The sequence below is a fragment of the Bradyrhizobium sp. 191 genome, assembly GCF_023100985.1.
GTDB lineage: Bacteria > Pseudomonadota > Alphaproteobacteria > Rhizobiales > Xanthobacteraceae > Bradyrhizobium > Bradyrhizobium diversitatis.
In genome coordinates this window covers 1,301,817-1,359,487 of the sequence record NZ_CP064692.1, presented here as the reverse complement: position 1 = coordinate 1,359,487, position 57,671 = coordinate 1,301,817, and the positions used below count along the sequence as shown (strand labels likewise).

The 57,671-nt window shown below is 65.2% G+C and carries 53 protein-coding genes and 1 pseudogene (2 of these 54 cut by a window edge); 19 read left to right on the top strand and 35 right to left on the bottom strand.

Annotated elements, in window-relative coordinates:
• Positions 1–1,025, bottom strand: the 5' portion of a protein-coding gene (locus IVB23_RS06330; RefSeq protein ID WP_061882086.1) for a cupin domain-containing protein. It extends 223 nt beyond the left edge of the window; only the first 1,025 of its 1,248 coding nucleotides appear in the window; it begins with the start codon at positions 1,023–1,025; its stop codon lies off the left edge, out of view.
• 250 nt (positions 1,026–1,275) lie between these two features.
• On the opposite strand from IVB23_RS06330, the gene IVB23_RS06325 reads away from it, so the two are divergent.
• Positions 1,276–3,564 (top strand): FdhF/YdeP family oxidoreductase, encoded by a 2,289-nt coding sequence (locus IVB23_RS06325; protein WP_247802968.1) that lies wholly within the window; start codon positions 1,276–1,278, stop codon positions 3,562–3,564.
• Positions 3,565–3,587: 23 nt separating this feature from the next.
• On the opposite strand, the gene IVB23_RS06320 is transcribed toward IVB23_RS06325, so the two are convergent.
• The 5 genes from IVB23_RS06320 to IVB23_RS06300 form a co-directional block, all read right to left on the bottom strand.
• A complete protein-coding gene (locus IVB23_RS06320) occupies positions 3,588–5,009 on the bottom strand; it encodes an ATP-binding protein (RefSeq protein WP_245312168.1) in 1,422 nt (473 codons plus the stop codon).
• Between the two features lie 117 nt (positions 5,010–5,126).
• Positions 5,127–5,585, bottom strand: coding sequence for a thioesterase family protein (locus IVB23_RS06315; protein ID WP_061882089.1), 459 nt, complete (start codon positions 5,583–5,585; stop codon positions 5,127–5,129).
• A complete protein-coding gene (locus IVB23_RS06310) occupies positions 5,572–8,715 on the bottom strand; it encodes an efflux RND transporter permease subunit (protein WP_247802967.1) in 3,144 nt (1,047 codons plus the stop codon). The genes IVB23_RS06315 and IVB23_RS06310 overlap by 14 nt, the downstream gene beginning before the upstream one ends.
• Entirely contained in the window at positions 8,712–9,884 is a 1,173-nt protein-coding gene (locus tag IVB23_RS06305; protein ID WP_247802966.1) for an efflux RND transporter periplasmic adaptor subunit, read from the bottom strand. Before IVB23_RS06305 ends, IVB23_RS06310 begins: the two co-directional genes overlap by 4 nt.
• Before the next feature lie 20 nt (positions 9,885–9,904).
• Entirely contained in the window at positions 9,905–10,432 is a 528-nt protein-coding gene (locus IVB23_RS06300; RefSeq protein ID WP_063816704.1) for a hypothetical protein, read from the bottom strand.
• 731 nt (positions 10,433–11,163) lie between these two features.
• Here IVB23_RS06300 and IVB23_RS06295 point away from each other — a divergent pair.
• The 9 genes from IVB23_RS06295 to IVB23_RS06255 all read left to right on the top strand — a co-directional run bounded on the left by IVB23_RS06295 (position 11,164) and on the right by IVB23_RS06255 (position 19,165).
• Positions 11,164–11,949, top strand: coding sequence for an alpha/beta hydrolase (locus IVB23_RS06295; RefSeq protein WP_247802965.1), 786 nt, complete (start codon positions 11,164–11,166; stop codon positions 11,947–11,949).
• Positions 11,950–12,122: 173 nt separating this feature from the next.
• Complete coding sequence (gene mdcA, locus IVB23_RS06290) at positions 12,123–13,769, top strand: malonate decarboxylase subunit alpha (protein ID WP_247802964.1); 1,647 nt, start codon at positions 12,123–12,125, stop codon at positions 13,767–13,769.
• 9 nt (positions 13,770–13,778) lie between these two features.
• Entirely contained in the window at positions 13,779–14,096 is a 318-nt protein-coding gene (gene mdcC / locus IVB23_RS06285; RefSeq protein ID WP_061882095.1) for a malonate decarboxylase acyl carrier protein, read from the top strand.
• Complete coding sequence (locus IVB23_RS06280; RefSeq protein WP_247802963.1) at positions 14,093–15,031, top strand: biotin-independent malonate decarboxylase subunit beta; 939 nt, start codon at positions 14,093–14,095, stop codon at positions 15,029–15,031. The genes mdcC and IVB23_RS06280 overlap by 4 nt, the downstream gene beginning before the upstream one ends.
• On the top strand, positions 15,018–15,740 hold the full coding sequence (gene mdcE / locus IVB23_RS06275; protein ID WP_247802962.1) for a biotin-independent malonate decarboxylase subunit gamma: 723 nt from the start codon (positions 15,018–15,020) through the stop codon (positions 15,738–15,740). The genes IVB23_RS06280 and mdcE overlap by 14 nt, the downstream gene beginning before the upstream one ends.
• Positions 15,715–16,395 carry a malonate decarboxylase holo-[acyl-carrier-protein] synthase gene (mdcG, locus tag IVB23_RS06270; protein ID WP_197965496.1) on the top strand — a complete coding sequence of 227 codons (681 nt, stop codon included), beginning with the start codon at positions 15,715–15,717 and terminating at the stop codon, positions 16,393–16,395. The genes mdcE and mdcG overlap by 26 nt, the downstream gene beginning before the upstream one ends.
• Positions 16,392–17,273, top strand: coding sequence for a triphosphoribosyl-dephospho-CoA synthase MdcB (mdcB, locus tag IVB23_RS06265; RefSeq protein ID WP_197965497.1), 882 nt, complete (start codon positions 16,392–16,394; stop codon positions 17,271–17,273). The genes mdcG and mdcB overlap by 4 nt, the downstream gene beginning before the upstream one ends.
• Complete coding sequence (locus IVB23_RS06260) at positions 17,270–18,220, top strand: AEC family transporter (RefSeq protein WP_061882306.1); 951 nt, start codon at positions 17,270–17,272, stop codon at positions 18,218–18,220. Before mdcB ends, IVB23_RS06260 begins: the two co-directional genes overlap by 4 nt.
• 9 nt (positions 18,221–18,229) lie before the next feature.
• Positions 18,230–19,165: an acyltransferase domain-containing protein gene (locus IVB23_RS06255; RefSeq protein WP_247804780.1), complete on the top strand. Its 936-nt coding sequence runs from the start codon at positions 18,230–18,232 to the stop codon at positions 19,163–19,165.
• A 383-nt stretch (positions 19,166–19,548) separates the two neighbouring features.
• Here the strand turns inward: IVB23_RS06255 and IVB23_RS06250 are convergent, their stop codons facing one another.
• The 6 genes from IVB23_RS06250 to IVB23_RS06225 form a co-directional block, all read right to left on the bottom strand.
• Positions 19,549–20,844, bottom strand: a complete 1,296-nt coding sequence (locus IVB23_RS06250) for an HlyD family secretion protein (RefSeq protein ID WP_247802961.1) — start codon at positions 20,842–20,844, stop codon at positions 19,549–19,551.
• Positions 20,845–20,854: 10 nt separating this feature from the next.
• A complete protein-coding gene (locus IVB23_RS06245; protein ID WP_028179429.1) occupies positions 20,855–21,058 on the bottom strand; it encodes a DUF1656 domain-containing protein in 204 nt (67 codons plus the stop codon).
• Entirely contained in the window at positions 21,055–22,950 is a 1,896-nt protein-coding gene (locus IVB23_RS06240; RefSeq protein WP_247802960.1) for an FUSC family protein, read from the bottom strand. The genes IVB23_RS06245 and IVB23_RS06240 overlap by 4 nt, the downstream gene beginning before the upstream one ends.
• Before the next feature lie 170 nt (positions 22,951–23,120).
• Positions 23,121–23,498 (bottom strand): response regulator, encoded by a 378-nt coding sequence (locus tag IVB23_RS06235; RefSeq protein WP_061882103.1) that lies wholly within the window; start codon positions 23,496–23,498, stop codon positions 23,121–23,123.
• Positions 23,499–23,604: 106 nt separating this feature from the next.
• Positions 23,605–24,276, bottom strand: coding sequence for a response regulator transcription factor (locus IVB23_RS06230; RefSeq protein WP_028179426.1), 672 nt, complete (start codon positions 24,274–24,276; stop codon positions 23,605–23,607).
• Positions 24,273–26,150 carry an ATP-binding protein gene (locus tag IVB23_RS06225; protein WP_247802959.1) on the bottom strand — a complete coding sequence of 626 codons (1,878 nt, stop codon included), beginning with the start codon at positions 26,148–26,150 and terminating at the stop codon, positions 24,273–24,275. Before IVB23_RS06225 ends, IVB23_RS06230 begins: the two co-directional genes overlap by 4 nt.
• Positions 26,151–26,602: 452 nt before the next feature.
• Here IVB23_RS06225 and IVB23_RS06220 point away from each other — a divergent pair, with 452 nt between their 5' ends.
• Complete coding sequence (locus IVB23_RS06220) at positions 26,603–27,457, top strand: AraC family transcriptional regulator (protein WP_247802958.1); 855 nt, start codon at positions 26,603–26,605, stop codon at positions 27,455–27,457.
• Positions 27,454–27,708 (top strand): hypothetical protein, encoded by a 255-nt coding sequence (locus IVB23_RS06215; RefSeq protein WP_247802957.1) that lies wholly within the window; start codon positions 27,454–27,456, stop codon positions 27,706–27,708. The genes IVB23_RS06220 and IVB23_RS06215 overlap by 4 nt, the downstream gene beginning before the upstream one ends.
• A 125-nt stretch (positions 27,709–27,833) precedes the next feature.
• Here the strand turns inward: IVB23_RS06215 and IVB23_RS06210 are convergent, their stop codons facing one another.
• Positions 27,834–29,195, bottom strand: a complete 1,362-nt coding sequence (locus tag IVB23_RS06210) for an amidase (RefSeq protein ID WP_247802956.1) — start codon at positions 29,193–29,195, stop codon at positions 27,834–27,836.
• Positions 29,182–30,378, bottom strand: coding sequence for an MFS transporter (locus IVB23_RS06205; RefSeq protein WP_247802955.1), 1,197 nt, complete (start codon positions 30,376–30,378; stop codon positions 29,182–29,184). Before IVB23_RS06205 ends, IVB23_RS06210 begins: the two co-directional genes overlap by 14 nt.
• A 26-nt stretch (positions 30,379–30,404) precedes the next feature.
• On the opposite strand from IVB23_RS06205, the gene IVB23_RS06200 reads away from it, so the two are divergent.
• Positions 30,405–30,740 carry a hydroxyisourate hydrolase gene (locus tag IVB23_RS06200; protein ID WP_197965505.1) on the top strand — a complete coding sequence of 112 codons (336 nt, stop codon included), beginning with the start codon at positions 30,405–30,407 and terminating at the stop codon, positions 30,738–30,740.
• Here IVB23_RS06200 and IVB23_RS06195 read toward each other — a convergent pair whose 3' ends face one another.
• The 4 genes from IVB23_RS06195 to IVB23_RS06180 form a co-directional block, all read right to left on the bottom strand.
• Positions 30,741–31,556 carry an ABC transporter permease gene (locus IVB23_RS06195; protein WP_247802954.1) on the bottom strand — a complete coding sequence of 272 codons (816 nt, stop codon included), beginning with the start codon at positions 31,554–31,556 and terminating at the stop codon, positions 30,741–30,743.
• Complete coding sequence (locus IVB23_RS06190; protein WP_247802953.1) at positions 31,556–32,419, bottom strand: ABC transporter permease; 864 nt, start codon at positions 32,417–32,419, stop codon at positions 31,556–31,558. The genes IVB23_RS06195 and IVB23_RS06190 overlap by 1 nt, the downstream gene beginning before the upstream one ends.
• A gap of 231 nt (positions 32,420–32,650) precedes the next feature.
• Positions 32,651–33,697: an ABC transporter substrate-binding protein gene (locus tag IVB23_RS06185; protein WP_247802952.1), complete on the bottom strand. Its 1,047-nt coding sequence runs from the start codon at positions 33,695–33,697 to the stop codon at positions 32,651–32,653.
• Between the two features lie 30 nt (positions 33,698–33,727).
• Complete coding sequence (locus IVB23_RS06180) at positions 33,728–34,822, bottom strand: ABC transporter ATP-binding protein (RefSeq protein ID WP_061882113.1); 1,095 nt, start codon at positions 34,820–34,822, stop codon at positions 33,728–33,730.
• Between the two features lie 229 nt (positions 34,823–35,051).
• Between IVB23_RS06180 and IVB23_RS06175 the strand changes: the two genes are divergently transcribed.
• A complete protein-coding gene (locus tag IVB23_RS06175; protein ID WP_247802951.1) occupies positions 35,052–36,302 on the top strand; it encodes an amidase family protein in 1,251 nt (416 codons plus the stop codon).
• Here IVB23_RS06175 and IVB23_RS06170 read toward each other — a convergent pair whose 3' ends face one another.
• Together IVB23_RS06170 and IVB23_RS06165 are read right to left on the bottom strand one after the other, a co-directional pair.
• Positions 36,303–37,052 carry an aspartate/glutamate racemase family protein gene (locus IVB23_RS06170; RefSeq protein ID WP_247802950.1) on the bottom strand — a complete coding sequence of 250 codons (750 nt, stop codon included), beginning with the start codon at positions 37,050–37,052 and terminating at the stop codon, positions 36,303–36,305. It lies immediately after the preceding gene.
• A 3-nt stretch (positions 37,053–37,055) separates the two neighbouring features.
• A complete protein-coding gene (locus IVB23_RS06165) occupies positions 37,056–37,835 on the bottom strand; it encodes a GntR family transcriptional regulator (protein ID WP_247804778.1) in 780 nt (259 codons plus the stop codon).
• 128 nt (positions 37,836–37,963) lie between these two features.
• On the opposite strand from IVB23_RS06165, the gene IVB23_RS06160 reads away from it, so the two are divergent.
• From IVB23_RS06160 to hydA, 5 genes are read left to right on the top strand one after another with little or no spacing between them, the layout of a single operon-like run.
• Positions 37,964–38,968: an ABC transporter substrate-binding protein gene (locus IVB23_RS06160; RefSeq protein ID WP_247802949.1), complete on the top strand. Its 1,005-nt coding sequence runs from the start codon at positions 37,964–37,966 to the stop codon at positions 38,966–38,968.
• Positions 38,952–39,803 (top strand): ABC transporter permease, encoded by an 852-nt coding sequence (locus IVB23_RS06155; protein ID WP_247802948.1) that lies wholly within the window; start codon positions 38,952–38,954, stop codon positions 39,801–39,803. Before IVB23_RS06160 ends, IVB23_RS06155 begins: the two co-directional genes overlap by 17 nt.
• Complete coding sequence (locus IVB23_RS06150; RefSeq protein ID WP_247802947.1) at positions 39,803–40,579, top strand: ABC transporter ATP-binding protein; 777 nt, start codon at positions 39,803–39,805, stop codon at positions 40,577–40,579. The genes IVB23_RS06155 and IVB23_RS06150 overlap by 1 nt, the downstream gene beginning before the upstream one ends.
• Positions 40,580–40,588: 9 nt before the next feature.
• Entirely contained in the window at positions 40,589–41,320 is a 732-nt protein-coding gene (locus IVB23_RS06145) for an aspartate/glutamate racemase family protein (protein WP_247802946.1), read from the top strand.
• 11 nt (positions 41,321–41,331) lie between these two features.
• Positions 41,332–42,741 carry a dihydropyrimidinase gene (gene hydA / locus IVB23_RS06140; RefSeq protein ID WP_247802945.1) on the top strand — a complete coding sequence of 470 codons (1,410 nt, stop codon included), beginning with the start codon at positions 41,332–41,334 and terminating at the stop codon, positions 42,739–42,741.
• Between the two features lie 187 nt (positions 42,742–42,928).
• Here the strand turns inward: hydA and IVB23_RS06135 are convergent.
• The 15 genes and pseudogenes from IVB23_RS06135 to IVB23_RS06065 all read right to left on the bottom strand — a co-directional run.
• Positions 42,929–43,770, bottom strand: a pseudogene (locus IVB23_RS06135) (IS5 family transposase).
• A 118-nt stretch (positions 43,771–43,888) separates the two neighbouring features.
• Positions 43,889–45,307 carry an IS4 family transposase gene (locus IVB23_RS06130; RefSeq protein ID WP_247802944.1) on the bottom strand — a complete coding sequence of 473 codons (1,419 nt, stop codon included), beginning with the start codon at positions 45,305–45,307 and terminating at the stop codon, positions 43,889–43,891.
• Positions 45,308–45,396: 89 nt separating this feature from the next.
• Positions 45,397–46,023: an NAD(P)H-dependent oxidoreductase gene (locus IVB23_RS06125; RefSeq protein WP_247802943.1), complete on the bottom strand. Its 627-nt coding sequence runs from the start codon at positions 46,021–46,023 to the stop codon at positions 45,397–45,399.
• A gap of 3 nt (positions 46,024–46,026) precedes the next feature.
• Positions 46,027–47,601, bottom strand: a complete 1,575-nt coding sequence (locus IVB23_RS06120; RefSeq protein WP_247802942.1) for an isochorismatase family protein — start codon at positions 47,599–47,601, stop codon at positions 46,027–46,029.
• Positions 47,602–47,620: 19 nt separating this feature from the next.
• Positions 47,621–48,469 (bottom strand): MBL fold metallo-hydrolase, encoded by an 849-nt coding sequence (locus IVB23_RS06115; protein WP_212256637.1) that lies wholly within the window; start codon positions 48,467–48,469, stop codon positions 47,621–47,623.
• Between the two features lie 30 nt (positions 48,470–48,499).
• Complete coding sequence (locus tag IVB23_RS06110; protein WP_247802941.1) at positions 48,500–49,384, bottom strand: amidohydrolase family protein; 885 nt, start codon at positions 49,382–49,384, stop codon at positions 48,500–48,502.
• Positions 49,381–50,499 (bottom strand): VWA domain-containing protein, encoded by a 1,119-nt coding sequence (locus IVB23_RS06105; protein WP_247802940.1) that lies wholly within the window; start codon positions 50,497–50,499, stop codon positions 49,381–49,383. The genes IVB23_RS06110 and IVB23_RS06105 overlap by 4 nt, the downstream gene beginning before the upstream one ends.
• Positions 50,496–51,377 (bottom strand): MoxR family ATPase, encoded by an 882-nt coding sequence (locus tag IVB23_RS06100; protein ID WP_172784497.1) that lies wholly within the window; start codon positions 51,375–51,377, stop codon positions 50,496–50,498. The genes IVB23_RS06105 and IVB23_RS06100 overlap by 4 nt, the downstream gene beginning before the upstream one ends.
• A 9-nt stretch (positions 51,378–51,386) precedes the next feature.
• Positions 51,387–52,409: a molybdopterin cofactor-binding domain-containing protein gene (locus IVB23_RS06095; RefSeq protein WP_061882126.1), complete on the bottom strand. Its 1,023-nt coding sequence runs from the start codon at positions 52,407–52,409 to the stop codon at positions 51,387–51,389.
• A complete protein-coding gene (locus IVB23_RS06090) occupies positions 52,410–54,002 on the bottom strand; it encodes a molybdopterin cofactor-binding domain-containing protein (RefSeq protein ID WP_247802939.1) in 1,593 nt (530 codons plus the stop codon).
• Between the two features lie 11 nt (positions 54,003–54,013).
• Positions 54,014–54,490, bottom strand: coding sequence for a (2Fe-2S)-binding protein (locus tag IVB23_RS06085; protein WP_247802938.1), 477 nt, complete (start codon positions 54,488–54,490; stop codon positions 54,014–54,016).
• A gap of 6 nt (positions 54,491–54,496) precedes the next feature.
• The gene (locus tag IVB23_RS06080) at positions 54,497–55,315 is read right to left on the bottom strand and encodes an FAD binding domain-containing protein (protein ID WP_247802937.1); all 819 of its coding nucleotides are present in this window, start codon (positions 55,313–55,315) and stop codon (positions 54,497–54,499) included.
• A gap of 1 nt (position 55,316) precedes the next feature.
• On the bottom strand, positions 55,317–55,760 hold the full coding sequence (locus IVB23_RS06075; protein ID WP_061882130.1) for an SRPBCC family protein: 444 nt from the start codon (positions 55,758–55,760) through the stop codon (positions 55,317–55,319).
• A 204-nt stretch (positions 55,761–55,964) separates the two neighbouring features.
• Entirely contained in the window at positions 55,965–56,402 is a 438-nt protein-coding gene (locus IVB23_RS06070) for an SRPBCC family protein (RefSeq protein WP_061882131.1), read from the bottom strand.
• A 10-nt stretch (positions 56,403–56,412) separates the two neighbouring features.
• A protein-coding gene (locus IVB23_RS06065) for a flotillin family protein (protein WP_197965522.1) crosses the window boundary here: on the bottom strand, positions 56,413–57,671 show its 3' end. Its footprint extends 1,654 nt past the window's final position; the window shows 1,259 of its 2,913 coding nt (coding positions 1,655–2,913); its start codon lies off the right edge, out of view; the stop codon is at positions 56,413–56,415.

The window sequence follows — 57,671 nt, the reverse complement described above, 5'->3', positions numbered from 1 at the left end:
TCGCCGGCCGCGAAATCCGTCGTCAGCGCGTTCGGACCGGTGTCGAACACCGTCATCCGCGCCTTGCCCTTGATGTAGTACTGCCATTCGTCGGCGTTCGGGTGCCAGTGCATTTCCCGGACCGCTCCCGGCGGCATCGTCACCAGTGCCGCGGCGACGGTCGTGGACACCTTGAAGTTGCTGCTGTCGGCAACGCGGATGCTTCCGGCAGAGCTCTCCTTGACCGGGGTCGAGCTGCCGAGCGAGTGGACAAAGGGGTAGGGCGGCGCTTCGGCGTGCCTGGCGACTGCGGCGCGATCGGCGGCGAGATCGCCGGGCACCGTCCCCTGGAAGATCCAGAGATTGTGCAGCGGGATCTTTGCGAAGGCCTCGGCTGGGACGCCGAAATTCTTCGCCAGGACCTCGGGCGGGGTATGGGCGAGCCAATCCGTTACCAGCAGCGTGTTGAACTCATTGGCGTGGCCGTCATCGAAGCAGATCACGAACTCGCAGCCGTCGGGCCCCAATCCCTGCAACGAATGAGGCGCGCCCGACGGGAAATACCAGAGGTCGCCGGCTTTGACGTCGGCGACATAGGGGCGTCCCTGGGTGTCGAGCACCGTGATGCGGCAGGTGCCGTAGGTCATGATCGCCCATTCGGCGGCCTGATGCCAATGCAGCTCGCGGATGCCGCCGGCGGACAGCCGCATGTTGACGCCGGATATCTCCTTGGAGATGGCGAAATCCGCAACGGTGACCTGACGGGCCCAGCCGCCATTCTGGATGCGCTTCGGCGCATTATTGAAGGAGGCCCAATCCATCGGCAGGCCGCCGACATCGGTCGCGGGCGGGCTCTGCACCGATGGGAATTGCCTGGCCAGCGCGGGATTCTGCGGACCGGGATCGGTCAGGCTTCCCGGACTCGTGGCGTTTACGGCACCTTGCGGTGGCTCGTCCGGATTGCCGAAGCTTGCGGCCTGCGCACCTGTGCCGACCATGGCGGCGCCTGCCGCGGACATGGCCAGCAAATCACGTCGTGAGAACATGTTGGGTCGCTCCTGAAAAATATGTCGAAAGCCCTCTGTCACGACGGGGCTTCAACCGCCCAACCTAGTCTCCACTTGCCGCTTCAGCTTCCGCGAACGCGCTCTTCTTGCCGGAATGCACGGGCTGTTGCGGCAAGCCGGCCGGGCTCGGCCGTGTGCAATTGAGAAATTCGGCTTCGTTTTGAAAAGACGGCTCTGCCCGCGTGATCGTTAACTGACCCGGAGAAGCGCAAGATCGAGAGACATCGAGATGACCAAGAAATCGGTTCGTCCCTACCGTGAGCCTGCCGGCGGCTGGGGCGCACTCAAGGCGCTCAGCGAGGCGCTTCTGGTGCAGCGGGTGCCGCTGAAGGGCGCGGCGACGCTGAGCCGGATGAATCAGCCGCAGGGCTTTGATTGTCCCGGTTGCGCATGGCCCGATCCGAAGCACACTTCTTCGTTCGAATTCTGTGAGAACGGCGGCAAGGCGATCGCCTGGGAGGCGACGTCAAAGCGCTGCACACCGGAGTTCTTCGCGGAGCACACCGTCACCGAGCTCGCCAGCTGGAATGATTATGATCTCGAAATGGTCGGACGCCTCACGCATCCGATGGCCTATGATGCCGCATCCGACCGCTATGTCCCGGTGGAATGGAGCGATGCGTTCGACATGATCGGACGTGAGCTAAAGGCGCTGCCGGATCCGAACATGGCGGAATTCTACACTTCCGGGCGGACCTCGAACGAAGCAGCTTTCCTCTACCAGCTCTTCGTGCGCGAATACGGTACCAACAATTTCCCCGACTGCTCGAACATGTGCCATGAGGCGACCAGCGTCGGCCTGCCGTACTCACTCGGGGTCGGCAAGGGCACCGTGCTGCTGGAGGACTTCGACAAGGCCGATTGCATCTTCATCTTCGGCCAGAATCCGGGCACCAACAGCCCGCGGATGATGACCAGCCTGCGCAATGCGGCGCGCCGCGGCGCATCGATCATCTCGTTCAACCCGTTTCGCGAACGTGCGCTGGAGCGCTTTCAGGCGCCGCAGAGCCCGATCGAGATGATCACGCTGAGCTCGACGACGATCAGCTCGAAGCTCTTCCAGGTGCGGGTCGGCGGCGACGTCGCTGTCCTCAAAGGGATCATGAAGATCCTGGTCGAGGCGGACGAGGCCGCCCGCGTCGCCGAGCAGCCGGAGATCCTGGACTGGGACTTTATTCGCGGCCACACCGTCGGTGTCGAAACCCTGATCGACGACCTCAAGCGCACGCAATGGCCCGACATCGAGCGTCAGTCCGGCCTGACGCGCGAGGACATGGAATACGCCGCCGGCGCGTACAGGAAGGCCGAGCGTGCCATCATCGTCTACGGCATGGGCATCACCCAGCACTGGCGCGGCGCGCACAACGTGCAGCAGATCGCCAATCTTGCGCTGCTGCGCGGCAATGTCGGACGAGAAGGCGCCGGCGTCTGCCCGGTTCGAGGCCATTCCAACGTGCAGGGCGATCGCACCGTGGGGATCACCGAGGTTCCCAAGGCAGACTTCCTCGAGCGCCTCGAGCAACGCTTCGGCTTCAAGCCGCCGGCCGCGCCGGGACACAACGTCGTGACCGCGCTAGAGGCGATGATCCGCGGCGAGGTGAAGGCCTTCTTCGCAATGGGCGGCAATTTCGCCGCGGCCATTCCAGACTGGCAAGCGACCCAGGCGGCACTCGGCAAGCTCGATCTCACCGTCCACGTCTCGACCAAGCTCAACCGCAGCCACCTGATTCATGGCCGCGCGGCCCTTATCCTGCCATGCCTCGGACGCACCGAGATCGATGTCCAGGCGTCGGGGCCACAGTCGATCACGGTGGAGGACTCGATGTCGATGGTGCATGCGTCCGGCGGCCGCAACAAGCCTGCATCGGAGCATCTGCGCAGCGAGGTTGCGATCATTGCCGGCGTCGCCAAGGCGACGCTGGGCGAACGCACCGTGGTCGACTGGGACGGCTTCGTTGCCGACTACGACAGGATCCGCGATGCGATCGAGGCGGTGTTCCCGATTTTCCAGGGTTACAATGCCCGTATTCGTGTCCCCGGCGGCTTCCACCTCACCTCGACGGCGCGCGAGCGGATATGGGCGACGCCGTCGGGCAAGGCGAACTTCCTGGTGTTTCCGGGGTGCGGCGAAGACCCGCAGAGCGATGCCGATTTCCTCTGGCTCACCACCATACGCAGCCACGATCAGTACAACACCACGCTCTACTCGATGTCCGACCGCTACCGCGGCGTGTTCGGCCAGCGCGACGTGGTCTTCCTCAACGAGTATGAGCTGAAGAAGCGGGGACTGGTCGACGGCGACCGCGTCGACCTGATCACCGTATCAACCGATGGCGCCGAGCGGATCGTGCGCAACTTCCGCGTGGTGGCCTATTCGTTCCCGACCGGCTGCTGCGCCGCGTACTATCCGGAAACCAATCCGCTGGTCCCGCTCTATGCCCGGGATCCTCTCAGCTTCACGCCGTCGTACAAGGGCGTTCCGATTCGCCTTGTGCGCTCGGCTGCGGCCCGGGAATAGAGCCAGCGACAGGCGCGTTGCGGTCACGCATCGCAGCACGGCGCATCCGCCCGGACGGAGACCGGCAGCGTGAACCAGAAACGGGCTCCGCCATGCGCGCCATTGCCTTCCGCGCCGATCCGGCCTCCATGCGCTTCGACGATCGACCGGCAGATGGACAGTCCCATGCCCATCCCGGTCTCCTTGGTCGTAAAGAAGCTGTCGAAGAGCCGACCGACATGTTCGGCATCGATGCCAGGCCCGTTGTCCTCAACAGAGCAGCATAGTGTCGACGGGTCCGGCGTGATCGTGCTGATGACGATCCGGCGATCGTCATATCCGGCCTGCGTCATTGCCTGCACCGCGTTGATGGCCAGATTGACGATCACCTGCTGGAGCTGGGTGCGATCACCGAGCACCTGCGGCGCGCTCGGGTCGGGCCGATGCACGATCGTCACCGCGCGGGATTCGAGTTCGTGCCGGAGGAAGAGAAGCGCTTCGCGAATGATTTCATCAAATGACAGCGATGTCTGTTCGGGGGCCCTCCGGGAAGCCATTCCGTGAACGCGCGCCACGATGTTCGCCGCCCGCTGCGCATCTACGGCGATGTTTTCGATGGTCTTGCGGATCTCGACGATATCGGGAGTGGGCCTGTTCAGCCATCGCAGTCCGGCGGCGCCATTGGTGGCGATGGCTGCGAGGGGCTGATTGACTTCGTGGGCGATCGATGCGGTGAGCTCGCCGAGCATCGAGACCCGGGCGGCATGCGCGAACTCGGCCTGTACCTGCTGGAGCTTCTGCTGGGCGCGAAGACGCTGTGAGATGTCGATCGTGCCGACCAGGCTTATTTCGAGATCATTGATAGGGCCGACGCGCGCGGTCGTGAAGAGAACGTCGACGATGCGACCGTCCCAAGTGACCATCTTGGTCTCTTCCTCGAAATTCGTCTCGCCGCGATAGCGGGACTCCATCGCCCGGCGGAACGTATCGGGCCGTTCCCTCCAGGTGTCCGCCATGGAACGTCCGACGAAGCTTTCGACGCCTCCCCCGAACATCTGGATGGCTCGTTCGTTGGCCTCCTGAAACGTGAGCGCATCCATGCAGGTGCGGAGGAATTCGGGATGGCTGTCGAAATAGGCGCCGAGGTCCTTGACGCCCTCGGCACGCAGCTTTCGGAACAGCGCAACGAGTCTGCTGGCGTCGAGCTGCCGGAATGCGATCGGCATGCGGTTGAACAGCTGGCGGTAGCGCTGCTCGCTCCGCTCCAGCTCGGCACTGGCCTTCTTCAGGGCCGTGATATCCATGATCGCGCCAACGAGCGTCAGCGAAGCGGCTAAAAAAGCAGCGAAAGCGATCGCCGTGAAATTGTCTCCAAGCAGTGAACAGGCGAAGGACAGCAGGGTCAGAACAAGGCTACCCCAAGCCCACAGCAGAATCCGATCCTGTATTGTCTGGATCGGCAGCAAACGCCGCCACCATCGCTGGGGCTGTACGGGGGGTGAGCCACCTAGGCGTTCGAGCATCATGCGGAAGGTCTAGCGCGCCGCCGACGGGAGGTCTTTTGCGTTTTCGCAGGCGTCTTGTCAAAACGCACGAAACTGCGATCGGGCTTGCTGGATGCGATCCTGGGCCATCTCGGCGGTTGGCCTCGTGACGCCGAATCGCTGCTCGAACTCGGCGACATTGACGACGCCACGGCGGTGGGTGCCGTCGCCGATCTTGCGGTCGCCCTCCCAGGCCTCGACCTCGAACAGGACGCTTCTGGCGTCGATCGCAATGACCCGTGCCGTCGCCCGCACCGTGCGGCCGACCGGCGTCGCGGCCAGATGGCGAATATTGACCATCATCCCGACGCTGACATGACCTGCGGGAAGGAACGGCTGAACTGCCGATCCGGCAGCCATTTCCATGTGCAGGATCATTATCGGCGTGCCGTAGACTTCAGGCATGCCCGGCACCACATGGCCGACTGTCATCTCGGGCGTGACGGTCACCAGTTTTTCGGCGGTCATGCTGGTCGTCACTTTCTCAAGCGGATTCATGGCTCAATTCCGTCTGTGCCTCGGTCGTGGATGGGATGGATGTCTTGGCGGCCTGCGGCTTGCGCCCGGTGAGCCAGTTGCCGAGCCGATCGAGATAGAGATAGACGACGGGCGTGGTGTAGAGCGTCAGGATCTGCGACAGCATCAGGCCGCCGACGATCGTGTAGCCGAGCGGCTGGCGCAGCTCCGCACCGGTGCCGGAGCCGACCATCAGCGGCACGCCGCCGAGCAGCGCAGCCATCGTCGTCATCAGGATCGGGCGGAAGCGCAGCGTGCAGGCCTGGTAGATCGCCTCTTCAGGGCTGAGCCCGTGCCGGCGCTCCACTTCGAGCGCGAAATCGACCAGCATGATGCCGTTTTTCTTGACGATGCCGATCAGCAGGATGATGCCGATGATGGCGATGACGCTGAGGTCCATGTGGACAGCCAGCAGCAGCAGCAGTGCGCCGATACCCGCCGAAGGCAGCGTCGACAGGATCGTGATCGGGTGGATCAGGCTCTCATAGAGAACACCGAGAATGATGTAGATCACGATCAACGCGGCCCCGATCAGCAGCGGCGTGCCGGACAGGGAGGACTGGAAGGCCTGGGCGTTGCCCTGGAACGACGTCGACAGCGAGGCGGGCTTTCCGGTGTCCTTCTCGATCTTCTGGATCGCCGTCACCGCATCGCCCAGCGCGACGCCTGGCCGCAGGTTGAACGAGATCGTCACCGAGGGAAACAGGCTCTGGTGGTTGATCAGGATGGGCGCAGGCTTGATGACGGCATGGACCAGCGTGCTGAGCGGGACCTGCTGGCCGCTGGCCGAGTTCAGGTAGATGTCCTTGAGCGCTTCGGGTCCGTACTGGAAGCGCGGATCGACCTCCATCACGACATGGTACTGGTTCAGCGAGGTGAACATGGTGGAGACGATGCGCTGGCCGAAAGCGTCGTCGAGCGCATTGTCGATCGTCGTGGGCAGGATTCCGAAGCTCGAGGCGACCTCGCGATTGACGGTGACCTCCAGCCGTGGGCCGGCGTTGGCCTGGTCGCTTGCGACGTCGCTGATGACGTCGAGCGCGCGGAGCTTCTCCAGGAAGATCGCCGACCAGTGGGTGAGCTCGTTGGAATCGGCGTCCGTCAGGGTGTACTGATACTGCGTCTTCGACAGGCGCGCGCCGATTGTGATGTCTTGCGCCGCCTGCATATAGAGCGTGATGCCCTGGATATGGGCAAGCCGCGGGCGCAGCCGATCTATGATCTGGTCGGCGCTCGCCTTGCGCTCCGGCTTCGGCTTCAGCACGATGAAGATGCGCCCCTGGTTGAGCGTTGCGGTTGGGCCCCCCGGCCCGATATAGCTCGCCACCGACTGGATTGCCGGATCCTTCGATAGGATGTCGACGATCGCCTGCTGGCGTTCGGACATGGCGGGGAAGGAGATGTCCTGGGCGGCCTCGGTGATGCCGACGATCTGCCCGGTGTCCTGTTGCGGGAAGAATCCCTTCGGGATGATCACGTAGAGGTAGCCGGTCAACGCGACAGTCGAGAGCATGACGAGCAGCGTCGCGAAGCGATGCCGCAGCACCACGCGCAAGCCCCGCGCGTAGAGTGCAAGCAGGGCATCGAAGCCGCGTTCGAACAGGAGATAGATCCGGCCGTGCTTCCTTCGCGAATCGTCCTTCAGGAGGCGCGCGCACATCATGGGCGTCAGGGTGAGCGAGATGACCAGCGACAGCAGCAACGATGCGGTTATGGTGACGGCGAATTCCTGGAACAGCTTGCCGACATAGCCGCCCATCAGGAACAGCGGGATGAACACTGCAATCAGCGACAAGGTGATGGAGACGATCGTGAAGCCGATCTCGGCGGAGCCCTTGAGTGCCGCCTCCAGCGGCGTCATGCCCTGTTCGAGATGGCGCACGATGTTCTCGATGACCACGACCGCATCGTCCACCACGAAGCCGACCGCGATCGACAGTGCCATCAGCGAGAGGTTGTCCAGGCTGTAGCCGAGCACATAGAGCACCGCGAACGTCCCGATCAGCGCCAGGGGAACGGTGATTGCCGGAATGACGGTGGCCCAGAAATTCCGCAGGAACAGGAATATGACCATCACCACCAGGGCAACGGTCAGGAGCAATGTGAATTGGACGTCGGAAACCGCTGCGCGAATGGTGGCGGTGCGATCGGCGGCGATCGTCACCTTGATCGCCGGCGGAACGGAGGCCTGCAGCTGCGGCAGCAGCTTCTTGATGTGGTCGACCGTTTCGATCACATTGGCGCCGGGCACCCGCTGGACCGCCAGAATAATGGCGCGCTCTTTGCCGTACCAGCCGGCCAGGAGATCGTTTTCCGGCGCCTCGATCGCCGTGCCGATATCGCGGATTCGCACCGGCGAGCCGTTGCGATACGCGATGATGAGGTCTTCATAGGCGGAGGGCTTCAGCAGCTGGTCGTTGGTGTTCAGCGTGTAGGTGACACGCGGGCTGTTGAGCGTGCCCTTGGGCAGATCGACATTGGCGCCGGCGATGACGTTGCGGACGTCTTCGAGACCGATACCGCGGGCGGCAAGCGCTTGCGGATTGACGCGAACACGGATCGCCGGCTTCTGCTGGCCGCCGATGCCGACGAGGCCGACACCTGGCACCTGCGAAATCTTCGGCAGCAGGATATTTTCCGCGTAGGCATCGACCGTGGTCAGCGGCAGCGAGTCCGACGTCAGCGCGATCAGCATGATCGGCGTCTCCGCCGGATTCACCTTCCTGATCGTTGGCGGGTACGGGATGTTCGGCGGCAGGAAGGGGCTGGCGGCATTGATCGCGGCCAGCACGTCCACCGCCGCGCTGTCCACCGTCCGCGACAGCTCGAATTGCACCGTGAGCTGGGCCACGCCGAGCGCACTGGACGAGGTGAGCTGGGTGATGCCGGGGATCTGGCTGAGCTGCTGCTCGAGCGGTGTGGCGAGCGACGAAGCAATGGTGCCCGGATCGGCGCCGGGCAATTGCGCCGAGATCTGGATCGTCGGGTAGTTGACGTTCGGCAGCGCACCGACCGGCAGCAGTGGATAGGCCGCAAGGCCGCACAGCAGCAAGCCGGCCATCAGCAGCGCGGTTGCGATCGGCCGCAGGATGAAGGGCGCCGAGAGGTTCATGGGATCGCGTCCTGCACGGCGCTCTGCAGGTCGGCTTCCTGCGCAGCTTTGCCATGCAGTTCCCGGACGCGGCTGCCTTCCGTCAGCCGATACTGGCCGTCGACCACGACCACGTCACCTGACTTCAGCCCCTGGTCGATCAGTGCCTGGCCATCACTGATCTGTGCGACGTGAACGGGGCGCAAGGCGGCCGTCTGGTCCTTGGTCACGACGTAGACATAGCTGCCGTTCGGTCCCTGCTGCACGGCCGAGCCCGCGACAGTGAGCGCGTCCTTCTGAATTTCGAGCAGCAGGCGCGCGTTCACAAGCTGGCCCGGCCACAGCCGGTGCTCACGATTCGGGAACACCGCCTTGAGCTGGACGGTGCCGGTCGTCCCTGCGATTTCGTTGTTGACCAGCAGCAGCGTGCCCTCGTCTAGCTTCATCTTGTTGTCCTGGCTGTAGGCAATGACCTTCAGCGGTCCCTTCGCAGCGTGCTCCTGGATTAAGGGCAGGTCGGTCTGCGGCAGGGTGAACAGCAGCGAGATCGGTTCGATCTGGGTGACGACGACGAGGCCATTGGGGTCGGTCGGATGGATCACGTTGCCGACATCGATCTGGCGGACGCCCGTGATGCCGGGAATGGCCGAGGTCAGGCGCGTGTAGCTGAGCTGGACGTTGGCCTGATCGATCAACGCCTGGTCGGCCTTCACGGCCGCCTTGAGCTGCGCCACCTGCGCCGTCTGCGTCTCGATCAGTTGCGGGGTCGCGTAGCCCTTGTCGCCGAGCTGATTGTAGCGTGCGAGATTGGCCTCGGCGTTCACGAGCTGCGCCTGGTCCCTGTCGCGGTTGGCCGTCAGTTGCTCGATCTGCGCCTCGTAGGGACGCGGATCAATCTGGGCGAGCAGGTCGCCGGCCTTGACGGTCTGTCCCTCGGTGAAGGCGATCTTGACGATCTGCCCCTGAATCTGGCTGCGCACGACGTCGGTGTTGTACGCGATCACGGTGCCGATGCCGCGCAGATAGATCGGGACGTCCTTGCCGGTGACGGTGGCTGCGACGACCGGCACGGCAGCTGGCACCGGCGCGGCCGCCACGACCGGCCTGTGGTCGCTGCCGTAGAACCAGAGGCTTGCGCCGATCAGGATCGCGGCCAGAGCAACCAGTGCAAGGGTGAGCTTCCGTTTCACGGTGATGGTCCTTCTTGATCTCAGGGATTGCCGGAACCGTCGATTGAGCTCGTGCTGCCCATGGGGGCAGGGCCGGGTACCGGCAGGGACGGACTGATTCCGGCGCCGCCGAGCTCGGTGGATCCGAGCGGAATCCCGACGCGTCCGACCGTCGATGTCGAGGGTGGCAAGGCCGCCTGGGTCGTCGTGCCGTCGGGGCAGCCGAGTGACGGGCTTCCGGAGAGCCCGCCGCCGTCAAACAAGGCCCCCGACGATCCGGTATTCCCTGATGGGGGGCAGTTCGTCATTGCTTGCGAAGGATTGATCGGAGATACGCCAGGGGTGGCGATTTCGGTCGAGCCCAGCGGAATGCCTTCTGGCCGCGTGGAGCCCAGGTTGAGCGGCGAGGTTGCAGACATGCCGACAGGAGGCAGCGTTGTCGGCAGCGTCATCTGCGCATTCGCCGCGGCCGGGATCAGCCAAATCAGGCTGGTTGCGAGCGCCACGCCCAGATGCATCGATGCAAATCGGTGGCATCCGAACCTGTTCAATGAGAGCTGTTCTCGCATGGGCTGCTCCGGATTCTTTCATGTGTGCGGAACGATAGGGAGCGGCCGGCGTGCCGGTATTCCCTGAATGCACGTCCCGCTGTCTGGCCGCACGATCGAAAGCTATCCACCCCGGGATCATTGGGGTCCCTTCCGAAGCAGTCGCTTTGCTTCGGACAGCTCCCGGCGGCATGTGGCGATGTCGCTGGAGCCGTCCGCGGCGCGTGCGCGGTCGAGGGCATCGAGCGCGAGTCGAAGGTACACTCCGCTCGCGCCTTCCGCTTGCGCCAGCGATCGTGGCGTGGGCTGATGACCGCGCAGTGCATCGAGGCTTTCCGTGCTCCAGCCATGTGCGCCGGCATTCTTCTCGATCGCGGCGTCCAGCTGTGCCTGGACACGCCCGATCGAATCTTCGCAGGACGCAGCATGGGCCGGGGATGCCGCCTGCAGGAGGATTATAGTGGCAGCTGCAATTCGGATGAGTGAATTCGATGTCATTGTCGATCCTCTCGTGTCGGTAGCGAACGTCTGTCTCGAATGACAGGACCGATACGCGCCGTCTTTCGCTTGCGAACGTCGGCCGCTTTGCATACGCACGAGATCGTGCCATCAGAGAAACCGGAGCGTGAGCTGGATCAGAGCTGCGGCCGATAATTCCCGGCGTGCGAAGTGGCAAGGGCCGTTGTTTGCCGAAATACGCAGGCAAGCGGCCAACGTAGTGTCGCATCGTTCCAACCCGGAGTGATCCCGACATGAAACACCTCAACACAGGTCTCGCCTTTGCTGCAGCTCTTTCCCTGTTCGCGAGCGTCGCCCCGGCGCGTGCGGAACCCGTTAAGAACATCGTCCTGGTGCACGGCGCCTGGGTGGATGCGTCCGGCTGGAAGCCGGTCTACGAAATCCTGAGCAAGGAAGGCTTCCGCGTGACCATGGTGCAGGAGCCGGAAACGTCGTTCGCCGACGACGTCACGGCAGCGAAGCGGATTCTCGATCTCCAGGATGGTCCGACACTCCTCGTCGGCCACAGCTATGGCGGCTCGATCATCACCGAGGCCGGCGTTCATCCCAAAGTCGCCGGCCTCGTCTACGTCGCCGCGCACGCCCCCGATGTCGGCGAGGATGAATCGGCGCTTGGCAAGAAGACGCCGAGCGTGCTTGGAAAGGCCGAGGGCGTCATCAAGGTCACGCCGGACAAGTTCACCTATCTCGATCCCGTGCAATTTCCGAAACTGTTCGCGCCCGATCTGCCGCGTGAGCGCGCCGAGTTCGTGGCACGCTCCCAGGTCCTGGCCGCGGCACAGGTGTTCAGCACCCCACTGACGGCGGCTGCGTGGAAGACCAAGCCGAGCTGGGGCATCGTTGCCGGCGGCGACCAGATCATCAATCCCGATCTGGAGCGCTGGTACTACGAGCGTGCCAAGAGCCACACCACGGTGATCCCGGGCGCGAGCCACTCGGTCTACGAGTCACATCCCAAGGAAGTGGCGGCTGTCATCACGCGCGCAGCGCGCAGCATCGAACAACCGGTCACCCGCTGACGCCGCATTTTGCCGGTCCTAACGCACGGCCGGTGAACGGAGGGCCGGCGGGAGAGGCAGCACTCCCGCCGGCCTGACTGCCCACCCCCGGAGAATTCCATGAGCGTGATCGAGAAGACCAGCGCAAGTCGAGGACCGGTTCGTGACCTGACGCGCGTCAAGGAGCAAAGGCCATGACGAGCTGGCAGAACAATCGCGCCACGCGTGATGCCCGCATCGCCGCAGGCGGCGGACTTGCCCGCGGCAAAGTCGTGGACGCGGGCAATGCCACGCGCCTGCTCGAGGCCGTGATCCGGCCGGGCGACCGGATCTGCCTGGAAGGCGACAACCAGAAGCAGGCCGATCTGCTCAGTCGCGCGCTGCTCGCGGTCGACCTCTCCAGGGTCAACGATCTGCACATGGTGCAGTCGGGCGTCGTTCTTCCGGAACATCTGGATCTGTTCGACCGCGGCGTCGCGAAGCGGCTGGACTATGCCTATTCCGGGCCGCAGTCGGCCCGCATCGCGCGCATGCTGTTCGGCGGCAAGATCGAGCTGGGCGCGGTCCACACCTATCTCGAACTGTTCGCGCGCTACTTCATCGACTTGACGCCGCACGTTGCGCTGATCGCTGCCGTTAGCGCCGACCATGACGGAAATCTCTACACCGGTCCGAACACCGAGGACACGCCGACCGTGGTGGAGGCAACGGCCTTCAAGGACGGCATCGTGATCGCCCAGGTCAACGAGATCGTTGAGCAGGTTCCGCGGGTCGACATCCCGGCGGATCGCGTCCACTTTGTCGTCAAGTCCGACAAGCCGTTCTTCGTCGAGCCGCTGTTCACGCGCGATCCGGCCGCGATCACCGAGGGACAGATCCTGACCGCGATGCTCGCGATCAAGGGAATCTATGCTCCCTATGGCGTGCAGCGGCTCAATCACGGCATCGGCTTCAGTACGGCCGCGATCGAGCTCCTGCTGCCGACCTTCGGCGAGCGGCTCGGCCTCAAGGGCAAGATCGCAACCCATTTTGCTCTGAACCCGCATCCCGCACTCATTCCCGCGATCGAATCCGGGTGGGTCCGGCAGATCCACTCGTTCGGCTCGGAGGTCGGCATGGACGACTACATCCGCGCTCGATCCGACGTCTACTTCACCGGCCCCGACGGCTCGCTGCGCTCCAACCGCGCCTTTTGCCAGACCGCCGGGCTCTATGCCTGCGACATGTTTATCGGCTCCACCTTGCAGATCGATCTGCAGGGAAATTCGTCGACCGTCACCACCTCCCGCATCGCCGGGTTCGGCGGCGCGCCGAACATGGGAGCGGATGCGCGCGGCCGGCGTCATCCGAGCGAGCCCTGGCTGAAGGCCGGGGCGGAGTCCGATCCCGACGGCTCTCCCCTGATGCGCCGCGGCCGCAAGCTGGTGGTGCAGATCGGCGAGACGTTCGGCGACAAGAACGTACCGCTGTTCGTCGAGAAGCTCGATGCCATCGAACTCGCGGAGAAGCTGGAGCTCGAGCTCGCGCCGATCATGATCTATGGCGACGACGTCACGCACATCGTCACCGAGGAGGGCGTTGCCAACCTGCTGCTGTGCCGTACTGCGCAGGAGCGTGAGCACGCCATCCGCGGCGTCGCCGGCTACACCGATGTCGGCCGTCGGCGGGATCACCGCATGGTCGCGCACTTGCGCGAACGCGGGGTGATCCGGCGCCCGGAGGATCTCGGCATCAATCCGCTCGATGCGGATCGCAGCCTGCTCGCGGCGCGCTCGATCAAGGATCTCGTGCGCTGGTCTGGCGGACTCTACGCGCCGCCGTCGAAGTTCAGGAACTGGTGAGGACGGGCCATGGAAGATCTTAGGTTTCAGCACAGCGTTCGTACCAGGGCCGGCGGCGCCAGGCAGAGCGCGATCGTCGGCGTTGTCGCTTCGGGCAATCTGGAGGTGCTGGTGGAACGTGTCCTCCCGGATGCGGAATGCGCCATCGAGATCAGGACCGCGGCGGTTGGCTTCGGCGAGGTCTGGACCGCCGTAATCGGCGATTTCGTCGAGCGCTATTCGCCCGGCGGGCTGAGATTCTCGATCAATGACGGCGGCGCGCGCCCCGATACGGTCTCGCTTCGGTTGGCGCAGGCAGTGCGATTGATCACGGAGAACGGCCAATGACCACACCACTCGAGGACGTCACACCGGCCGAGCGCGCCCGCAGCACCAGCTTCTACGAAGCGTCGGCCCGCTCGCGGCTGGAGCTGCTGCTTGACGCCGGCAGCTTCGTCGAGTTCATCGGTCCGGAGCGGCGCGAGGTCAGTCCGCATCTGAAGATTTTTGATCTGCCCGAGCAGTTCGACGACGGCATCGTCGTCGGCCATGGCCGCCTCGATGACTCGCCGGTGTTCGTCGCCGCACAGGAGGGCCGTTTCATGGGCGGCGCCTTCGGCGAGGTGCATGGCGCCAAGCTGATCGGGTTGCTCCGCGCGGCAAGCCAGATCGCATCGATGCCCGTCCTGATCCTGTTCGACACCGGCGGCGTCCGGTTGCAGGAAGCCAATGCGGGCGAGCTCGCCATCGCCGAGATCATGCGGGCGGTGATGGAGGCACGCAGCGCCGGCGTGAAGGTGGTCGGCCTGATCGGCGGCCGGGCCGGATGCTACGGCGGCGGTGGGTTGATTGCAGGCTGCTGCTCGGCTCTCGCCGTCTCGGAGCCCGGGCGGATCGCGGTGTCGGGCCCCGAGGTCATCGAGACCAATCGCGGCGTCGAGGAGTTCGACTCCCGCGACCGCGCGCTGGTCTGGCGCACCATGGGCGGCAAGCATCGCCGGCTGCTCGGCGCCGCCGACGTCTTTGCCGATGACAACGTGCAGGATTTCCGCGAGGCCGCGTTGGAACTGCTGGGTCTGATCGGACCTTTCGGCCTCGACCGCTTGAAGGCGGAGCAGGAGCGGCTTGCCGACCGGCTAAGCCGCTACGGTGCCTGCTTGGATGCCGTCGACATCTGGGCGGCGCAAGGCATCGCGCATGCTGAAACGGTTCCGGAGCTGCCGGCCGACCAGTTCATTACGCTCGCCGACAGGATCGGGAGGACCAGCCGTGACGCTCGATGACATTCTCGCCTCGCTGTTCCCAAAGGGCCATGAGATCAGGAACGACAAAGGCGTCCTTCTCGGCTCGGCGACGCTGCGACGCGGCGACAAAATGCTCGTCCTCGGTGTCGCGGATCGAACCGCACTGGGCGTCGACGAGGCGATCAGATTGTCCGGCCATGTCCTGGCGTCGATCGGCCGGGACTCTGGCCCGATCCTGGTGCTCGTCGATAGCGACAGCCAGCGCATGAGCAAGCGCGACGAGTTGCTCGGGCTGAACGAATTCCTTGCGCATCTGGCGAAAGTGTTGATCCACGCGGACATGAACGGCCGCCCGACCATCGGCCTTCTCTACGGTCACTCGGCGGCGGGCGCTCTGCTCGCGACGGGACTTGCAACCCGCGTGCTGGTCGGATTGCCCGGTGCGCACCCTGCAGTGATGGACCTGCCGTCGATGGCGAAGGTCACCAAGCTATCGATGGAAGCGCTCGAGGAAAAGGCGAAGTCGACGCCGGTGTTCGCGCCGGGGCTGTCCAATCTCGTGCAGATGGGCGCGGTTCACATGACATGGAGCAATGACGCCTCGCTCGCTGATCAACTGGAGGCGCTGCTGGCCGACATGCCGGCCGCGCGAGACCAGCGGGATGCGCTTGGTAAGGCGCGTGGTGGCCGGCTGAAGGCCGCTGATATTGCGGAGCGGGTTCGTGACCTGGCCCTGCAAGCACGGTGAGCGCTCACCAGATCGTCATGACCTCGTTTTCGTCAGCCCGGCGGGATGGCGTGCGATGCTGGAAGCGCGCGGCGATCTCGCTACCGATGCGTTGGTCGCACGTTGGTCCAAAATGGGCTGGCCAGCGATCAGGCGGCGCGCTCTGCCATGCGAGGAAGCCGGTCTTGCTCTGGGCTTGCCATTGCCGCCATCGGCCGGCAAGAAGCGGATCTCCCTCCTGGTTGATATCGACCACGTCGTCTCGGTCGCGAGACCGCCGTCGCTGCGGCAGGCGCGGGCTTACGCGCCGCGCAACTGGTGGCCGACGCTCGATCGGCTCGACCGGTTGGAGCTTCGTCACTCGGTGGACGCGCGCGTCTTCGGCAGCCTGGCCTGGCAGTCGCTGACCGGGCTCGACTACGTGACGGACCGATCGGACCTCGACGTGCTGTTCGAGTTTCGCGGTGAAACCGACGTCGATCGTTTCGTTGCCGATGTGGCTGCGATCGAGATCGAAGCACCGATGCGGATCGATGGCGAACTGATGCGGGCGGATGGTGCTGCCGTGAACTGGCGCGAACTCCACGGCGGCGGTAGCGAGCTCCTGGTGAAAAGCATCGAGAGCGTGATCCTGCTCGGCAGGGATCGATTCATTTCCGGAGCGAGGGGATCATGATCACCGCGGCCATGCGAGGTTTGGAACGGTCGGTTCAGCGGCGGGCGCGCATCACGCCCGACGTTTCCGCCATCGGCGCCATCGCCGCCCGCTGCCTCGTCGAGGAGCTGGAAACCTGGCCGAAGCCGGGGCTCGTGAGTCATATCGACAATGGCAGTCACGTTGATATGGATGCCGGCACGTTCCGTCGCAGCGCTGCGGCGATCGAGCCCCATCTTCAGCGCCTGGCCGATGCAGGCGCGCGCGCTTGCGGCATGGGGCGGCTGCGGATCATCGGCCTCGAGGCCGAGCACGCGATGTTTGTAGCGACCTCTGGCGTCAACACGCATCGCGGCGCGATCTTCGGGCTCGGCCTGTTGTGTGCGGCGGCCGGTGCGAGGGCCGGCGGGCTGGTCGATCCCGAGCTTTCGCTTGGCGAGGTCGTGAGGCGCCTGTGGAGCGACGGCATCCTCGACGGTCCGGTGCTGTTGCATAGCCACGGCAGCGCGGCCCGACGCCGTTTTCACGCCGGCGGTGCGCGTACCGAGGCCGCGAACGGATTTCCCAGCGTCTACCGGATCGGATTGCCGGCGCTGCGCAGGGTGGCGCATGCCGTGCCGGAAGATACTGAAGCCGCCCGGGTCGAGGCATGCTTTGCCCTGATCGCCTCGGTCGAGGACACCAACCTCCTGCATCGCGGTGGGTTCGACGGCCTTCGCTTTGCGCATGATGCGGCGCGATGCTTCATCGATGCCGGCGGCGTCAGCGTGCCCGGTTGGCGTACGCGGGCGCAATCGATCCATGACAGCTTCGTCGCCCGTCGTCTCAGCCCGGGTGGATCGGCCGATTTGCTCGCGATGACACTCTTTGTCGATGCCCATGAGAGCCCATGCCGATGATGTCCAATGCAATCCTGATGGCGCTCGTGCCGATCTTCTTCGTTCTCTTGTTGGGATACGCGGCCGGAAAACTTCATGTCGTCGACAATCTCCATGTCGACGCTCTCAACGCGCTCGTGATGGATTTTGCATTGCCCGCTTCACTGTTCGCCGCGACCGCCTCAGCGTCGCGCCGTGAGATGATCGACCAGGTACCGCTCTTCCTGGTGCTCGGCGTCACGATGCTGCTGCTCTATCTTGCCTGGTATTTTGTCGCACGTCGGCTCTCCAAGCTCTCCCAGTCCGAGGCCGCCCTGCAGGCGTTGACGATCGGCTTCCCGAATCTCGCCGGGGTGGGTCTTCCGATCATGACCTCAGTCGTGGGTCCAACCGGCGCCGTTCCGGTTGCCGTCGCATTGGCGGCGGGCTCGATCCTCATCAGCCCATTGACCCTGATCGTAGCGGAAATGGGTGCCGCCAAGGCTCGTGGCGAAGAAATGGCGGCGCGGCAGATCTTGACGGCAGTCCGCCGTGCGATCACCAAGCCGGTGGTGCTGGCGCCCGCGCTCGGCATCGTGTTCTCGTTGTCGGACGTCAGCCTCGGCGCGCTGGCTCATGCGAGCCTCGCCCTGATCGGAAGCTCGGCAGCCGGCGTCGCCCTGTTCCTCACCGGAGCCATTCTGTCGGCGCAATCGTTTCGGCTGGATTGGAAGATCAGCGCTGCAACGGTGGCCTCGGACATCGTCCGCCCGTTGTTGGCTGTCGCGGTCATTCTCGTCCTTCCGATCGCGCAGGATGCAGCGAAGACGGCCATTCTGCTCGCCGCGGTTCCCTCGGGCTTTTTCGGGATTTTGTTCGCGGTCAACTACCGGCTGGATTCCGCAAGGGTGGGGTCCATGGTTATCGCCAGCACCGCATTCAGCGTTCCGACGCTGGCGATTGTGATTGCGCTGCTCTTTCCGCATTAGGGCGTGACCATGACATTGGCAATCCTTTGTTCGGGGCAGGGCGGGCAGCATCGCGATATGTTCGCCCTCACGGGCGATGCGCCGGAGGCCGCGCCCCTGTTTGCGCATGCGGCGACATTGCTGGGCGGCAAGGATCCACGCAATTTCGCGCGCGCGGAATCCGACGAGGCCCTGCATCGCAATCGTGCTGGCCAGGTTCTGTGCACCTTGCAGGCCCTCGCCGCCGCGGCCGCGCTCGGAGATGCCATTCCACCTAGCGCCATCATTGCCGGCTATAGTGTCGGCGAGGTCGCGGCCTGGGGTGTCGGCGGCCTGCTTGACGCGACCGTCACGCTGGACCTCGTGGCACGCCGGGCGGAGGTCATGAATGCGGCCACGCACACCGGTGACGGACTGATCTTCGTCCACGGTCCTTCCCGGGACGAGGTCGATCGCCTTTGCGAGTGTCACGGTACGGCGGTCGCCATCGTCAATCCGGGCGATGCCTTTGTCATCGGCGGCGGCCGTGAGGCGCTAAGCGATTTTGTCCGAGACGCGCGGGCGATGCACGCAAGGATCGTTGCGTTGCCGGTCGAGGTCGCCTCCCACACCGAACGACTCGCCGCGGCGTCTGCCGTCTTTCGTCAGACCTTGCACGAGGCATCGGTGATGTTCCCCCCGCGGACCGGTGCGCGCATTCTGAGCGGAATCGATGCCGCTCCGGTCGTCTCCCCCGGGACTGGTCTCGACAAACTCGCCGCGCAGATCTCGCAAACCGTGCAATGGGCCGATTGCCTGCAAGCCTGTGTCGAAGCGGGCGCGACAGGGTTTCTCGAGCTAGGGCCGGGACATGCGCTGAGCCGCATGGCTGCGGAAACCGCGCCCGGAGTTCCCGCGCACGCGCTGGATGATTTCAGGAGCCTTCAGGGCGTCCGCACCTGGCTCACGCGTCACGTAATCCTCTAGCTTGCGCCGGCAAATCACGAACGGGACGATGCCCTCGATCGCCCATTGTGCCGTCGAAAAAAAGGGGGCCGTCCCTTGGGGGAGGACGGCCCCTAAAATGCTCGGATGCCTAGGGAGGAGGGAGGCTCGAGCCGTGACTTGGGGGTCTCAGTCACTTAACACGCACACCATCGCCGATCCCGCAGCCAGAGTATTTCATGAACCCCCGCCGTTTCTCATTTCGCATGATCCACAAGAGGCCCGCACGCAGTACGTGAGACCGGGCCTTCGCGGGTGTCGAGGTCAGGTTGCCGCACGGAACTCGTGCTGGCTGCCGCGCTGGTGCGTGCGGAAGGGACGAGACGCATGGTGCGTCTCGTCCAGGTCAAGCGTCCTGGCCTGCTTCAGGGCAGGCGTGGCGAGGCGTCGATGCCGGGTGTTAAGCCGGGTGCGATCTTCTCTGCCGGAGGAACCGCGGGCTCGCGCGTATAGGGAAGTGCTTCCACCTCGGGGCGTTGCTGCGATGTCGCCTGCAGGCAGTCCGGACGAGGCGGGCGGCCTGCGCCGAACAGATCGGAGACGGGATCGACGAAGTTCGCGCGGAACCGGTCGAGCCAGGTTTGGCCCTCGCTCGCGGATGGCTGCCGGATCGTCACCGTCGCTGTCATGCCGGAGACGAGCGGCACATCGGGTGGCACGGTGTCGATGGCGAGGCGAACCGGTACGCGCTGCGCGAGCCGCACCCAGGTGTAGATCGGGTCCACGGTGGGCAGGCCCTGTGTGCCCGCGGCTGCGTTCGACACGCTGACGCCGCGCGTCACGGTCTTCACATGTCCCAATATCGGCTTGGGATAGCCGATCAGTTGTGCTTCGGCGCGATCGCCGATGCAAACCCGCGCCATCTTGGTTTCCTCGAAATAGCCGTCGATCCAGAAACTGTTGGAATCGATCACGGAAACGTTGCTGACGCCGGTGACGGCATAGTCTCCCGCGCGCAACAGGAGGTTGGTGACGTAACCATCGACGGGACTGACCACGCTCGTACGCTTCAGGTTCAGTTCCGCCTGTGCGAGCTGGTGCGCCGCAGCCTCGTAGGCAGCCTTCGCCTGCGCCGCGTTGCCTGCATAGATTTGCTGTTCTTCGGGCGTCGTCGCAAGATCGGACAGGTGCTGCCGGCGGTCGAACTCGGCCTGCTTCACCACGAGGTCCGCCGCCCGCTGGTCGACCAGAGCCTTGCCGACCCGAACGGCCACCTCGAAGTCGAACGGATCGATCACGTAGAGGATGTCGCCCTTGTGGACGAACTGGTTGTCGGCCACCCGAAGCTCCACGATCTTGCCCGCCACTTGCGGCGCCACGTTGGCGACCTGCACGCGGACGCTGCCGTTCCGCGTCCAGGGCGCGGTGACGTAGTGCTGCCAGGTTGAAGCCGCTATGAGAATTGCGACCAATGCGATGCCGAGTGTCGCAAGGTGCCTGCCGGCACCGCGCATGAAGCGGCCGACCGCTTGGCGCAGGCGCCTCGTGGCAGGCGTAGCCCATGCGGAGGGGCTGATGCTGTGCAGTGCCCGATCGCTGGTGTCGCGCGCCACGGTCTGCGGCGCGTTTGAACCGTCCACGGCGTCTGCGGCATCGACCGGTGCTTCGGCTGGGGGCTCGCCGTGAAGCGGGGTGACGTCCCGAGGCAGGGTGGCTTCCATGGCACGTCTCCTAGAAGAACAGCGCGAGCGTGCCGAACATCGCCACGTAGAGGCAAAGTTCGGCCAGCGACGGGTTGCTGAAGACTCTCGCGAAGCCGACGAAGCGCAGCAGCGGGCGAAGCATCAGGAACGCAAGCAGCGCGATTGCGGCATAGGAGACGATGGGAGCAATGAGCACGCCACCGATGACGAGCTCCCGATATGTGTTTGTCATGGCTGCTTGCCTTGGCTGGGCTCTGTTGGAGACTGCGATGGTGCAAATATGGTAGCTGCCGGAACCAGCACGGCGATGGCCGAATTCGCGGACAGGTTGTTTTGCGATGCCGCCTTGCTCAGCGCCCCGGCAGCGGCGAGGATCGCGGCACCGTTGCGCTGGGCGAGGGCGTCGCGTGCGTCCTGCACCAGCCGGGCGAGCGGACCTTGAGTCAGCCGCTCCAGTTCAGCGCGGCAGCGTCGCAAGCTCTCAACCTGGTCGAAACAGCGCATCGCCTTCGCCGCGATCTGACCATTGAGAGCCGAGGCGCCGTTTGCGCTCAAAATCTGTTCGACTCGCCCCGCGTCGCGAAACGCGGCTTCCTCTGGCGCGAGGTCTCGAACTCGCCAGCGGTCGAGCTGGCCCAGCTGGTCCGTGGCCTCTCGCAACAGCAGACGAACTCGCTGGTCGCCCGACAATGGAGGCAGCAGCGTCTGCGCTGCGAGCACGAGCACGGACGACAGGCAGGCAAAGAAGCTCGTCACGAGAAAGACGTCGGGGTCGTAGTTCTGCGGGTTGGTCGGTGCGAGGACGGCGATCGTGAACACCAGCGTGAGCCGGCCGAGGGAAGACAGCAGCGGGTTCGGCGACGAGATCAGCAGCGCGAAGCCGATGACTACAGGCGCGAGACCGATCGCCAGCAGTTGAAATTCGGACACGCCGTTGAAGACGAAATATTTCAGGATGCCCGCCAGCGCGCAGGCGATCGGCATCGCCATCACCGTCACCATCGTGAAGGTGCGTGGCGCGGGCGCCGTCGAGCCGAGGCCGAGGATCACCGCGACGAGCGAGAGGCAGAGCTCGGTGGTCGGCCAGCCTGTCAGGACGAAGAAGATCGCGATCAGCGTGAATGAGATCGCGGCCCGTGCGCCGGTGTTCGCCGCGATGCGGCGCGAGCGGTAGAGCGGCGCTCGCCATGCATGATACGGACGTACCCCTTGGTGCAGCGCATCGAGGCTGCTGCGGACCTGGGCAAGCTTATGGCTGATCTCGCTGCGGAGCCAGGATCGGGAAATGGCCGTCAGCCTGGCCGCCTTCTGGTCCGGGCCGTTCGCACTCTGCGCCGGGGCGGACGTGACCGGGAGCGCCGCGAGCATGCGCTCAAGGGAGAGGACGCTGACGAGGTCGACCAGCGCGGAACGCGCGGCCGCGGTCCGTGCCGTGCCGATGCTCGATTCCGTGGTAAGGCTGGCGATCTCCGGACGTATCGCAGCGATGTCGTGCAACAGGCTCGCGGCAGCCGCTGCGGAGTCAAGGTCGGTACCGTGCGTGAGGGCCTTGACCCGGTCGTACAGCGCCTCGATGCGGCCTGCCAGTACCGGATGATAGTTCGGCGCGGCCAGCACCTCGTTGACAAGCGCCACCGCAAGCACCCCGATGCCGATGGCGGCACCGCGCGCGATGCCGGCCGGAAACACCTGGAGCGGCGTGTCGATCTGCTGGATGGCGATCAGGGCAACGGTGATGCAGCCGAGCGCCGCCGCATAGGCACGATTGCCGTCCAACATGGCGGCGACATAGACGCAGAGCCCGACCCAGATGCCGAGCACGGCGAGCAGGAGGCCGTCGGTCTGAGAAAACACGCCGGCGATCGCAATCGATGCCATGACCCCAATCGCCGTCGCGAGCAGCCGGTAACCGGCCTTTTCCATGCCCTGACCGCGTGTCGGCAAAGCCAGGATCGCCACGGTCAAGGCCGCCGACGAGGGGGATTCGAGCTCGAGCCAGAAGCTCGCATAGAGTGCGAGCATCATCGCCAGCCATACCCGCAGCGCGAAGCCCCAGGAGCTTGCCGGGAAGCCGGCGAAGACCAACGGGGACGGCGCGGCAGCACTGGTGGCGTTCACGGGCATCGTGCCTCATCCGTTTTTCGGCAGAGCGTGCCGCCCGGCCGAAGTCGAAAAAGTCGACGACGATTATGAGGTTTGCAGTTCCTGCCGGTATTTCCGGTCCATCAACCCAGTTGTCGGAATGCACGTATGGTTGGGGAGGAGGGCCGTTGCGCGAGGGACGAATAGGCGGGCTACGGCGCGTGGCCTGCCAGCGCCTCTTCGAGGCAGCGGATGATCTCATCGCCGCTGGAGGGCTTGCCGAGATAGCAATGCGCGCCCGCGGCCATCACACGCTGGCGCACGGATTCGCTTGGAAATGCGGTCATGAAGATGATCGGGAAGCGGCGGCCGGCGGCAATCAATTGGGCCTGCAGCTCATCGCCCGTGATGACCGGCATCTGCACGTCGGTGATCATGCATGCCGGATCGTCTCCCGGCGCATGCCGCAGGAAGTCCAGGCCGGACTCGTAGGCATCGGCCTCGTAGCCGAGCGAACGCACCAGGCTCGCAAGCGAAGCGCGAACGCCTTCATCATCGTCCACAATCGCAATCACAGGGGTCTTGGCCATTTGCGCACAATCCTGACCGCGGTGTTCCGCAAGGCAAGGAGGATATCTCCCGTTGCGCGGCCGATAATGCCTTATGCACCCGGGGCCCGGACCGCCGAAATTATACTCAGGTTTGGTCCGTAGTCCTGCGGGTTTGGGAAACTCCGAGCGCCTCGGCCTTGCGAACGAGGTCGGCCAATGACCTAACCCCCATCTTGCGCATGACGTTCCCGCGGTGGATTTTAACCGTGATCTCGCTGAGGCCGATCAGGGCCGCCACCTGCTTGTTCATCAGGCCGGCGGTGACATGGCCCATCACCTCGCGTTCGCGCGCCGTCAGGGTCTCGTACTGGGCGCGGATGTCCTCCTTGGCCGCGGCTTCGGCACGGTGCTGCGCATCACGCTCGAGCGCCGCGGTCACGGCATCCAGCATGTCCTGGTCGCGAAACGGCTTTGAAAGGAAGTCGACGGCACCGGCCTTCATGGCACGCACCGACATCGGAATGTCCCCGTGGCCGGTCATGAAGATGATCGGATAGCTGATGCCCTGCCGGACGAACTGGCTCTGCAGATCGAGCCCGCTCACGCCCGGAAGGCGGACGTCCAGCACGATGCAGCCGGGACCGTCGGGCAGCGAGCCGGCAAGCAATTCGGCGGGCGAGCCGTACAGGCGCGTTTGCAGGCCGACGGATCGGAACAGGCTGTCGAGCGAGGCGCGGATGCCTTCGTCGTCATCGACGACGATCACCAATGCGCTGGAGGGTTGGGCGGGCGGCTGCGCCTGGTTGGGTCGGGTCATGGCAAGGCGTGTTCTTGGCTAAATGGCAATGTCAGGTGGAAGGTCGTTCCCGAGCCCGGAGTGCTCGCCACCGACAACCGGCCGCCGTGAGCTTCCACCGTGGTTCGGCAGATCGCAAGTCCCATGCCCATTCCGCCATCCTTCGTCGTGAAGAACGGATCAAACAGGCGCGGCAGGTCCTCGGGTTGGATGCCCGGGCCGCTATCCTGTACCATGATGGCGAGGGTTTCGCTGTCCTCGTTGCCGGCGCGCAGCGTGATGGTACGGGAACCGGGCTGGCCTGACATGGCTTGGCCGGCATTGATCAGAAGGTTGACCAGGACCTGTTGCAGTTGGACCCGGTCGCCGCGAATCGGCGGCAGATCGTGCTGCGACTCGACGGTGAGGGTGACCTGGTCCTTGGCGAGTTCGCGCGCGACCAGTGCGGTCGCCTCCTCGATGATCTCGCCGATTTGCAGCATGTCCCGCTGGGGCGGGGCCTTCTTGAGGAAGGTGCGGATGCGGGTCACGATCTCGCTGGCACGGCGGCCCTGAGCGACGACATGGCCGATCGTCGTCGTAACCTCCTTGAGATCGGGGACGTCGCGCCGCAGCCAGCGCAAGCCGGCCTCGCCGCTGGTGACGATCGCCGCCAGCGGCTGGTTCACCTCATGCGCAATTGACGCGCTGAGCTCGCCGAGGGTTGCAACGCGTGCAGCATGAGCGAGCTCGGCTTGCGCCGCCAGCAGCGCATCCTGCGCCTGCCGACGCTCGGTAATGTCGACGACGAAGATGAGCACGTTGTGATCTTCGTCGGATTGAGGCGGAAAGGTGATCGTGAACAGCACGGGGACCTTGCGTCCGTCGAGGCGCACGAGCTCGCTCTCCCCTTCGTGGAACTGCTCTCCTTCCGCGAATGCCACCAGCGCGTCGAGGAAACTGCGATCGTTCTCGCCCAGCAGCTTGTCCACGTTCTCGATGAAGGCCGCAGAGCTGCTCGCCCCCGCCATCTTCTGCAGGGCAGGATTGACGTCGGCAATTCTGGCAAGTCCGCGGGCATGGCGGACGAAATCGGGATGTCGTGCCAAATAATCGCGCAGGTCCGCCCCTTGGGTGGGTAGCGAATGCAGCGCGGTCCGTAGTCCGCTCCAGTCTTCCTCGACGACGCCGATCCGGCTCGCGTCGAACATCCGGCGGTATCGTTGCTCGCTCTGCACGAGCGCGCTGTGCGCCGCCACCTGGTCCGTGACGTCGGTGTGCGTTTCGAGCACCCCGACGGGTTTGCCGAGATGGTCGTGTTGCAGGGCCCAGCGGGCATCGACCGCGAGTATGGCACCGGCCTTCGTGCGCTGCTCAACCCTGCCTTCCCATCGCCCGGTATCGAGCAGGGCGGCCTCGATGACTTCCCTCCGGTCGGGATAGCTGGTTCGCAGAAGCTTGTCGGCGATCTGCCCGAGCGCCTCCTCGGTGGTCCAGCCGTAGGTCTGTTCCGCGGCCTTGTTCCAGAAATTGATCACGCCGGCGCGATCCCGGACGAAGATCATGTCATGCGAGAGGTTGAGGAGGCGAGCCTGCGCCGCCAGGCGATTGGTTGCGGCATGATTCTGGAGCGCGAGCAGCGTGGTGATTGCGATGGCCGCTAGGCTCACCAGGGCACGAAGGGCCGGTGAGCCGATGGGCTCGTGATCATGCGATAACAGATACGCGGTGATCGTCAGGGCGGCACAGCCGATCGCGGCGACGATGATGTCGTTGCGCCGGTTCGTCCTCGCCGCGAGCAGGATCGCAATGACGTAGAGAACCGCGACCGCGCCTTCGAGCGGCGTCAGCACGTCCACCATGAAGACCGCGAAGGCGAGGACGGCGGACCAGAACCGCAGGCCGGCGCGGCTCATGGACAAGCCCGTGGGCCGATCAAAGTTCGTCATCGTCTCAGCTAGGGCTTCTTCTCATCGCAGCCGCGTTGATGCCGCGATTTGATCGCGCCCACAATATCCCCCTAGAGGATTTTCGTGCCCTCTTGGAAGACCCCGTGGATAGTCCAATGCGGCGAGGGCGGCGACACGGAAATTCCCCAGCGGAACAAGGCCTATCGGTGATTTTGCTCATCGCGGACGCGTCAACTTACCGCAGGCAGGGCAGCTTCAGGGCTCGAGGCTGGGGCGGAGTGTTCCGCTCGCTCTCTCGCCCGCGATCATACCTACGTATGACCCGGTTAACCCGAGACCTTATCCATGCACCCGCGCGTAGAATGGAGCGCGCGGATCGCCGAGCTACTCTGCTCCCATAGCATTCGGACAAGCCGGCCAGGCATTGCTGGTGCAAATTGGGACAAGGAGGTTCGACGATGTCGCTGCAGATATCATACCCGCAAAATGCCGAGGATCATGTCGCCGCCACGATGGACGTCTCTCCCATCGACGGCCCGCAGCTGCGGTCATTGAAGCGTTCGCCGCGCTCCAGCGAGGCGGCAGTGATGCTCTCCCTCGTGCATCTGGATGTTGCGCTGGCCATCGAGTCGCCTGCGCCGGACGTGCGGGGATCTGCCAGTGGCGGGCCGAGCTTCAGGGTGTCGGCAAAACGCCTTGCGCACGCGTCCGCGGAGTCCGATCGGGAGACGGGTGCGGAGGGAAGCGCGGACCCGGTGATGCGGCGCCTCTCGGATGCACTCGCGGCAACCAAAGCCATGCAAGATCCGCATTCCGCTATTCTCGTCGACGCATTGCGCCTGGCCATTCTGACCCGGAAGGCCAGCGGGGGAACGACGTCCGGACGAGGCCAGTCCGAGCCGACCGAGAGCGACCGCGGAGGGCACGCCTGCCGGGCGGTGCGGTCGTTGCAAAAATGGCGTCTCAAGCGCGTCATGCAGTATATCGACGACAATCTCGACGCGAAGGTCACCTTGCAGCATCTGGCCGCCGTTGCTGGCCTCAGTCGGATGCACTTCGCCGCGCAGTTCCGGGCGGCCGTCGGCATGCGGCCGCACGAATATTTGCTGAAGCGGCGGATCGAGCGTGCTCAGGAATTGCTGCAGCGGTCGGACATCTCGCTCGTAGACATCGCCTTGACCGTCGGGTTCCAGACCCAGGCTCATTTCACGACAGTCTTCAAGCGCTTCGCGGGCAATACGCCATATCAGTGGAGGAGTGCTCACCTTGCGCAATTCCTGCCGTTGCCGCGCCCCGAAGCGAGGGCGTCATGACCAGCGTCGGTTTGCAGTCCCTGTTGCTGCCGCTGCTCGGCATTCAGTCGGCGCTGGTGTACCACGAGCTCATGGGATTGTTCGAGATCGCGCGTGTCCTCAGTGCCTCCTATCGCTTTGCATCCTCGGGATCCGGGTTAGGCGCTCTTTACGGTCGCTTCACTCTGAGCTTCTTCAGGACTATTGTCGGAGGCATCGCACACTATGCATTGATGGACCGGTCGATCGAGGAGGCGGTCCCGCAGGCTTGAAAAAGGCGTTGGACCGATACGAGCGGCTTCGCAGTCGGCTCGACGGGCCCATTATGGCCGAGCGATCCGAGATGCGCAGGCGAGCAGGTGTTCGAGGTCGATGTGCCGCTCAGTCACGGCAGGATTTACACTCGCAGGATGGCCTCAATCTCTTGCGCTGCTCCGAGCAGCGAGCGGTCTTGTCCGCGCGCGGCGATGATCTGAAGGCCGAATGGAAGCCCGCACCTATCCGTTCCGCACGGAATCGAAATCGCCGGCAGGTGGGCGTGATTGATAAAGGGCGTGAACACCGCGTGGGCCCGCGGGCTTGCGGGTTTTCCACCGATCATGTCCGGGCCGAGCTGCGTCAGCGGCCACGCGACGCATGGCACTGTCGGCGTCAGCAAGAGGTCAACTTCAGTGAAGAAAGCCGCGAAGGCATTGGCGATCGCAGCGCTCGCGAGTAGCGCTCCGGCAACCTCGGCACCCGACCAGGAGAGACCTCGCTCGATCTGCCTGGCGATGTCGGGATCGAAGATGGTAGGATCTTTGCGGAAAGTATCACCGTAGAGTGCCGCGAGACCCGCATGCTGAAGCGGCATGATGGCGTCTTCCGTGGTGCCTGCCAGCCAAACGGGATCGCGTTGCGTGATGCACAAACCTGCCGCGGAAAGGCGCTCGATGGCGGAGGCGAGCCCATTCGCGACGACGTCATCAATCGCGACATCGAGGCCAAGACGCGGCGAGAACGCGATGCGCTGGCCGCCGATGTCTTCGGCCTGCAGCGCAACGACAGAAGAATCCGGATCGCGCGGATCGGCGCCGACCATGGCTTCGAACGCCAGTGCGATATCGGCCGCATCGGCTGCGATCGGCGCGATGACGGAGAGGCCAAAGAAGGGCTCGGCGAAACCTGGCCCATAGGGGATCGCGCCATAGGACGGCTTGAAGCCGGCGACCCCGACATGGGCTGGCGGCCTGCGGCTCGAGCCACCCGCATCGGTGCCGATCGCGAGCGGCACGAGGCCGGCCGCAACCGCGGCCGCCGGTCCCCCCGACGAGCCACCTGGCGTCAGCGCGGGATCGAGCGGATGCCGCGTTGACCCATACAGCGGCGAGGTGGTGACGCCCTTGCATGCGAACTCGGATGTTGCGCCGATGCCGACGACGACCGCTCCGGCCCTGCGCAGGCGCTCGATCGCGACGGCATCGTGCGGTGCGATGAAATCGCTAAACAGGCGCGAGCCCTGCGTCACGCGCCAGCCGCCGACCCAGATGTTGTCCTTCACGATGACGGGGACGCCGGCGAGCGGCATCGCCTCGCCGGCACGCAGGCGATCGTCGACCGCCGCAGCGTCGGCCAGCGTGCGTGCGGGATCGATCGTGACGACCGCGTTCAACGCCTTAGCGGCCTCGATCCGCGCGAGCGCGGCCTTTGCGGTTTCGACGGCGCTCGTCCGCCCGGCTGCGAAATCGGCCGCGATCTCGCGGGCACTATGCGCTGGCATTGTCACGGCCTCCCCAGATCAGCGCCACCGTGCCGCAGAGGGCGAGGCACGCCAAGGCAAAGAAGGCCGCGCCGAGGCCGGCCACACCATCAAGGATTGATACCAGCGCGGGCGCCACCAGCAGGCCGGCATAGGATGCGGTCAGCACCGCGCCGGTGGTTTCGCCGATCCGGTCTTGAGGGGCGAGGCGGGCGATCTCGGCAATGAAGACGCCATTCCAGCCCGACGCCGTCAAGCCGAACAACGCCGCAATCGCGAACTGCCAGGTGCGACTGAGCGATCCGCCGTCGAGGCCGAGCAGCGCGGCGCAGAAGGCCATGCCGAGACCGATGACGATGAGCACCATGCGCGGAGCATCGAGCCGCATCGCCACAAATCCCCAGCCGAGCCGGCCGACGAGGCCGCCAGCTTGCGCGCAGGCGAGCGCCATGCCGGCCTCGATATGGCTGAGGCCGAGCTCGCGGGTGCCGAGCGTGACGAACACCGTGTTGAGCGACACCTGCATGGCGCTGAACGGCATCGAGGCCAGCGCCAGCATCGCGATACGCCGGTCCGCTGTCATCAGCGCCAGCCGCGCGCGGAGATCGAGCTTTGGGGGCGGGACGAGCTTGACGGCGTAGGCCGGCCGTAACCATTCAAACAGAACGATCGCCAGCAGCGCGCAGAGGCCCACCACCGCATAGCACCAGGCCGGTCCGAATGCGATGGCGATCGCGGGCAGGGCCAGCGAGCCGCAGACGGCGCCAATCTGGTTGCCGGTCTGGCGCACCGAGAACACGAAGGTGCGCCGCTCGGCGGTCACGAGCCGCGCCAGCAGCGCCGCGCTCGCCGGTGTTTCGGGCCCCATCGCAAGGCCAAGGCAGATGCCCGCGGCCAGCAGGGCGGCGGTCGATCCGAGCGCGGCCAGCGGCATGGCGACGACGATGGCCGCCGCGCACAGGCTCGCGATCCGCAGCGAGCCTGCCCGCGCGATGAAGCCGCCGCCCCAGAACGAGGCCGGGATGCCAACGGCGAACACAGCGCAGGAGAATATCGAGAGCTGCCAGACCTCGATATGGGCGCGCGGCGCGACCACGCCAGGCGCGAACAAGGCAAACGCAACGAGGGCCTGCAGCAAGGTCATCGCGCCAAGGGCCGGCAGCAATGCGGGTGCTGGCCGAACGGCCGCGTTTCTGTCTACCATGGCGGCTTGCTCATGGGAGGAACAACGTGGCAGGCGGCATTTCCATTCACGCGGTTGATGTGGCGAGCGGGCGGCCGGCGCAGGGGCTGCGCGTCGAGATCTGGCGGATCGATCCGGACTCCGCGCGCATCGCCGACGGGCGGCTCGGCGCCAACGGCGCGCTCGATCATCCCGTCGCGCAAGGCGCTGGCGTGACGGCCGGCGAGTACGAGGTGCTGTTTCATCTCGGCGAGTTCTTTGGCGAGCGCGACGGTTTCCTGACCGTGACGCCGTTCCGGTTCCGCATCAAGAACGTTGACGAGCATTTTCATCTGCCGCTGAAATTCACGCGCTGGGGCTACTCGCTGTTTCGCGGTGCCTGATCAGTTGGTCAGGCGCCGCGACAGGCCAGTTACACGCTCCATGACCGCGACCAGCGCGACGGTGGCGATGATCAGCACGCCGGAGAGCGCGGCGATGGTCACGTCGAGCTTGCCTTCGAGATCCTGCCACATCCGGATCGGCAGCATGTCGGTCGCGGCATCGCGCAGGAACAGCGACACCGGCACGTTGTCGAAGGACGACATGAAGGCGATGAAGGCGCCCGCGATGATGCCGGGCCGGATCAGCGGCAGCACGATGCGGCGGAACGTGTAGAGACGGCTTGCCCCCAGCACGGCCGAGCTTTCGAGCAGGGTCGGCTCGAGCTGGGCGAGGCCGGCGACGGTGTTGCGCACGACATAGGGGACGCAGACCACGGTGTGTCCGATCACCAGCGTCAGCGGCGACACCGGCAGGCCGACCAGCGAGAACAGCATCAGGGCGGCAAGGCCGAAGGCGAGCGCCGGCAAGACCAGCGGCGACATGAAGAGGGAATCGAGCAGCCGTGCGGACAACGTCCGCGACCGCGAGATTGCGAGCGCGGCTGCGACGCCGAGCACAACGGAGAGGCCGGTCGCCCAGAACGCCACGATCAGGCTGTTCTTCGCCGCGAAATGCAGTTGCCAGGCATTCCACAATTCGGCGTACCAACGCAGCGAATAGCCGGGCGGCGGGAAGCGCAGCGAGAAGCCGCTCGTGAAGGAGACGATCACAACGACCAGCGACGGCGCGATGATGATGATCAGCGCGATCACCGCGATCACGGTCATGACCAGCTCGAAGCTCAGGGCTTCCAGGGTACGCCTGCGGCCGCTCATTACGCGCCTCCATGGCCGCGCGATAGGCGGCCGAGCGTGGTGAAGACCGAGACGACCGCGAGCACGGCGAGCAGGAAGATGATGGAGATCGCCGCCGCAAACGGCCAGTTCTGGAGCGTGGAGGCTTGCTGATAGAGATACATCGGCATGAACAGCATCTGCCCGCCGCCGACCAGCGACTGGGTGATGAAGGCGGTGATCGCAGCGGCATAGGTCAGCGTGCAGCCGGCGATCACGCCGGGCAATGACAGTGGCAGCACGACGCGGAAGAAGGTGCGCCAGCTTCCGGCGCCGAGCGAGCAGGAGGCATCGTCGAGATTGGGGTCGATGCGGCCGAGCGCGGTGATCAGCGGCAGCGTCATCAGCGGCATCTGCACCTGCGCCAGCGCGATCACCACGCCGAACTGTGTATAAAGCAGCTTGAGGGGGGTATCGATGATCCCCAGCGATTGCAGCGTGGCGTTGATGATTCCCTGCCGGCCCAGGATGACGATCCAGGCGAAGGTGCGCACGACCACGCTGGTCAAAAGCGGCAGCAACACGATCAGGATGATGATGGTCTGAAGCTTTGGTCCGACTCGTTGATAGAGCCAGGCGATGGGAAAGCCGAGCACGAGACAGACGGCGGTTACCTCGGCGCCCAGCAGCAGTGTCGAGCCGAGCACGCCCAGGCTGAATGGATCGGTGAGAAAGTGCAGGTACTGGCCGAGCCCCCAGTGGAGCCCGGCCGTGTCGTTGTGCAGCGAGAGCCAGAACAATTGCAGCAGCGGCGCGACGAAGAAGAGGAGGAAGAACAGCGCCAGCGGCGCTGCCAATCCCATCCCGTAGGATGTCACATCGCGTGATGCCGGTGCTGTGCCCATCGCCATTCCTCGAATGTTCTAGGATGAAATGGTCTTAAGTTGAATCAATCGGCTGCGGACTCGGTGCACCTCTCCCGCTTGCGGGAGAGGTCGGCGCAATGCGCCGGGTGAGGGTTCTCTCCTCTTGGGGGGTCTCGATTGCGGAGATACCCTCTCCCCAGCCCTCCCCCGCAAGCGGGGGAGGGTGCACGCCTCCCTCGTCACGGCAGTCGAATCTAATCTCATCATGCTCTAGATCTTGATTTCGCGGTTGAAGCGTTCGATCCAGGCCGAGCGCTGCTCGTTGATCTTCTTCCAGTCCTGGAACACGAACTTCTTCTTCAGCTCGGCCGTGTCCTTGGCCAGCACGCGCGCGATCTCACCGCCCATCGTGACCTTGGAATTGGTCGGCACGATCAGATAGGGCGGATTCATCAGCGTGGTCTGCACCTCCGGCATCAGCGCCGCCTCGATCAGCTTGAAGGCGAGCTCGCGGTTCGGCGAGTTCTTGACGATGTGGATCGTGGTCTTGAAGGCGATGGCGCCTTCCTTGGGCGCCACGAACTCGACCGGCACGCCGCGCGCTTTCAGGATCTGGATGGCGTTGAAGTTGCCGGGCGAGATGTCGATCTGGCCCTGCTGGAAGAGGGTCGCGAGTGCGCCGGGATTGGCGGCGACCGCGGCGAGATTGGGCTTGAGCTCTTCCAGCGCCTTGAAGGCGGGATCGACATTGGCTTCCGAGCCGCCGCGCATCTTGGCGATCTCGACCAGCCATCCGGTGCCGAGCGTCGAGTTGAGGTTGGTGATTCCGACCCGGCCCTTGAACTCGGGCTTCCAGAGGTCGGCCCACGATGTCGGCGGCGTCTTGACGGCTTCCGGATTGTAGGTGAGGCCGACGACCTGGAAGAACGGGGCAGGGCCCATCGGCTCCTGCGCCTCGGCGATCAGGTCCTTGTAATGGACGCTTTTCTCGACCGGATAGGGCTCGACCAGATCCTGGCCGATGGCGATGAGTGCAGGGCCGGGATCATGCAGCATGACGTCGATCGGCGGATTGGCTTTCGCAGCGTTGACCTTGGCGATCTGGTCCACCGAGAGCATGGGATCGAGCACGATCGCGGCGTCTGCGTTCGCCTTGCGAAATGCCGGCACCAGCACGGCCTTGTGAGCTTCCTCCCAACTTCCGGTGAAGGTCGCGAACACCAGTGGGCGAGCCTGGGCAAAGCTCAAACCTGGAAATGCCTTCATGGCCCCGAGCGTGAGCGCCGTGGTCAGCAGGCTTCTGCGGTTCATGATCATATCAAACTCCCCCCTGGACAAAGACTGGATTTAAAGCGTTGCGGGAAAGGCGTTGGCGAGCGACGGGGCGAGCGGCGCGAGGCGCACCGCAGCACCGTTCTCCAGCGCGCGCGTCTCGCCGATGCGCGCCTGGGAGACCTTGACGCCGGAGCCGTCGGCGGTCGTGACCTCGTGGACGACGGTCGCGCCCAGCGGCAGCGACATGCCGACGACGCCGGCAAAGCCGGTCTCGTCGCCGACGAATTGCAGATGCTCGGGACGGATGCAGACGGTGACTCGGCCACCTTCGCTGAGCGCCCCGCCGGCGGGCCGTGCGATGATCTCCGCGCCGGCGTCGAGGCGCACCTTGGCGGCGGTACGGTCCGCCGAAACCACCACGCCGGGCATGCGGTTGGTCGAACCGACGAAAGTATTGACGAACAATGTCTGCGGCCGGTCGTAGACGTCGGACGGTGTGCCGAACTGCTCGAGCTTGCCGTGGCTCAGCACGGCGACGCGGTCCGCCATCGATAGCGCCTCTTCCTGGTCGTGAGTGACGATGAGCGTGGTGATGCCGGAAACGCGTTGCAGCCGCTTGACCTCGATCTGCATGTCGAGCCGCAGATTCTTGTCCAGCGCGGCAAATGGCTCATCCAGTAGCAGGATCGACGGCTTGATCGCGAGCGCCCGGGCCAGCGCGACACGCTGCTGCTGGCCGCCGGAGAGTTGCCTCGGGAGCCGCTCACCCATAGCCGGCAGCTGCACCAGATCCAGCAGGCGTTGCGCCTCGCGCTGGCGCGTCGCCTTGTCGATGCCGCGGGCGGCGAGGCCGTAGGCGACGTTCTCACTGATCGACAGGTGCGGAAACAGCGCGTAGTTCTGGAACACGATCCCGACGGCGCGGCGGTTCGGCGGCAGCGTGTCCACGATGTCGTCGCCGATGATGATCCGTCCTTGCGTCTGCGCGATGAAGCCGGCGATGATACGCAAGAGCGTTGTCTTGCCGCAGCCGGACGGGCCGAGCAGGGCGATGATCTCGCCACCCTTGATGTCGAGATTGATGTTCTCGACTGCAAGCGCGCCACTCGGGTACCGGTGCGTGACCGCATCGACGACGAGCGATCGGCCGCCTTGCGTTTCAGCCATGGTGTTGCCTCCCGTTGCCCCAGAGGAGAAAGCAAGTCTCATGCCCGTGCCTGTCGCTTTTCGGCGCGCGCTCAGGCATGGTGGCCCGATGACATCGGATCGATCGGTTTGCGACCTCACAACCACGGAGCTTGCCCGCACGATTGCGAGGCGCGAACTGTCCTCGCGTGAGGCCGTTGAAGCGCATCTTGCGCGGATTGGGAGTCTCGACAGTCGGTTGGCGGCGTTCGTGACTGTCTATGCCGATGGTGCTCGCCGCGCCGCGCAGATTTGCGATGCGGCATCGGAGCCGCTCGGTCCGCTGCACGGTGTGCCTATCGGGATCAAGGACCTCACCGACACCGGCGGGCTTAAGACGACCTATGGATCGATGCTGTTTCGCGATCACGTTCCGGCCGAGGACGATCTGGTGGTCGCGCGGCTGCGCCGCGCCGGTGCGATCATTCTGGGCAAGACCAACACGCCGGAGTTCGGTTTCGGCGCGGTCTGCACCAACCGATTGTGCGGGCCGACGCGCAATCCCTACGATTCCGCACTGACCTCCGGCGGATCGTCCGGCGGCTCTGCCGTCGCGGTCGCATCCGGCATGGTGCCGCTGGCGCATGGCACCGATTTCGGTGGCTCGGTGCGCACGCCCGCAAGCTTCTGCGACGTCGCCTCGATCCGGCCGACGCCCGGCCGCATTCCGTCGCCGCGCCGCCCGCTCGGCTGGGACATGCTCGCCACCCACGGTTTCCTGGCCCGCGGTGTCGATGACCTCGCGCTTGCGCTGTCCGTGTGCGAGGGAAGCGATGGGCGCGACCCCGTATCGATCGGCCTCGGCAGCGACGATTGGTCGAACGCGGGACGTCCGAGGATCGCCGTCACACCCGATTTCGGCGTTGCACCGGTCGCACGCGACGTTCGCGTGCGTTTCACCACCGCGTGCGAGGCGCTGGCCCGGGTTGCCGAAATCGTGCCGTCGTCGCCCGATTGTAGCGGCGCGGTCGAAACCTTCCGCGTGCTGCGCGCTGCGCACATCGCCAACAGCTATGGCGAGTTGCTGAGGACCCGGCGTGCGGAGCTCACTCCGACGGTGATCTGGAATATCGAGGCCGGCACGAAACTGTCCGCGCAGGACTACCTCAACGCAAAACGGCGTCGCACTGCCATCTACCGCAGCTTTCGCGAACTGTTCATCGGTACCGATTTCCTGATTGCGCCGGCCGCGTCCGTCTTCTCCTGGCCGAACGAGATCAGCGATGTCACCGCAATTGACGGGGCGGCATTGGAGACGCCGATCGACTATCTCGCGGTCACCTTCATCGTGTCGCTGGTCGGCTTTCCGGTCCTGACCATACCGGTACGACGACGAGAAGCGAGCGAACTGCCCTTCGGCATCCAGATCATCGCGCTGCCGGGCGGGGAATCCCGCTTGTTTGCCTTTGGCCGTGTTCTCGAGAACGAATTGGGCTTTTCGCATCGTCGGCCGCCTCTCTGATCAGCTGTCGCGATGCTCGATCCGGGCGGCGAGCGCAGCGGCGAGACCGAGGGTCGGTTTGGCCGCGGGCCGCTGGAACGTTCCCGTTGCTGCCTTGCGCAGGCGCAAGGCCACCAGCGCTTCGGCCTGCTTCACTGAGGCAACGACCTGATCGACCACGGGAACGGGAATCCGGTCGGCGACGCGCTCGGCGAGGCCGGAGAGCGGGGCCCCGGCAAAGATCAGAACATCGGCCTTGTCCTCGACGATGGCGCGGTGGGCGAGTTCGACCAGCACGTCCTCCTTCTCGGTGCCGACCTCGGAGATGGCCTGAAACGGCGTATCGAGCATGCGGATGCCGGCGCAACGCTCCCACAGCCCGTGGGCGCGGACGCACTCCTCGTACCAGGGCCCGAGCGCCTGGGCGAAGGTGACGATGGCGAAGCGACGCCCCGCCATGCAGGCGGTCAGCATCGCCGCTTCCGCCATGCCGACCACGGGAATGTTGAAGGTCTCGCGCGCGGCGAACAGGCCGGGATCGCCGAAGGCCGCGATGATCGCGGCATCGACTGTCCTGTGCTGCTCGGCCAGCATCTCCAGCGCAATCGCCCCGCCGATCTGCGCCTCAGTACGTGTCGCGATATAGGGTACGCCGCGGGTCGCGGTGCAGGGGATCAGCTCCGTCCCGGGCGAGACCGCCCGCTGCCCGACACCCATCATCAGGTGCGTGACCTCGGCGCTGGTGTTCGGGTTGAGCAACAGCAGCTTCATGGTTCAGGCCGCCGTCCGCTTGGCCTGAGAGGCGGCGAGGACTTCGAGCAGGGCCGTGCCGGTACGCGCGACATGCGCGCCGAGCAGGCGGCCGGCCGCCTCGCCGTCGCGCGCTTCGAGGGCGGCCAGGATGTCGGCGTGCTCGTCGACCGAATTGCTCCAGCGCCGGTCGGCGCCGAGGGCGAGATATCGCGCGCGCTCGGCCCGGGAGATCAGCGTCTCGTGAGCTTCCCGCAGCGGCGTGTTGCGGGCCATGCGGACGATGGCGTTGTGGATCTCGCCGTTGATGGCGAAATAGTCGTCCAGCTTGCCGCTGCGGTGATGACCCTCCATGCGGGCCTGAAGCGTGCGCAGGCGGGCGAGGTCGCGCTCGGTCGCGCGCTCCGCAGCGAGCTCGGCGGCGAGCCGCTCGATTCCGGCGAGCGCCTCGAACAATTCCGAGATGTCGTCCGCCGCGATATCAGCAATGCGCGGGCTGCGGTTGGGACGAAGCTCGATCAACCCCTCCGCGGCAAGCACTTTCATGGCCTCGCGCAAGGGGGTGCGGGACACGCCGAGCTCCTTTGACAGCCAGGTCTCCTGAGTCTGCGAACCCGGCGGCAGTTCGCCGCGAATGATCATCGTCCGCATCCGCGCCGCGGCACGCTCATGCAGGCCCATCCGCTTGAGTTTGGGCGACTTTCGTCCCTTTGACGCTTCTGGTTTTGGCTGCACGCGTGCCTCGCTTATCACGTTGATCTTAGCCGTTTTCGGCTCCTTTGCTTGCCAAAAATATTGACGTATCTCGCTGAAAACAATGGCATAGCGCGCAAATTGTATTCAGCATGCAGAAAGTGGATTGCGTTGCGGCGAAGGGCGACGGATGATCCTGCGCAATGCGCGGATATCGCGCCTTCGGAGCGGAGTAAGCGATGCGGATGAGTTTGCGACTGGGTCTAGTGGCAATGGCGGCAATGCTTGGCGGAGGCGATCTCGCCTCGGCGCAGACGGCGAAGATCAAGCTCGGCTACGCCAAATGCGCGCACTGCTTGCCGATGTCGCTGATCCCAGGCATGGCCAAGGGCGTCGAGGTCGATGCCACCGGCTTCAACTCGGGGAACGACGTTCTCACCGCCTTGATATCGAAGAGCATCGACGTCGCGCAGGTCACCTATCTCCACTACATCACCGCGCTCGACAAAGGCTTTGACGTTGTTGCCGTGTCCGGTCAGATCAATGGCGGTTCGGAATGCCTGTCCTCCGCGAAGCTGAGCCTGCCGCCCGAGGACTGGGCCACGTTCAAGGCGACCGTTGCGAAGGCGAAGAGCGACGGTCAGCCGCTGAAGGTTGCGGCCTCCCGCGGCAACGCGCAGGACATCCATATGCGCGGGGCATTCCTCAAGCAGGGCGTCGATCCCAACAAGGACATCCAGTTCATCAACATCCCCAATCCGTCCGACCATCTCGCTGCACTCCAGCGCGGCGAGGTCGACATGATCTGCTCGGTCGAGCCGTTTGCATCGCAGATCCGGCTCGCCGGTGCCGGCAAGCACTTCGTGTTGCCGTATGAACAGGCCGCAGGCAATTTGACCAACTTGATCGTCACCCGCTCCGACGTGATTGCGAGTCAGCGCGCGGGCGTCCAGGGCGTCGTCAGCGCCGTGGTCGAGCTCGACAACAAGCTGATCGCCGACAAGGGGCCGTGGATCGAGGTCATCAACAAGCTCACCGGCCTCGACAAGACGGTCGCGACGGAGGCGTTGAAAAATGCATCGCCCGATCCTGCGATCCATCGGTCGCAGACGCTGGCGATCGCGGCGATGATGCGCGACCTCAAGTACATCTCCAAGGACGTCTCCGCGGAAGCGGAGAAGAACATGGACTATTCGTTCCTGGAAAAGGCCACGGGAAAGGCCAAGAATGACCTCGGTTACTGACGTCTCGACCGCGAGGCCGACGTTCCGGCTGACGCGGGCGTTCCAGGGGCTCGAACGCCTCGTCGTCCCCGCGCTGCTGATTGCGGGCTGGGAGGCGTTTGCCCGCAGCGGCATGCTGCCGCCCGCGCTGCTGCCGGCGCCGAGTGCGGTGCTGCATGCGCTCGGCGACTGGGTGTTCGGCTTCGACGAGACCACGCAGACCTATTCTGGCCATTGGCTGCGTGATGCGCTCGCCAGCGCTCTTCGCGTCTTTGGCGGCTTTGCATTGGCCAGCCTGCTCGGCATCCTCGCCGGGGTCGCGATCGGTTGGTCGCGGCTGTTCGAGAAGACGCTGGAGCCGACGCTGCAGATGTTGCGCCCGATCCCGCCGGTATCCTGGATTCCGCTCGCCATCATCTGGTTCGGCATCGCCGACAAGCCGGCGATCTTCCTGGTGTTCCTCGGCGCATTCTTTCCGGTACTGATGAACAGCATCCATGGCGTCAAGACCGTGGACCACAATCTCGTGCGGGCCGGCGCGATGATGGGCGCGAACGGCCGGCAGATGCTGACGGACATCGTGCTGCCGGCGGCGCTGCCGTCGATCTTCGCCGGGCTGCGCATTGCGGTCGGCTCGGCCTGGATGCTGACGGTTACGGCCGAGATGGTCGCGGTAAAGAGCGGCCTCGGCTACGTGCTCTGGGATTCCTACTACTTCCTGCGCTACGACATCGTGCTCGCGGCGATGATATCGATCGGGCTGCTCGGCTATCTCTCCGACCTCGGCCTCAAGGCGATCATGGCGCACACGCTGCGCTGGCAGCAGACAACCACCGTTCAGGGCAGGGCGGGCTGATGGCGGCAATCGAGCTTCGCAACATTGTCAAGGTGTTTTCCGACAAGCGGCGCGGCCGTGACCTCTTGACGCTGGACAACATCAATCTCGACATCGAGGCGAACGACTTCGTCTGCCTGCTCGGCCCGTCCGGCTGCGGCAAGTCGACCTTGCTCAACATCATCGCCGGTTTCGAGCAGGCGACGTCCGGCCGCACGCTGGTGGATGGCAAGCAGGTGGAGCATCCGGGCTCGGACCGCGGCGTGGTGTTCCAGCAGCCGACCCTGATGCCGTGGCTGACAGCGATCGACAACATCGCCTTCCATCTCAAGCTCAAGGGCGTTGCCAGGGCCGAGCGGCACCAGCGCGCCATGGAGTTCATCGACCTCGTCGGCCTTCGCGGTTTCGAGCATCATCATCCCTCCGAAATGTCGGGTGGCATGAATCAGCGCGTGGGCATCGCCCGCGCGCTGCTGATGAACCCGAGCGTCATCCTGATGGACGAGCCGTTCGCGGCGCTGGATGCCCAGACCAAGCTCGAAATGCAGGAGGAACTGGTCGCAATCTGGCAGAAGCGCCGCTGTACCATCGTGTTCGTCACCCACAGCGTCGACGAGGCGCTGGTGCTCGGCAACAAGATCGTGGTCATGACCAGGCGGCCGGGCCGGATCCGCGAGGCCGTCAACTTCGACCTGCCGCGCCCGCGCGACATCACTAGCCCCGAGTTCAACGACGCAAAACGCCACATCCTGTCCCTGATCCGCGAGGAGTCGACGCGCCTGGCGCAGGCGTCGTAAGGTTTCGACATGCGCAAGCGTCTCGGCATGATCACGCCGTCCTCCAACTCTGTGCTCGAGCCCGTCACCAGCGCCATGCTGGCCGACGCTCCCGGCGTCACTGCGCACTTTTCGCGCTTCCGCGTCACCGAGATTGCGCTCGACGCCGCCGCGCTGAACCAGTTCGATGCCTCCGCGATGCTTCCGGCCGCGGACCTGCTGGCGGATGCCAAGGTTGACGCCATCGCCTGGAACGGTACGTCCGCAAGCTGGCTCGGCATCGCCCGCGACCGCAGCCTGTGCGAGGCGATCACGGCCCGCACAAATGTGCCGGCGACGACATCGACGCTGGCCTGCATCGATGCCGCCCGCGCGCTCGGTGCCAGGCGCGTCGGCCTGGTCTCGCCCTATACCGACGATGTCCAGCGGCGCATCGCCGACGTCTGGGCCGAGGAGGGCGTTGCTCCGCATGCCGAGCGGCATCTGGGCTTCCGCGACAACTTCTCCTTCGGCGAGGTCGCGCCGGCGGCGATTGCGGACATGATCCGTGCTGTGGCGGCGGAGGGGGCTGACGTGATCGTCATTCTCTGCACCAATCTCGACAGTGCTGCCCAGGCGGCCTCGATGGAGCGGGAGCTGGGCGTCGCCGTGCTCGATTCGGTCGCAGTGACGCTATGGCGATCGCTCGGCCTCGCCGGCGGCGACATCCGGGCGCTTGCGCAGTGGGGGCGGATCTTCCAGACATTGCCAGGCATCAAGTGACGGAGGCATCAGTGACGCAGCTCGACCTCGCCATTCGCGGCGGCACCATCGTGACGGCCAGCGACGAGTTTCGCGCCGATATCGGCATTTGCGACGGCCGCATCGTCAGCATCGCCGATAGCATCGAGGGCGCGGTACGCGAGATCGATGCGACGGGCCTATTGGCGCTGCCGGGCGGCATCGACAGCCACGTCCATATCTCGCAGCCCTCGGGCCCCGACGTGGTGATGGCCGACGATTTTGCCTCGGCGACGCGTGCGGCGGCGGCCGGCGGCAACACCATGGTGCTGCCCTTCGCGCTGCAGGAGAAGGGTACCTCGCTGCGCAGCTGCGTCGAGAACTATCGCAAGCTCGCCGAGGGCGAATGCTACATCGACACCGCCTTCCATCTCATCATCTCCGACCCGACTGCCGTGGTACTCGGGCAGGAGCTGCCGGCGCTGGTCAAGGATGGCTACACCTCGTTCAAGGTGTTCATGACCTATGACGACCTCGTGCTCAGTGACAAGCAGCTGCTCGAAGTGTTCGACGTCGCGCGCCGCGAGGAGGCGCTGATCATGGTCCATTGCGAGGGCTACGACGCCATCCGCTTTCTCACCAGCAAGCTGGAGCGCGAAGGTCATATCGCGCCGTACTATCACGGCACCTCGCGGCCGCAGGCGGTCGAGCGCGAGGCGACGCACCGGGCCATCAGCCATGCCGAGGTGATCGGCGTTCCCATCATGATCGTGCACGTCTCGGGCCGAGAGGCGATGGAGCAGGTGCGCTGGGCCCAGCAGCGCGGCCTGCCGGTGCATGCGGAGACCTGCCCCCAATACATCACGCTGACGGCCGACGACATGAAGGGCCTCAACATGGACATCACGGGCGCGAAGTACGTCTGCTCGCCGCCGCCGCGCGATGTCGAGAGCCAGCAGGCGATCTGGGAAGGCATCACGTCGGGCGTGTTCCAAACCTTCTCGTCCGATCATTGCCCGTTCCGCTACGACGATCCCAAAGGGAAGCTGACGCCGAATGCGCGTACCTCGTTCCGCTGGGTGCCAAACGGCATCCCCGGCGTCGAGACCCGGCTGCCGATCCTGTTCTCCGAAGGCGTCTCGAAGGGCCGCATCACCCTGCAAAAATTCGTCGAGCTGTCGGCGACCAACCACGCCCGCATCTATGGCCTCTATCCGCGCAAGGGCTCGATTGGCGTCGGCTTTGATGCCGACATCGTTCTCTGGGATCCAAAATTGAAGAAGCCGATCCGGCAGGCCGATCTGCATCATGGCTCAGACTACACGCCATGGGAAGGCTTCGAGGTCACGGGATGGCCGGTGACGACGATCGCCAGGGGGCAGGTGGTCTGCAGCCAGGGCCGGATCGTCGGCACCAAAGGTACAGGCCAGGTGCTGAGCCGGGGCAAGTCGAGCCTGATCTGATTCAGCTCGACTCGCCGCCGACTGCGCCTCTAGCGCGGAATGGCATTAGGTCGATCGATTGCCACGGGCTCGGTGCGACCTCTCCCGCTTGCGGGAGAGGTCGCACCCACCGGGTCGCGCCGAAGGCGCGCCCGATGACAGGCTCCGGCGCGGGTGAGGGCTTTCTCCTCTAAGAGTCTGTCCGGGATCATGCTGTTTTTTGGCAGAGCTTTCGCAGCATGAGGCGGATTGAGGCGAGGCGCAAGAACGCCAATGCCTTTCGGTTGAGGCACTCCCAATCCTTGGCCAAACGGCGGCAGCGGTTGAGCCAGGCGATGGTGCGTTCGACGATCCATCGCTTGGGCAAGATCGCAAAACTCTTTGCTGTATCGGAGCGCTTGACGATCTCGACGTCGATTTGCCGGAGGATTTTGCGAACGGCGGACTGAAAGATCGGCCCCTGATAGCCGCCGTCAGCATAAAGCTTCAGCAGGAATGGATGCAGGCCAAACAGCGTGGCCATCACCAGCACCCCACCGTCACGATCCTGGATGTCCGCCGAATGCACGAGGGCGTGGAGCAGCAAGCCTTGAGTATCGACTAGGATGTGGCGCTTCTTGCCCTTGATCTTCTTGCCCGCATCGTAGCCATGCGGGTCGATCCACGCCCCCCTTTTTCCGCGCTCTTGACGCTTTGACTGTCGATGATGGCGGCGCTCGGGCTGGGTTCTCGGTTGGCCAATTCTCGACATTGTACATAGAGCGCGTGATGGATGCGATCGAGCGTGCCGTTCCAAGCCCACAAGTCAAAATAGTCGTGCACCGTGCTGCGTGGCGGCAGGTCCTTCGGGATCGCTCGCCATTGGCAACCGGTGCTCAGCACATACATCAGGCCATTGATCACCTCGCGCACATCGACCGTGCGCTTGTTGCCGCCTCGCTTGGCTGGCGCAATCAGCGGCTCCACCAACGCCCATTCCTCATCAGTCAAATCGCTTGGATAGCGTAGCCGGCTTCGGTCGTAACGACCGCGGTTCTCCTTCGTCCACATGGGCGCCCCTTCGAATCGGACCGCCACCCTTGAATCACAAATGATTCCGATGATTCAAGATGTTCCCGGACAGACACTAAGGGATTATCCCATTGCGGAAACACCCTCTCCCACAAGGCTAAGGCGTGCACATATCTCGGAGCCTCCAACCGGCTGACATTTGCTTGAAGCGGTGCCATCCTCTGCGCATAGTGATGGGACCTGGTGGCCGCTCCGAGGCGTAGCCGGTCCATCCTCCGAGGCGAGCGATGATCCATGCGAGCCATGCGACAGAGTGCTTGGAGTGAGGGTTCTTTTGCTTGACAGTCCTGCCTTCGAGCTGGACCTGCAAGATTTCGAGGATCGGCAGTTGGTCCGGAGGCACCACGTCGGTGGCGGGGCGGTCGACCGTGCCATCACGGGCGAGGACGAGCTGCATGATCTTGGTAGCTGCCGTCATCGCGATGGCAGCGAGCTTGAACAATGCCTCAGCCGCCTCGACTTGGCTGCTCTCGATGTCGAGGCCTTGGCTTTTACTGGTGCGGAACAACTGCTCGATGTGCCAGCGCTGACGGTACCAATCAACGATCTGCAGCGCCTGCTTCACGGTCGTCACCGTATGAGTGGTGAGAAGGCGCCAGTGGATCGACTCCCCGATAACGGGATCCAGTTCCTTCACTTCAACCAAGCGCAACGTCAATTGACGCGCAGCTTTCCGGTCGCTGCAGTTGGCCGGGCGCTTGATGGTCACCCCGCCAAAGCGCAGTGCGATCTTGGCCGTTCGTGCCGCACGGCCGGGCTGTGCCCGAACCTCCAAGTCGAAGCTATGCTGGACCGGCCAACTTTCGGCAATATCAAACAGCTTTCCGCCGCCCACCAGGGCGCGATCGCGACAGGCACGTGTAAGCAAATGGGTCCGTGCGTCAGGAATCCGGTCAAATTCCTCGTAAATGTCGCTCTCACGGTCGCCAACCACCGTGACCATCGCCGCAGCAGCAAGCGCACTCTTGGCGTCGGCCGCGCTCTTTATCCAACGATAGGACTCCTTCTCTTCGATTGGCTGGCTCTGGTAATCGGGCGACGCAGGCCCCTGGCGCGTCCAAATCTGCATCCCAGCGAGCCCGAGCAAGGCTCCGCTCCCGGCGTCAACGGCCAACACCGGATGCACAAACAGGCCTGGGTCAATCCCGTTCCCGGAAGGGCCAAGGCCGCGGACCCGGCCCGCATGCCTCGCGTAGTTCAGTTCCGTCGTGTCCTGGATCGCAAGCACATGCAGGCCTGCACACTGCTTCGACAGCACCTCTGCGCCATGCCCGACGATCTCGTCCACCGTTACGCTCGGATTGTTCAACCACCGGCTGAAGCCGACCCATTCGGCGCGGCCATCGGCCGCTGCTCGCAGATTCATCGTCACGCGTTCGACGGCGCGCCGCAACAACAGCGCCCCCTTTTGGCCAGTCGAACGTCTCCAAAACGGCCGACCGACCAATCCATTCCTGCCTTCAATGCGGTTATCCTTCTTAACCGCATTACAAAGAATCAGACTCGATTCACTCAAGGCAAGAAAATTCTGTGCACGCCTTAGCGCAAGCGGGAGAGGGGGCCGACTACCGTCGTTGCAGCGATTAAGACTCATCTCATCGCGCTTCAGAAGGTCGCGGCCATTGCAGCGAGGCGTTGATGGGCCCGTTCGCGGGCAGCATCGATCGGCGCTTGCGGTCCCGTGGTTGGACCGATCAGAACGAAACGGACATTTCTGATGCCGATGAAGCGCAGGATTTCCCGCAAGTAGGGCGTAGTCATATCGATGCGGCCGCGGTTCATGCCGGTGGCAAAATCGCTGCCGCTTGCGATGATCACCAGCGTCGGCCGATCCTGCAGCAGCGGGAAATATCCGTGTGACGGATCGAACCGAAAGGTGAGCCCGGGCTGGACGATGATGTCGAACCACTGCTTGAGCTTGTAGGGGAGGCCGAAGTTCCACATCGGGGTCGAGATCAGCACCCGGTCGGCGAGCGAGAAGCGCAGTGCCATTCGCTCCGCCTCGGCAAAGCTGTCGCGCTGCGCATCGGTGAAGCCCTGAGCCTTCATGCGTGCGTATTTGGCCTCGACGATCGGACCGGCGAACTCAGGCATCCGATCACGCCAGATGTTCACGACATCGATGTCCCAATCCGGCCGAGCCTGGCGGAAGCCATCGAGAAAGACGCGGGCGCCGGCCGTCGAGACGGACTCGGCGCGAGGCGAGCAGGACAGGTGCAGGAGCTTTGCCACAGCTCATCCCAGCGCTCTGATCACGGTGTCGGCTCTGGTCACGACGGCGACGTTCTGCATGGCGAAGTTGATCGAGGCGTGGTGCCAGTCGGCATTCATGGTCGAGCAGCAATCCTCGGGCACGATCATGAAATAGCCCTTGTCGGCGCCGGTCCGCGCTGTGTGCTCGACCGACATGTTGGTCCAGGCGCCGGTATTGATGATCATGTCGCGGCCGGTGGCCTTGAGAATCGTCTCCAGCCGCGTACCTTCCCAGGCGCTCATGCGCATCTTCTCGACGACGAAATCGCCGGGCCGTGGCTCGAGGCCTGAAACCGGGGCCGCGCCCCAACTCCCGCGCACCATCGCCTTGCTGTCGACGAGGCCTTCGAACAGCGGAGCGTTCAGCGTGACGCCGGGTGCGCCGGGCTCGACCACGAACCAGACATGGATGATGGCGACGCCGCGGGCCCGTGCGGCTTCTGCCAGGCGCCGCACATTCTCCACGACATGCTGCTGCTTGGCGTGTCCCGGCGCGCCGGACTCGGCGAAGGCGCCGCCGTCCATGATGACGTCATTCTGGAGATCCTGGATGATCATGGCGCAGCGTTGCGGATCGAGCCGCAGCTCACCCTCGGCGAGAATGGGCGCGGCCGGGGCGGAGCCCGATGTTGCGCCACCGCTGCTTCGCCGGCCGCTCATATACGGCTCGTGCCGCGGACCGGCCTTGGTCGGGATCGCATAGACCGAACGCGTCGCGGTCAGGTAGAGCGTGCGGAAGTCCGGCCCGCCCCAGGTGAGGTTGGCGACCAGCTCCGGCACGCGGACCTTGCCAAGCAGCTCGCCGCGCGGCGAATAGACCCAGACGCCGCCGGGCGCGGTGACCCAGATATTGCCGTGCTGGTCGCACTTCATGCCGTCGGGCAGACCGGGTTCGAGCTCGGACTTGATGCCACTCGCAAACACCCGTGCATTGGCCAGCGAACCGTCGCCGTTGACGTCGAAAACGCGGACCAGGGCCTGCACGGTGTCGTTGACATAGAGCAGCCGCTCGTCAGGCGAGAAGCACAGCCCGTTCGGCTGATCGAACAGATTGCGCTCGACCACGAGCTTCGGCTCGCTGCCGGGCACGAGGCGATAGACGCCCTGGAAGCCGAGCTGGCGCGGCCGCTCGACGCCATAGACTGGCATGCGGCCATACCAGGGATCGGAGAAATAGATCGCGCCGGATGAGTGCACGCAGACGTCGTTGGGGCTGTTCAGCTCCTGGCCGCCGAAATGCGAGGCCAGCACCTCGCGCCGTCCGTCGGTGCGTTCGCGGACCAGCGACGAGGTCGCGTGCTCGCAGACGATCAGATTGAGCTCGGCATCATAGGTCATTCCGTTGCACTTGTTCGAGGGATGCTTGACCTCGACGACGCCGCGCCGCGCATCCCAGCGCCTGCGCAGGTCGGCCGGCATGTCCGAGAACAGCAGATAATGATCGACCGGATGCCAGATCGGCCCTTCCGTGAAGTCGAAGCCGGTGCCGATCTGTGCGACCGGCGCATAGGGGTCGATCAGGGTCTCGAACTCGCTTCGCAACGTCACATGCGTCATCGGTCGATCCTCGATAACCTTAAGCCGGGAACCAGTTGCGCTGGGGGAGGGACTGTACGATCGGGCCGGGGACCTGATCATGCAGCCGACCCACGACGTTGCCGCCTTCGATCTTGGCGGGCCGGTCGTGTACCGGGAGCAGGTAGCGCGAATTGCTGAGAAGCTTCTTGATGGCCGCCTTCTCTGCGCGCTTGGTGGTGCCATGGTTGCCGGTGGTGCGCGGCTCCCAATCGTGTATTTCATGGAAAGGCGTGACGATCTGATCGTTGAAGTCGTAGATCACATCGCCGCAGATGGTCGCAATGCCGTCGGCTGTGTGGACGATGATATTCATCGAGCCCTCGGTGTGCGCGTTGGCGGCGTCGCAATAGACGCCGGGCATCAGCTCGATCGGTCCGGTGATCTCGAGATCCAGGAAGCGCAGCGCGCTCTTGGTGTGCAGGCGGTCGATCAGGTGCTTGATGTCGGGCGCCGGATATTGCGGATGCATCAGGCCGGAGACGGAATATTCGAGCTCCTTGCGGTTGAGCACGACGGTCGTGTTCATCGGGAACAGATCGTCCTTGCCGGCATGGTCGATGTGCAGGTGCGTGTGGCAGACGAAGCGAACGTCGCCCATGCGGACGCCGTGGCGCGCGAGCTGGTTCTCGATCATGTTCTCATGATACTGGAGACCCCGCATGCCCAGCGTCTCCATGATCTGATTGGAGCGATAGCCGGTGTCGACCACGACCGGATAGGGGCCGCCGAGGATCAGGAAGCCGAGGGTGAGGACGCGGCGGGTGCGGCCGCAGTCGCGGCCGAGCACCAGGAAGCTCGATTCCAGCTCGATATCGCCGTAGTCCAGGATCTTGATCTCCAGCGCCATTCGGTTCCCTCCTGTCTCGTTTCTTGTCTGTCAAAGCCGATAGACGCGCGTCGCCGTCGTCCTGAAGATCGCGTCCTGCTGCTCCGCACTGAACGGGGCGGCTGCTGCGCGAAAGGCTCCGACTAGCTCGCGATAACTGGTCCACAATTTCTCGATCGGGAAATTGGAGCCGAACAGGCAGCGCTCGGCGCCGAAGATCGCGACGGTGTCGGTGAGCACGGCGGCGATATGCGCGGGATCGTTGCGATGGATGAAGGTGCCGAGACCCGAGAGCTTCGAGACAACGTTCGGACAGGCCGCGAGCCGGGCCATCCCGGCGCGCCACGCTGCGCGCCCCGAGGGCGAGAGATCCTCGAGCATGCCGGCATGCTGCAGGATGAACGTCACGTCGGGGCAGGACTCGGCGAGCTGTGCAGCATCCGGCATTTGCGGCGTGAAGACCTGCAAATCGAAGCTCCAGCCGTAGCCGGAAAGACGCGCGACGTTGCGACGGATCACGGGATCGGCGCAGAGATCCGGTCGCGCCGCGAAGCGATAGAGCGGGTTCTCATGCCAGTGTAGCTGCATGCGCACGCCGCGCAGCAGTGGATAACGCTTGAGGCGGTCGAGCTGCGGGCGGACGTCGTCGGCCGCGAAATCGGCGTAGGCGACGATCGCGTGCGGCCAGCCGTGCTCGTCGGAGGTGCGCTGCACCCAGGCTGCTTCCTCCTCGAAATGCTCGGGCGCCCAGTTGGTCTGCACATAGACGGACCGGGTGACGCCGCTGTCCTCGAGATCGTCGAGATATTCCTGGATCGGGTAGTCGCGGCGGATCGGCTCGTAGGGGCCGAATATGCGCGGCTGCATCGGACCGGTCAGCCAGGGCAGATCGGCCTGCCGCCAGATGTGGTGATGGCCGTCGACAATATCGTTCACGCCGCTCTCCTTCCCAGTGCCAGGACATGAGCGACGATCGAGGCGCTCGATCCGCCGTCCACGAGATCGTCGACGAAGCGCTCGATCGCGACGAGCGCTTCGGTTTGCGGGCGGAAGCCGGGGCCTGTCGCGAGGGGCGTCAGCCAGCTCAGGCGCCAGGCCCGCCGCGATAATTTCGCGACCGCGTCGCGAAGGGCATCTGGCTCGCCGCGCTCGAGCCCGTCCGACACGATGATCACGGCGGCGCCGCGGGCGTAGCCGCCGAACCGTGGGACCGCCAGGAACGCCTGCAGCGCGTCGCCGATGCGGGTGCCGCCGTCCCAGTCGCTGACCAGATGCGCTGCGGCGCTCAGCGCCTGCTCGCGGCGTTTCAGCCGCAGCGCGCGGGTGACACGGGTCAGGCGCGTGCCGAAGGTGAAGACCTCGACGTCAGGCGCGGCCTGCACCAGCGCATGCGCCAGCCTCATGTTCTCCTCGGTGCGGCTTTTCATCGAGCCGGAGACGTCGATCAGCAGCAGGATCTTGCGCGGGCGCTGGCGCCGCTTCATGTGGCCGAGGCGCAGGATCTCGCCGTCGCTGCGGACGCTGTCGCGCAAGGTGCGGCGGAGGTCGGCGAAGGGGCCGCGGCGCGCCCGCGTGCGGCGGTGCCCACGCCGTCGCGGCAGGCGCCGCGGGGCCTCGCGTGCCAGGCGCCGCAGCGCATCGGTCGTGGAGAGCTGCGCGAAGCGGCGCTCGACCAGCGCCTCGGTGCGCGTCGCGGTCAGGCCGGACTCGCTCGCGTCATCGGAGAGCAGGGGCTCCTCGTCGCCGCGACCTTCCTCCTGGAGCCGGACGGTCTCGTCGTCCTCGCCGTCTTCGGCATGCTCGATCGCCTCGCCGCCACGGAAATGGAGGTCGAACAGCCGGTCGAAGGTGGCGCGGCGCTCGGGCGGCGGAGCGAGGGTGGCGAGCGCAGATTGCTTGATGTCGTCGAGGTTGCGCGGTCCCAGCAGCGCGATCGCGGCGAGGAACGCGGTGGTCTGCTCCGGCGCCACGGCGAAGCCGTTGGCGCGCAGCAGCGCGACGAAGGAAACAAAGGTGCGGGCAGCGCGTGGAAGCTGCAGCTCGGTGCTCATGCGGTCGCCTCCGCGAGCATGGCATCGAGCCGCGGCGCAATGAAGTGCAGGTCTTCTTCGTCCTTCAGCGCGACGCCGATCGAACGTTTGAAGGCATCAGGCCAGCGCGCGCCGCCCTTGTTGAGGAGGGTCGCGGCCTCGGCCCAGTCGACGGCTTCGGCGATGCCGGGCGCCTTGCTCAGCGGTTCGCGCCGCAATCTCTCGACGGCAGCGACGACGGCGCGGGCCGTGGCCTCGGCGACGCTGGATGCGCGCATCATGATGATCCGCGCCTCCCGCTCGGCGCTGGGATAGTCGATCCAGTGATAGACGCAGCGGCGGCGCAATGCCTCGTGCAGATCGCGCGTCCGGTTGGAGGTGAGTACGACGACCGGCCGCTCGGCGGCGCGCACCGTGCCGCGCTCGGGAATGGAGATCTGGAAGTCGGAGAGGAATTCGAGCAGGAAGGCCTCGAACTCCTGGTCGGCGCGGTCGATTTCGTCGATCAGGAGCACGGTGGAATCAGGCGCGCGCAGCGCGGCCAGCATCGGCCGCTCGATCAGGAAGGTCTCGCCATAGATGTCGATGCTCTCATCGCCGGCCTGGCGGATCGCCAGCATCTGGCGCGGATAGTTCCACTCATAGAGCGCGGCAGACGCGTCGATGCCCTCATAGCATTGCAGGCGGATCAGGCGGCGGCCGAGCACGGCAGCTATTGCCTTTGCCGCCTCCGTCTTGCCGACGCCGGGCGCGCCTTCCAGCAGCAGCGGCTTGCCCAGCGCAAGCCCGAGATAGGCGGCGGTCGCAAGGCCCTCGTCGGCGAGGTAATAGGCCGCGCGCAGCGCTTTCTCCAGCGCCTCCGGGCTGTCGATGCCGACGATGTTGCTGCGAACCGCCATGAACCCGCCTCAGCGCCGCGCCTGCGGCCGCGCGCCGCCCTGTGCCTTGATCGCCCGCAGCACTTTCTCGGGCGTGATCGGCAGGTCGTCGATGCGCACCCCGACGGCGTTGAAGATCGCATTGGCAACGGCCGGCAGCACCGGATTGGCGCACATCTCGCCGGGGCCTTTTCCTCCGAACGGACCATCAGGCGCGGGGCGTTCCAGCACCGCGATGTCGTGCGGGCAGATGTCGCCGGGGCCGGGCATCAGATACTCGACGAAGTCGCGCGGGCCGTGGACGGGATCGGGATAATACGGCTCCGGCGTCTCGTAGAGCGCGTGACTGACGCCCATCCAGGCGCCCCCGACGAGCTGCTGCTCGACCAGCCGCGGATTGAGCGCGCGGCCGAGCTCGTAGGCGGAGTCCATCCGGACCATCGCGATCTCGCCGGTCTCGTCATCGACCTCGACCTCGGCGACGAGGCAGGCATGGGCATAGCAGGTTGCCGGCGACATCTCGCCGGTTTCGGGATCGACGTCCGACAGCGGCACAAGAAAGATGCCGCGTCCGGAGATGGTCTTGCCCTGCTTGAACTGCGCGGCAATGGCGACGTCCTTTGTCGAGATCGAACGGTGCGGCGCGCCCTTGACGTGGATATTGCCGCGGCCGTCGGTTTCGAGATCGGCGGCGTTGACCTCGAGCTCCTCGGCGGCGGCCTCCATCATCACGCCGCGCGCCTCCCGGGCGGCGGCCATCACGGCGTTGCCGACGCGATGGGTGCCGCGCGAGGCGAACGAGCCCATGCAGTGCGGGCCGGTGTCGGAATCGGCGGTGTCGACGTAGACGTCCTCGACGGGCACGCCCAGCGTCTCCGCACAGATTTGCCGCGTCACCGATTTCATGCCCTGGCCGAGGTCGATCGACGACAGCGCCACGGTAAACTTGCCGCTCGGGTTGGAATGCACCAGCGCCTGGCTCGGATCGCCGCCGAGGTTCATGCCGATGGGATAATTGATCGACGCCATGCCGCGTCCGCGATGCCTGGTCATCTAGCGCCTCCTGGTGCCGAACACGGAGGAGAAGCGGGTCGCGCCGTGTGAAGGCGCGGCTGGCCGCGGCGGAGGAGGTGGCGGCGCCGGCGGCGGTGGCTCGCGCGGCGGTTCGCGGGTGACGGTGGGCGGGAGCCGATCGTAGCTGGTGCGCTGCTGTGCCGGAGTCGTCGGTCTCGGACGCGCATCCCCCGGCGTCGGCGGGATCGCGGCGCGGCTGCCGCCGCCGTCCTTGCGCGAGGAGGCGCGCCTGAACTCGTCGCGGATCGGCCATTTGGCTTTTTCCGCCGCAACCTGGACGCACTCGATCAGCGCGGTGTTCTTGGCCTCGCGCCGATGCGCCTTCATGTCGCCGTCGCGATAGGCGTTCAGGATCCGGAACTCCATGGGATCCATGCCGACAAGATGAGCGAGCTTGTCCATCTGGCATTCGATGGCAAAATCCATTGCGGTGACGCCGAAGCCGCGCATGGCGGTGGCCGGCGTCCGGTTGGTGAAGACGCAATAGACGTCGCCATAGACGTTCGGGATGGTGTAGGGCCCCGGCAGATGCGCGGCGCATTTCACGGCGGCATAGCTCGACAGCCGCGTATAGGCGCCGCTGTCGAAATAAGCGCGGATTTTGCGCGCGACGATGCGGCCGTCGCGCATGACGCCGTCCTTGATGTAGATGCGCTCGGCGCCGCGCGGCGGACCGTATTGCATCTCCTCCTCGCGCCCGAATACGTAGCGGACGGGACGTCCGGTCAGCATCGCGCCGAGGATCGCAAGCGGCTCGGTCAAGGTGTCCACCTTGCCGCCGAAGCCGCCGCCGACGGTGCCGCCGATGAAGTGGAACGTGTTGGAGGGCACGTCCAGGATTTTGGCGCAGGTGTCGACGGAGAAGAACAGCGCCTGGGTCGAGGTGTAGACGACATAGCGGCCGTTGGTGTCGGGCGCGGCGATGGCGCCGTTGGTCTCGGTCGGCGCATGCTCGATCGGCGACATCTGGTAGCGCTGCTCGAGCACGTGGTCGGCGGTTGCGAGCGCGGCATCGGCATCGCCGAAGCGCAGGCGCTGGTGATCGTAGACGTCGTGATAGATGAACGCGTTCTTCGGATAGGTCTCGTTGACTACGGGGGCACCGGGCTTGAGCGCGTCCTCGACGTCGAACACGGTCGGCAGCGGCTCGTAGTCGATGCGAACCTTTGCGAGGGCTTCGAACGCCTCGCGCTCGCTGTCGGCGACGATGGCGAGGATCGGCTCGCCCTTGTAGCGGACCTTGTCGACCGCCAGCGACGGCTCGTCGTCCTTGCCGAAGTTGATCAGGCTGAGCAGCGTGTTGAGGTTGCGTGGCACGTCGGCGCCGCGAATGATCCGGCGGACGCCGGCCGAGCGCTCGGCCTCGGTGGTATCGATGCGGCGCAGCCTTGCATGCGCTTGAGTCGAACGCACGACCTTCAGGTGCAGCATGCCCTGTAGCTTGTGGTCGTTGAAATAGCTAGACGTGCCCGTGATGTGGCCGAGCATGTCCTGGCGCTGGGTGCCCTTGCCGATTTCATTCAGGTTGTCGTCGCGCTCGTCGGCGAAGATGTCTTTGCGCAGTTCCAGCATGGTCGCGTCCTCTAGGCGCTGACCCGGCCGCCGGCGGCGGCGAGGATGGCGTTGATGATCGGCTCGTAGCCGGTGCAGCGGCAGATGTTGCCCGAGATGGCTTCGACCACCTCCTCGCGGCTCGGGGCGGGGTTGCGATCGAGCAGCGCCTTTGCGGCCATCAGCATGCCCGGCGTGCAATAGCCGCATTGGGCGGCGAAATTGTCGGCGAAGGCGCGCTGGAGCGGATGCAGGTTCGGGCCCTGTTTCATGCCATCGAGGGTCTCGATCGAGCGACCCGAGACCGTCTCGGCTAGTGTCAGGCAGGAGAGGTGAAGTTCACCGTCGATCAACACGCTGCAAGTGCCGCAGCCGCCCTGGCCGCAACCGAATTTCGGGGTCATGTCGCCGATCAATTCGCGCAACGCCACCAGGAGATTGGTGCCGCCGTCGACGAAGATCGCGACGTCGCGGCCGTTGTGGCGAAACTGAAGGGGGATTTTTGTCATGGCGAGCTATTCCTGTCCCGACAGCAGGCGCCGCAAATGTACGCCGACGATCTCGCGGCGATACCAGGCGCTGCCGAGCGCGTTGTCGGACGGCGAGGTTCCTTCGCTTGCCGCGGAGGCTGCGGCTGCGATGGCAGCCGCATCCAGCGAGCGGCCTTCCAGCGCGCGTTCGGCCGCGCGGGCGCGGATCTGGGTCGGGGCCATCGAGCCCAGCGCGATCCGCGCGCCGGCGACCCGGCCGCCGCTGACCGGCAGATGCGCGGCGAGCGTGATCACCGAGCCGCCCTTCGGCTTGATGCGCGCGATCTTGCGATAACGGAACGCCTCGCTGCTGGCGGGCCGCGTGCAGGACACCGACAGCACCAGCGTCCCCGCTTGGCGCTCGCGCCCCTGCAGGAACTCCTCGATCGGAATATCGCGCGAGCCGAAGCCGCCTTGCACCGCAATCGTGGCGTCGAGCGCCAGCAGCGCCACGGTGAAATCGCCGTAAGGGTTGGGCGCGAACAGATTGCCGCCGACCGTGCCCATGTTGCGCACGGCGGGACCGCCGATCGAGCGGGCGGGGGCATGCAGGAAGGCGAGGTCGCGCTCGGCCAGCACGCGCGCGAAGGTGACGCCGGCACCGAGCGTGATGCGCGGGCCTGAGGCATCGGTCCGGGTCAGCGCCTGGTCCTGCGCGCGGACGATCGTCGAGATCGACACGTCGCCTTCGTTCAGCGCCCGCATCACCAGCGTGCCGCCGCCGAGATAACGCGCGCTCCGGTCCGACGACAGCGCGCCAGCCGCCTCGCTCGCATTCGCAAAAGTCTTTACCGTCACGGCCATGCTATGCGGCCTCCTTCAGATGTCGGCGGATCGCCTCGAACCCTGCCTGATAGATGTCTTCGGCGACCATGTGGGTGATGCGGTCCTTGTCTTCCGGCTTCGTCGTGAATCGCGATTCCCAGTGCCAGAAGGTGCGGTCGCCGTCGGTGACCGGCAGCAGCCGGACGTGAGCGACATAGTTGAACATCGGGACCGGCGTATCGAGCAGGCAGTAGCTGAACGCCTGCTCGAGGTCGGACAGCGCCAGCAGCTGCTCGCGCAGCTCCGAACCGTCCTTGAGCTTGAAACGCCTGACGCAGCCGATCTTGTCGGAGGATTGCGCACGCTCGATGGAAGAGGTCGCGACCGCCGGATGCCAGCGGTCGTGCCCATTGAAATCGCGCAGCACGTCCCACACCGCGTCGGTCGGTGCGTCCAGGATCGTGCTCTTGACGATATGCGGCACGGTCAGCCCTCTGTTGTTCTCTTCACATCGCCCCGCTTGCGGGGAGAGGTCGGCGCGAAGCGCCGGGTGAGGGGGAGTCTCCGCGAGTCCAACTGCCTCCGTCCCCGGAGAGGCTCCCCCTCCCCCCAACCCTCACAGCGCGAGCGACCCCGCAAGCGGGGCGAGGGGGCGCAGTGTGCCTTGATCGAAACAGGTCGGATCACGTCAGCCCCCGAACACGCGCTTCAAGGCGTCGAAGCCGCCCTGGAACACGCCGCCGCCGATGTTGCTGACGAGCTCGGTCTCCCGCTCCGGCGCGCAGTCGAACTCAGCGGTCCATTCCACGAAGGTCTGGTCGCCGTCCGTGACGGGCGTCAGCCGCAGGGTGGCGACGTAGTTCTCGACGCCCATCGGCGATTCCAGGATCGAATAGGTGCAGAACATGTCGTAATCGGAGAGGCCGAGCAGCTTCTCGCGGATGCGGTCGCCGTTGCGCAGGCGGAAATCCCTGACACAGCCGATCTTGTCGGAGGGCTCGCCGCCTTCGATGCGGCTTTCGGCGATGGCCGGATGCCAGTTCGGCAGGCCGTTGAAATCGCGAACCCGTGCCCAGACGCGGTCGTTGCGGGCGTTGACGACGGTGGAGACGTAGACGCGGGCCATCGCTCAAACCTCAGCTCTTCTTCCGCGGGCCGCGCTCGGAATGCTCGCCGCCCTCGGTCGCGGGCGGGGAGGCCGCCGGCTTCTCGCCACCGCCAGCACCTCCGCCGCCCTTGCGCGCGGCCTCCTTGATGCCCTGCATGTCGCGAGCTTCGCGGATCAGCCCCGGCATCTTGGCGAGACTGCCGCCTTCGACGCCGATGTCCGACAGGATGGAATCGATCAGCGGCGCCTGGACGCGGTAGCGCAGGGCCGAGTCGATCACCTCGTCGGTGGCGCTGCGGCCGCCATTGCCGTTGCCGTGGCCGTTGCCGTTGAGGCCGTCGACCTGGAGAATGCGGATGCCCTCGATCTTCTCCATCGGCTTGACGCTCTCGCGCACGATGCCCTCGATGCGGTCGAGCAGCTTTCTGCGGAACAGCGAGTAGCGCGCCTGGTCGGTCAGCACGTTCTCGGCCTCGTTGAGCAGCCGCTGCGCCTCGGCCTCGACCGCCGCGCGCACGCGCTCGGCTTCGGCCGCGATGCGCGTCTCCTCGGCCTGCTTCTCGGCAAGCAGGATTTCGACGGTCTTGCGCCGCTTGGCGATCTCGCTCTCCCGGGCCGTGACGACGCGCTCGGTAGCTTCCGTCGCGCGCATCCGCGCTTCCTCGGCAGACGCCTTGGCTGCGGACTCTTCCAGGGATTTTGTGTGGATGGCGATCGCCTTCTCCATCAGGACGGTCTCGACCTCCTTCTCGCGATTGACCTCGAGCTTGCGCAGCTCGCGCTCGCGCCCGATGCGGGCTTCGTCGAGACCGCGGTCGGAGGCGATGCGGGCACGCTCGACCTCCTCGCGCGAGGCGATCTCGGCTTCCTGGAGCGACTGGACGCGGGCGACTTCGAGCTGCTCGATGGCGCGGCGCCGCTCGATGCGGGCCGCTTCCAGCGCCTGCTCGCGCGAGACGTCGGTGGTCTCGACCTCCTTGCGCGCGACGATCTCGGCCTGCTTGACCTGGCGATCGGCGTCGATGCGTTCGGAGCGCTTGGTGGAGAGGGCGATGACGCGGTCCTCGTCGGCGATCTCGATCGCCTTCTTCTGCTCGATGTTGAGCACCTCGCGCTTCTTGGAGGAGTTGATGCGCTCGGCTTCGAGCGCCAGATCGACCGTGATGCGCTGGCGCTCGACGGCGTCGCGCTGCTTCAGCTCGGCCGCCTCCAGCGCTCCGGTGCGCTCGATCTCGAGCGCGCGCGTCTCCCGTTCGGCCTGGATCCGCTCGGCCGCAACCGCCTTTT

Coding starts and splice junctions, on each gene's coding strand:
- IVB23_RS06325 (WP_247802968.1), top strand. CDS start 1,276: ATGACCAAGAAATCGGTTCGTCCCTACCGTGAGCCTGCCGGCGGCTGG.
- IVB23_RS06315 (WP_061882089.1), bottom strand. CDS start 5,585: ATGAATCCGCTTGAGAAAGTGACGACCAGCATGACCGCCGAAAAACTG.
- IVB23_RS06310 (WP_247802967.1), bottom strand. CDS start 8,715: ATGAACCTCTCGGCGCCCTTCATCCTGCGGCCGATCGCAACCGCGCTG.
- IVB23_RS06300 (WP_063816704.1), bottom strand. CDS start 10,432: ATGCGAGAACAGCTCTCATTGAACAGGTTCGGATGCCACCGATTTGCA.
- IVB23_RS06295 (WP_247802965.1), top strand. CDS start 11,164: ATGAAACACCTCAACACAGGTCTCGCCTTTGCTGCAGCTCTTTCCCTG.
- mdcA (WP_247802964.1), top strand. CDS start 12,123: ATGACGAGCTGGCAGAACAATCGCGCCACGCGTGATGCCCGCATCGCC.
- mdcC (WP_061882095.1), top strand. CDS start 13,779: ATGGAAGATCTTAGGTTTCAGCACAGCGTTCGTACCAGGGCCGGCGGC.
- IVB23_RS06280 (WP_247802963.1), top strand. CDS start 14,093: ATGACCACACCACTCGAGGACGTCACACCGGCCGAGCGCGCCCGCAGC.
- mdcB (WP_197965497.1), top strand. CDS start 16,392: ATGATCACCGCGGCCATGCGAGGTTTGGAACGGTCGGTTCAGCGGCGG.
- IVB23_RS06260 (WP_061882306.1), top strand. CDS start 17,270: ATGATGTCCAATGCAATCCTGATGGCGCTCGTGCCGATCTTCTTCGTT.
- IVB23_RS06255 (WP_247804780.1), top strand. CDS start 18,230: ATGACATTGGCAATCCTTTGTTCGGGGCAGGGCGGGCAGCATCGCGAT.
- IVB23_RS06250 (WP_247802961.1), bottom strand. CDS start 20,844: ATGGAAGCCACCCTGCCTCGGGACGTCACCCCGCTTCACGGCGAGCCC.
- IVB23_RS06245 (WP_028179429.1), bottom strand. CDS start 21,058: ATGACAAACACATATCGGGAGCTCGTCATCGGTGGCGTGCTCATTGCT.
- IVB23_RS06240 (WP_247802960.1), bottom strand. CDS start 22,950: ATGCCCGTGAACGCCACCAGTGCTGCCGCGCCGTCCCCGTTGGTCTTC.
- IVB23_RS06235 (WP_061882103.1), bottom strand. CDS start 23,498: ATGGCCAAGACCCCTGTGATTGCGATTGTGGACGATGATGAAGGCGTT.
- IVB23_RS06230 (WP_028179426.1), bottom strand. CDS start 24,276: ATGACCCGACCCAACCAGGCGCAGCCGCCCGCCCAACCCTCCAGCGCA.
- IVB23_RS06225 (WP_247802959.1), bottom strand. CDS start 26,150: ATGAGCCGCGCCGGCCTGCGGTTCTGGTCCGCCGTCCTCGCCTTCGCG.
- IVB23_RS06220 (WP_247802958.1), top strand. CDS start 26,603: ATGTCGCTGCAGATATCATACCCGCAAAATGCCGAGGATCATGTCGCC.
- IVB23_RS06215 (WP_247802957.1), top strand. CDS start 27,454: ATGACCAGCGTCGGTTTGCAGTCCCTGTTGCTGCCGCTGCTCGGCATT.
- IVB23_RS06210 (WP_247802956.1), bottom strand. CDS start 29,195: ATGCCAGCGCATAGTGCCCGCGAGATCGCGGCCGATTTCGCAGCCGGG.
- IVB23_RS06205 (WP_247802955.1), bottom strand. CDS start 30,378: ATGGTAGACAGAAACGCGGCCGTTCGGCCAGCACCCGCATTGCTGCCG.
- IVB23_RS06195 (WP_247802954.1), bottom strand. CDS start 31,556: ATGAGCGGCCGCAGGCGTACCCTGGAAGCCCTGAGCTTCGAGCTGGTC.
- IVB23_RS06190 (WP_247802953.1), bottom strand. CDS start 32,419: ATGGGCACAGCACCGGCATCACGCGATGTGACATCCTACGGGATGGGA.
- IVB23_RS06185 (WP_247802952.1), bottom strand. CDS start 33,697: ATGATCATGAACCGCAGAAGCCTGCTGACCACGGCGCTCACGCTCGGG.
- IVB23_RS06180 (WP_061882113.1), bottom strand. CDS start 34,822: ATGGCTGAAACGCAAGGCGGCCGATCGCTCGTCGTCGATGCGGTCACG.
- IVB23_RS06170 (WP_247802950.1), bottom strand. CDS start 37,052: ATGAAGCTGCTGTTGCTCAACCCGAACACCAGCGCCGAGGTCACGCAC.
- IVB23_RS06160 (WP_247802949.1), top strand. CDS start 37,964: ATGCGGATGAGTTTGCGACTGGGTCTAGTGGCAATGGCGGCAATGCTT.
- IVB23_RS06155 (WP_247802948.1), top strand. CDS start 38,952: ATGACCTCGGTTACTGACGTCTCGACCGCGAGGCCGACGTTCCGGCTG.
- IVB23_RS06150 (WP_247802947.1), top strand. CDS start 39,803: ATGGCGGCAATCGAGCTTCGCAACATTGTCAAGGTGTTTTCCGACAAG.
- IVB23_RS06145 (WP_247802946.1), top strand. CDS start 40,589: ATGCGCAAGCGTCTCGGCATGATCACGCCGTCCTCCAACTCTGTGCTC.
- IVB23_RS06120 (WP_247802942.1), bottom strand. CDS start 47,601: ATGACGCATGTGACGTTGCGAAGCGAGTTCGAGACCCTGATCGACCCC.
- IVB23_RS06115 (WP_212256637.1), bottom strand. CDS start 48,469: ATGGCGCTGGAGATCAAGATCCTGGACTACGGCGATATCGAGCTGGAA.
- IVB23_RS06105 (WP_247802940.1), bottom strand. CDS start 50,499: ATGAGCACCGAGCTGCAGCTTCCACGCGCTGCCCGCACCTTTGTTTCC.
- IVB23_RS06100 (WP_172784497.1), bottom strand. CDS start 51,377: ATGGCGGTTCGCAGCAACATCGTCGGCATCGACAGCCCGGAGGCGCTG.
- IVB23_RS06095 (WP_061882126.1), bottom strand. CDS start 52,409: ATGACCAGGCATCGCGGACGCGGCATGGCGTCGATCAATTATCCCATC.
- IVB23_RS06090 (WP_247802939.1), bottom strand. CDS start 54,002: ATGCTGGAACTGCGCAAAGACATCTTCGCCGACGAGCGCGACGACAAC.
- IVB23_RS06085 (WP_247802938.1), bottom strand. CDS start 54,490: ATGACAAAAATCCCCCTTCAGTTTCGCCACAACGGCCGCGACGTCGCG.
- IVB23_RS06080 (WP_247802937.1), bottom strand. CDS start 55,315: ATGGCCGTGACGGTAAAGACTTTTGCGAATGCGAGCGAGGCGGCTGGC.
- IVB23_RS06070 (WP_061882131.1), bottom strand. CDS start 56,402: ATGGCCCGCGTCTACGTCTCCACCGTCGTCAACGCCCGCAACGACCGC.